The organism is Flavobacterium hibisci, assembly GCF_020026925.1.
Lineage (GTDB): Bacteria > Bacteroidota > Bacteroidia > Flavobacteriales > Flavobacteriaceae > Flavobacterium > Flavobacterium hibisci.
The window spans coordinates 173,014-230,684 of record NZ_JAIQDW010000006.1; the positions used below are offsets into that span (position 1 = coordinate 173,014).

Annotated in this window: 39 protein-coding genes (1 of these 39 running past the window's edge); 21 read left to right on the plus strand and 18 right to left on the minus strand. The window is 34.6% G+C overall.

Going from position 1 to position 57,671, the window contains the following annotated elements; genetic code table 11:
• From K8B81_RS08600 to K8B81_RS08660, 13 genes are all read left to right on the plus strand, one after another.
• On the plus strand, window positions 1-2,690 hold the 3' portion of the coding sequence (locus K8B81_RS08600; RefSeq protein WP_223680873.1) for a two-component regulator propeller domain-containing protein. Its footprint begins 1,348 nt before the window's first position; 2,690 of the gene's 4,038 nt are visible here — the last part of the coding sequence; its start codon lies beyond the left edge, outside the window; the stop codon is at window positions 2,688-2,690.
• Window positions 2,691-3,372: 682 nt separating this feature from the next.
• Entirely contained in the window at window positions 3,373-4,770 is a 1,398-nt protein-coding gene (locus K8B81_RS08605; RefSeq protein WP_223680875.1) for a cadherin repeat domain-containing protein, read from the plus strand.
• A 34-nt stretch (window positions 4,771-4,804) separates the two neighbouring features.
• Window positions 4,805-7,837, plus strand: coding sequence for a SusC/RagA family TonB-linked outer membrane protein (locus tag K8B81_RS08610; RefSeq protein ID WP_223680877.1), 3,033 nt, complete (start codon window positions 4,805-4,807; stop codon window positions 7,835-7,837).
• An 11-nt stretch (window positions 7,838-7,848) separates the two neighbouring features.
• Window positions 7,849-9,450 (plus strand): RagB/SusD family nutrient uptake outer membrane protein, encoded by a 1,602-nt coding sequence (locus K8B81_RS08615; protein ID WP_223680879.1) that lies wholly within the window; start codon window positions 7,849-7,851, stop codon window positions 9,448-9,450.
• Between the two features lies 1 nt (window position 9,451).
• On the plus strand, window positions 9,452-11,089 hold the full coding sequence (locus K8B81_RS08620) for a glycoside hydrolase (RefSeq protein WP_223680881.1): 1,638 nt from the start codon (window positions 9,452-9,454) through the stop codon (window positions 11,087-11,089).
• Window positions 11,090-11,270: 181 nt separating this feature from the next.
• Complete coding sequence (locus tag K8B81_RS08625) at window positions 11,271-12,857, plus strand: glycoside hydrolase (protein ID WP_025572993.1); 1,587 nt, start codon at window positions 11,271-11,273, stop codon at window positions 12,855-12,857.
• 83 nt (window positions 12,858-12,940) lie between these two features.
• Window positions 12,941-15,361, plus strand: coding sequence for a sugar-binding domain-containing protein (locus tag K8B81_RS08630; RefSeq protein WP_223680883.1), 2,421 nt, complete (start codon window positions 12,941-12,943; stop codon window positions 15,359-15,361).
• 130 nt (window positions 15,362-15,491) lie between these two features.
• Window positions 15,492-16,862, plus strand: coding sequence for a glycoside hydrolase family 27 protein (locus tag K8B81_RS08635; RefSeq protein WP_223680885.1), 1,371 nt, complete (start codon window positions 15,492-15,494; stop codon window positions 16,860-16,862).
• The gene (locus K8B81_RS08640) at window positions 16,862-19,435 is read left to right on the plus strand and encodes an alpha-L-arabinofuranosidase C-terminal domain-containing protein (RefSeq protein WP_223680887.1); all 2,574 of its coding nucleotides are present in this window, start codon (window positions 16,862-16,864) and stop codon (window positions 19,433-19,435) included. Before K8B81_RS08635 ends, K8B81_RS08640 begins: the two co-directional genes overlap by 1 nt.
• A gap of 48 nt (window positions 19,436-19,483) precedes the next feature.
• Window positions 19,484-21,415, plus strand: a complete 1,932-nt coding sequence (locus tag K8B81_RS08645) for a family 43 glycosylhydrolase (RefSeq protein WP_223680889.1) — start codon at window positions 19,484-19,486, stop codon at window positions 21,413-21,415.
• A gap of 370 nt (window positions 21,416-21,785) precedes the next feature.
• The gene (locus tag K8B81_RS08650; RefSeq protein WP_223680891.1) at window positions 21,786-25,526 is read left to right on the plus strand and encodes an nSTAND3 domain-containing NTPase; all 3,741 of its coding nucleotides are present in this window, start codon (window positions 21,786-21,788) and stop codon (window positions 25,524-25,526) included.
• A 311-nt stretch (window positions 25,527-25,837) separates the two neighbouring features.
• On the plus strand, window positions 25,838-26,194 hold the full coding sequence (locus K8B81_RS08655) for a hypothetical protein (RefSeq protein ID WP_223680893.1): 357 nt from the start codon (window positions 25,838-25,840) through the stop codon (window positions 26,192-26,194).
• Between the two features lie 339 nt (window positions 26,195-26,533).
• Entirely contained in the window at window positions 26,534-27,454 is a 921-nt protein-coding gene (locus K8B81_RS08660; RefSeq protein ID WP_223680895.1) for a hypothetical protein, read from the plus strand.
• A gap of 493 nt (window positions 27,455-27,947) precedes the next feature.
• Here the strand turns inward: K8B81_RS08660 and K8B81_RS08665 are convergent, their stop codons facing one another.
• The gene (locus K8B81_RS08665) at window positions 27,948-28,259 is read right to left on the minus strand and encodes a winged helix-turn-helix transcriptional regulator (RefSeq protein ID WP_223680897.1); all 312 of its coding nucleotides are present in this window, start codon (window positions 28,257-28,259) and stop codon (window positions 27,948-27,950) included.
• A gap of 193 nt (window positions 28,260-28,452) precedes the next feature.
• On the opposite strand from K8B81_RS08665, the gene K8B81_RS08670 reads away from it, so the two are divergent.
• Complete coding sequence (locus K8B81_RS08670; RefSeq protein ID WP_223680963.1) at window positions 28,453-29,367, plus strand: ClpXP adapter SpxH family protein; 915 nt, start codon at window positions 28,453-28,455, stop codon at window positions 29,365-29,367.
• Window positions 29,368-29,540: 173 nt separating this feature from the next.
• On the opposite strand, the gene K8B81_RS08675 is transcribed toward K8B81_RS08670, so the two are convergent.
• Window positions 29,541-31,049, minus strand: coding sequence for a PAS domain-containing sensor histidine kinase (locus tag K8B81_RS08675; protein ID WP_223680899.1), 1,509 nt, complete (start codon window positions 31,047-31,049; stop codon window positions 29,541-29,543).
• A gap of 406 nt (window positions 31,050-31,455) precedes the next feature.
• Between K8B81_RS08675 and K8B81_RS08680 the strand changes: the two genes are divergently transcribed.
• The gene (locus tag K8B81_RS08680; protein ID WP_223680901.1) at window positions 31,456-32,052 is read left to right on the plus strand and encodes a biliverdin-producing heme oxygenase; all 597 of its coding nucleotides are present in this window, start codon (window positions 31,456-31,458) and stop codon (window positions 32,050-32,052) included.
• A gap of 2 nt (window positions 32,053-32,054) precedes the next feature.
• Window positions 32,055-34,325: an ATP-binding protein gene (locus K8B81_RS08685; protein WP_223680903.1), complete on the plus strand. Its 2,271-nt coding sequence runs from the start codon at window positions 32,055-32,057 to the stop codon at window positions 34,323-34,325.
• 13 nt (window positions 34,326-34,338) lie between these two features.
• Here the strand turns inward: K8B81_RS08685 and K8B81_RS08690 are convergent, their stop codons facing one another.
• The 4 genes from K8B81_RS08690 to K8B81_RS08705 form a co-directional block, all read right to left on the minus strand.
• On the minus strand, window positions 34,339-34,962 hold the full coding sequence (locus K8B81_RS08690; RefSeq protein WP_223680905.1) for a DNA-3-methyladenine glycosylase: 624 nt from the start codon (window positions 34,960-34,962) through the stop codon (window positions 34,339-34,341).
• Window positions 34,963-34,985: 23 nt separating this feature from the next.
• A complete protein-coding gene (gene uvrA, locus K8B81_RS08695; protein ID WP_223680907.1) occupies window positions 34,986-37,817 on the minus strand; it encodes an excinuclease ABC subunit UvrA in 2,832 nt (943 codons plus the stop codon).
• A 124-nt stretch (window positions 37,818-37,941) separates the two neighbouring features.
• On the minus strand, window positions 37,942-39,726 hold the full coding sequence (locus K8B81_RS08700) for a chloride channel protein (RefSeq protein ID WP_223680909.1): 1,785 nt from the start codon (window positions 39,724-39,726) through the stop codon (window positions 37,942-37,944).
• A gap of 75 nt (window positions 39,727-39,801) precedes the next feature.
• A complete protein-coding gene (locus tag K8B81_RS08705) occupies window positions 39,802-40,386 on the minus strand; it encodes an acyl carrier protein phosphodiesterase (RefSeq protein WP_223680911.1) in 585 nt (194 codons plus the stop codon).
• Window positions 40,387-40,594: 208 nt separating this feature from the next.
• On the opposite strand from K8B81_RS08705, the gene glmM reads away from it, so the two are divergent.
• Complete coding sequence (gene glmM / locus K8B81_RS08710; protein ID WP_223680913.1) at window positions 40,595-41,983, plus strand: phosphoglucosamine mutase; 1,389 nt, start codon at window positions 40,595-40,597, stop codon at window positions 41,981-41,983.
• 81 nt (window positions 41,984-42,064) lie between these two features.
• On the opposite strand, the gene K8B81_RS08715 is transcribed toward glmM, so the two are convergent.
• The 7 genes from K8B81_RS08715 to rsfS form a co-directional block, all read right to left on the minus strand.
• Window positions 42,065-42,844: a superoxide dismutase gene (locus tag K8B81_RS08715; RefSeq protein WP_223680915.1), complete on the minus strand. Its 780-nt coding sequence runs from the start codon at window positions 42,842-42,844 to the stop codon at window positions 42,065-42,067.
• 6 nt (window positions 42,845-42,850) lie between these two features.
• Complete coding sequence (locus tag K8B81_RS08720) at window positions 42,851-43,120, minus strand: acyl-CoA-binding protein (protein ID WP_223680917.1); 270 nt, start codon at window positions 43,118-43,120, stop codon at window positions 42,851-42,853.
• A complete protein-coding gene (locus tag K8B81_RS08725) occupies window positions 43,120-43,773 on the minus strand; it encodes a phosphatidylserine decarboxylase family protein (protein WP_223680919.1) in 654 nt (217 codons plus the stop codon). The genes K8B81_RS08720 and K8B81_RS08725 overlap by 1 nt, the downstream gene beginning before the upstream one ends.
• Complete coding sequence (locus K8B81_RS08730; RefSeq protein WP_223680921.1) at window positions 43,763-44,653, minus strand: phosphatidate cytidylyltransferase; 891 nt, start codon at window positions 44,651-44,653, stop codon at window positions 43,763-43,765. The genes K8B81_RS08725 and K8B81_RS08730 overlap by 11 nt, the downstream gene beginning before the upstream one ends.
• 1 nt (window position 44,654) lies before the next feature.
• Complete coding sequence (locus tag K8B81_RS08735) at window positions 44,655-45,260, minus strand: lactate utilization protein B/C (RefSeq protein WP_223680923.1); 606 nt, start codon at window positions 45,258-45,260, stop codon at window positions 44,655-44,657.
• 115 nt (window positions 45,261-45,375) lie between these two features.
• Window positions 45,376-47,301 carry an ATP-dependent zinc metalloprotease FtsH gene (ftsH, locus tag K8B81_RS08740; protein ID WP_223680925.1) on the minus strand — a complete coding sequence of 642 codons (1,926 nt, stop codon included), beginning with the start codon at window positions 47,299-47,301 and terminating at the stop codon, window positions 45,376-45,378.
• A gap of 18 nt (window positions 47,302-47,319) precedes the next feature.
• On the minus strand, window positions 47,320-47,691 hold the full coding sequence (gene rsfS, locus K8B81_RS08745) for a ribosome silencing factor (protein WP_110306154.1): 372 nt from the start codon (window positions 47,689-47,691) through the stop codon (window positions 47,320-47,322).
• Between the two features lie 92 nt (window positions 47,692-47,783).
• Between rsfS and K8B81_RS08750 the strand changes: the two genes are divergently transcribed.
• Complete coding sequence (locus K8B81_RS08750; protein WP_223680927.1) at window positions 47,784-48,512, plus strand: biotin--[acetyl-CoA-carboxylase] ligase; 729 nt, start codon at window positions 47,784-47,786, stop codon at window positions 48,510-48,512.
• 112 nt (window positions 48,513-48,624) lie between these two features.
• Here the strand turns inward: K8B81_RS08750 and K8B81_RS08755 are convergent, their stop codons facing one another.
• Window positions 48,625-49,017 (minus strand): SRPBCC family protein, encoded by a 393-nt coding sequence (locus K8B81_RS08755; RefSeq protein WP_223680929.1) that lies wholly within the window; start codon window positions 49,015-49,017, stop codon window positions 48,625-48,627.
• A 64-nt stretch (window positions 49,018-49,081) separates the two neighbouring features.
• Window positions 49,082-49,726, minus strand: coding sequence for an orotate phosphoribosyltransferase (gene pyrE, locus K8B81_RS08760; protein WP_223680931.1), 645 nt, complete (start codon window positions 49,724-49,726; stop codon window positions 49,082-49,084).
• Window positions 49,727-49,733: 7 nt separating this feature from the next.
• On the opposite strand from pyrE, the gene K8B81_RS08765 reads away from it, so the two are divergent.
• The 3 genes from K8B81_RS08765 (at window position 49,734) to K8B81_RS08775 (ending at window position 52,771) form a co-directional block, all read left to right on the plus strand.
• Entirely contained in the window at window positions 49,734-50,357 is a 624-nt protein-coding gene (locus K8B81_RS08765; protein ID WP_223680933.1) for an NUDIX hydrolase, read from the plus strand.
• Window positions 50,358-50,747: 390 nt separating this feature from the next.
• Window positions 50,748-52,097 (plus strand): DEAD/DEAH box helicase, encoded by a 1,350-nt coding sequence (locus tag K8B81_RS08770; RefSeq protein ID WP_223680935.1) that lies wholly within the window; start codon window positions 50,748-50,750, stop codon window positions 52,095-52,097.
• A 224-nt stretch (window positions 52,098-52,321) separates the two neighbouring features.
• On the plus strand, window positions 52,322-52,771 hold the full coding sequence (locus tag K8B81_RS08775) for a hypothetical protein (protein ID WP_025572948.1): 450 nt from the start codon (window positions 52,322-52,324) through the stop codon (window positions 52,769-52,771).
• A gap of 73 nt (window positions 52,772-52,844) precedes the next feature.
• Here K8B81_RS08775 and K8B81_RS08780 read toward each other — a convergent pair whose 3' ends face one another.
• The 3 genes from K8B81_RS08780 to K8B81_RS08790 form a co-directional block, all read right to left on the minus strand.
• Entirely contained in the window at window positions 52,845-53,360 is a 516-nt protein-coding gene (locus tag K8B81_RS08780; RefSeq protein WP_223680937.1) for a DUF421 domain-containing protein, read from the minus strand.
• An 85-nt stretch (window positions 53,361-53,445) separates the two neighbouring features.
• The gene (gene rimK / locus K8B81_RS08785) at window positions 53,446-54,816 is read right to left on the minus strand and encodes a 30S ribosomal protein S6--L-glutamate ligase (protein ID WP_025572944.1); all 1,371 of its coding nucleotides are present in this window, start codon (window positions 54,814-54,816) and stop codon (window positions 53,446-53,448) included.
• A gap of 141 nt (window positions 54,817-54,957) precedes the next feature.
• Window positions 54,958-57,504 carry an ATP-dependent Clp protease ATP-binding subunit gene (locus K8B81_RS08790; RefSeq protein WP_223680939.1) on the minus strand — a complete coding sequence of 849 codons (2,547 nt, stop codon included), beginning with the start codon at window positions 57,502-57,504 and terminating at the stop codon, window positions 54,958-54,960.
• Between the last annotated feature and the right edge of the window lie 167 nt (window positions 57,505-57,671).

A 57,671-nucleotide genomic window follows, 5' to 3' on the forward strand; every position in this document is an offset into this window, starting at 1 on the left:
CAAAATCTAATATTTGGGCAAGTGCAACAAACGAAGGTTCGTTGTATCTTTTTGACCGTGCTAAAAGCAGTTTTGTGCTTTTTGATAAATCAATAAATAACCTGCAGTGCATGACAGAAACGTCAGACGGCAAGCTCTGGGCCGGAAATTATTCTGTGCTGTATTCTATCGAAAAAGAAACCAGGAAAATCAATAAAGTGACCATTGGCAATCCTGTTCGCTGTATTCATGAAGACAAAGATAAAAACCTCTGGCTTGGCACGCAGGAGGGAGGTTTGCTGCTGTTTGACCGAAAAACGAATACGTTTAAAAGGCTTACTACAGATGACGGACTTCCTTCTAATACTATTTTGAGACTGCTTGAAGATAAGGAAGGGAATCTCTGGATGAGTACTTATAATGGTATTTGCAGGTTTGATAAGAAAAGAAAGACCTTTAGGAATTTCTCTGTAAATGACGGTCTTCAGAGTAATCAGTTTAGTTTTAATGCCGGGATTAAATTGTCTACCGGCGAATTTCTGTTTGGAGGTATAAATGGTTTCAACAGTTTTTTTCCCGGAGATATTAAAAGTTTCAGTCAGGAAAACCATCTGTTGCTAACAGACTTTTACGTAAATAATCAGCCTATTGAGGAAAGTAAAGCGGAGATTGACAGACACTCAGATAAAATAAAAGAAGTGAGTTTAGATTATGACCAAACCACTTTGTCACTGGAATTTGTCGCTTTAGATTTTAACAATGCAGATAAGATTAATTATGCTTATTTGTTAGATGGCTGGGATCAGCAATGGAATTATGTAGGACAGAACAGAAGAGCAAATTATTCCAGATTGCCTGAAGGAAGATATATTTTTAAAGTAAAAACGACGAATTTCAAAGGGGGCTGGAATAAAGAGGTCAGTTTGGTTTCTATCCAGGTTTTACCGCCATGGTACAGAACCTGGTGGGCTTATTCTTTGTATTTACTGGCTATTGTCGGAGGTCTTTTTGTGTATCTGGATTATCAGAAGAATAAAGAAAAATTAAAATACAAGGTTAAAATTGCAGAGCTTGAAAGCAAAAAAGAAAAAGAAATTGCCGAGAAACAGTCGTCGATGTTTACCTATATATCGCATGAATTCAGAACGCCGCTTTCGCTGATTATAAATCCATTGAAAAAAGCAGTTCAGAAAGAAAGTGTTCAAAACGGTTCTTCCGGAAGTGATTTGGCGATTGCACACCGAAACGCCCGCCGGCTTTTGAGTCTGGTCGATCAGCTTTTGCTTTTTAGAAAAGCTGAAAATGATGCAGATTCCCTTCGTTTATCTCCTATAAATGTCAATAATCTTTGTAATGAAGTATATCAGTGTTTTGTAAATCAGGCAAAAGATAAAAATATTGAGTACAATTTTACTATTCCGGATCATGAAGTTGTGATTATTGGGGATTATGAAAAAATTGAGATTTCATTGTTTAACCTGATGTCGAATGCTTTTAAATACACTTCAATTGGTGGAAAAATTGATCTTAAATTATCAGAAACAGATGATGAAGTTCACCTTGAAATTACCGATAACGGGGACGGAATCGATAAAAAAGATATTGAGGTGATTTTCGAAAAGTTCAAACAAATCAATTCGAAAGTTTCAATTGGAACCGGTTTTGGAATCGGGCTTTATATTGTGAAATATTTTACAGACAAACATAAAGGAACCGTAAGCTGTACCAGTGAACCAGGTAAAGGAAGTACATTTAAACTGACCTTTCTAAAAGGTGACAGGCATTTCGAAAATGCAGAGATTACCAATGATGTTCAGAAAAGAAGCCAGCTGTTTGATGAATTGATTATTGATGATTCCGGAGATAATACATCTGAAAATACACTTTCTGAAGCCGATTTGCAAAAAGTGATGCTTACAGAAAAACGAACTGTTTTAATTGTAGATGACAATACTGAAATCAGAAACTACTTAATCAAATTATTTGCTGAGAATTATATAGTGTATAGTGCTGAAAATGGTGAAGAAGGTTTAAAACTGACCAAAAAGCACATGCCGGATCTGGTTATTAGTGATATAACAATGGAAGAAATGGACGGCCTTGAGCTGTGCAGAAAAATAAAGGAAAGCAATGATTTGTCGCATATTCCGGTGATTCTGCTCACGGCTTCTAAAAACCCTGAAACACATTTGCAGGGAATAAACGATGGAGCTGATGACTACATTACAAAACCATTTGATGATGAAATACTTGTTGCCCGTGTTGAATCCTTATTGAAAAACCGAAGCAATCTGCGGACATATTTTTTAAACAGTATCACTTTAAAAGAGAATACTCAAAAAGTACCGGTTGAATACCAGGAAATTTTGAAAAAATGTATTGATATTGTCGAAGCCAACATTCATAAAAAAGATTTTACGATTAAAACCTTTGCACTTGAAATGGGTATGAGCCACAGAACGCTTTATACTAAAATCAAAATCATTTCCGGACAGACTTTAAATGCTTTTATCCGTTCGTTAAGAATCCGAAGAGCTGCCATGCTCATGCTTACCGAAGATATTAATATTGCACAGGCAAGTGCCGAAGTTGGTTTTGAAGATCCTAAATACTTCAGGCAGCAATTTGTGAAGTTATTCGGAATGACGCCATCTGAATATATTAAGAAGTATAAAAGTTCTTTTAATTCTGATTTGAATATCATTAAATAATTGCCTTTCTCATAAGGCTTACTTAATTTTAAAACAGTTCTCCATATCTACTACTGAAAGCAGGATTGGAATGTAACCTTCAAAATTCTTATCATGAACCAACTAAAACGAGTAAATAGCTTTGATTTATAAGCAGCAAATCCAGTTTGTTAGAATATTCATAAAAGCACTTGGTAATTGTGTTATATGTAAAAAAAAGATTCTATTTTTTCGTACTTCTTAGTTTTTAGGTCTAAATAATCGCTTGTTGCGAATTTGACCTCCTTTTTTTTCCATTTTGCCCCTTATGAAAAGTGGGAATTACATATTTCTTTGCAGGTAATAGTAGCATTTTAAGTTGTGTTACCGTTTATGTTGTAAGTGTTAGTTTTTGAGATAAGTTTTTGATCTGTTTAAAGAATTGAGCGTTCTTTAAAATAATATGAAGAGAGTGGTTTTCTCGTATTTACTTATCTGCCCGCAGTAATATGCTGCGGGTTTTAATACAAAAGTTAGATACCTGTATTGGTCTTATAAATAATAATAACTGACTATTAACCAAACCAAAAATAAATATGAAATAATCCATCAGTAAGTTACACTCCTGTTTGCCCCAAAAAAAACAGAGATAAGAATAACCTACATCAACAATAATACCTTTAAGAATAAAAAAAACAACTAACCTAACCTTAAAATGAAAGAAATGAAAAAAAATGTATTTTTATTTTTTCTTGCTTTTTTTGCCCTTCTGTTTACAGGATGTCAAAATAATGAAGCTGATTTTCCAAGTTCTGACGACCCTACGATAGTGGTTGCAACAACAGAAATTTATGGTGCCCCAACCAGAAAATTTGAAATAAAGGCCGCTTTGGCAGATGACCTGGGACTAAAAAGTGTACAAATTCAAATACCTGAATTGTCACTTGATAAAGTTATTACGTTTGCAACAGAGCCTTTGCTTAAAACCTACGACTTAAGTTATTTTTTTGAGGTTCCTGCTGACAGAGGTACTTCTGAGACTTTTAAAATCAAATTAACGATTACAGATGTTTCCGGTAATACTGTTAATAAGGAAATTGACCTGCGCCTGGACGGAGAATTTGCTGCTCCGGCAATAAGTATGATATCTCCAAAAGAAGGTGCCGTTATTTTATTATCGACAAGTAATATCATGCCGGTAAATTTTGTTGTGAATGATGATTCAGGTATCGATTACGTTCAGATTAAATGTGACGCTCTTCATATCGACGAAATAATTAAGTTAGAAGGTTCACCGCAAACTTATACATTCAGCAAAGAATATGTTTTACCTGTTACTGCAGCAAATTATGTATTGACAATTACCGCTTTAGATAAGTTTAAAATTCCTAATAGTGGAAGCTTAAACATCAATATTGTGGCTACTAATGAATATCCTGCTCTTTATCTTTGCGATCAGCCAAAAGGGACTAATCTTGTAAGTGATGCTGTTGGTGTTCCGATGTATTTCCACGAGAAAAGCGGACAGGATTTTGAATTTAAATATTATGCCGACAAAGACAATAAAGAAATTTATTTCTTAGGACAGGAATCTGACTTTGGTCCACACTGTTTTGGATTGGATGGCTCAGGAAACATTATTGATGATGTTGCTTCAGCACCAATTATTTTACCTACAAAAGGATATTATGTAATAAAAGTAAATCCAAACACATTAAAATATACTGCAACTAAATATACACCAACAAGTAAGGTATGGGCTGATATTGCCAACGGATTATGGCATGATGTTGAGGCGCAAAGAAGACCTTTCGTTAGTGTTTGCGGAGGCGGAATTCAGGGTGCAACCTGGGATACGTGGGATGCCTGGGTTCAGAAAGGGCTACACTTAGCAAATAATCCAAACAATCCATACCAGTTAGTAGGAGAATATACATTGACAGGAACTATGGAAGCTACTTTTACAGGTCAATGGTGGAACCCTTCATGGAGACTTATCAAAAATGGTATTGCAACAATGTCACCGGGTGAAAACGGTAATGCAAAATATCCTGCAGCTCCGGGTGTTTATAAAGTAGTTCTGGATACTGAATTAGAAAGAGCCTTTATAACAAAAAAATAATTTGTTATCTCATTAATAAATAAAATAGCTAAATATGAAATTTAAATATATATGGTTTTTTATTGCCCTGCTATGCAGTACAGCATCGTTTGCGCAAATAACAATCAAAGGAACTGTAAAGGATAAAGCCAATGTGCCAATTCCGGGTGTGAATGTAATGGTCAAAGGGACTTCTAACTCAACAGCAACAGATTTTGATGGGAAATACTCCATTTCTGTTCCTAATGCAAATACTCAGATTGAATTTTCTTTCATCGGTTTTGCAACTAAACTCATTCCTGTTGGAGATAAAACTACTCTGGATGTTACGTTAGAAGAATCTAGTCAGGTGTTGGATGAGATTGTAGTAGTAGGATATGCTTCTGTAAAAAAGAGCGATGTAACCAGTTCTATTTCTTCAGTAAAAGGAAAAGAACTGCAGACAATGACAGTTGGTAACGTAACTGAATCTTTACAGGGTAAAGTAGCCGGTGTTCAGATTACGGGACAAGGAGGTCCGGGAGCACAGCCAAGGGTATTGATTCGTGGTATTTCTACTCTTAATCTGGGTACAGATCCGCTTTATGTAGTCGATGGTATTCCAATGGGAACCAGTATCAACTTTTTAAGTAATAATGAAATTGAGTCCATGGAGGTTTTAAAAGATGCTTCTGCAAGTGCTATTTACGGTTCGAGAGCGTCTAACGGGGTTATTCTTATTACTACGAAAAAAGGTAAATCAGGAAAAACAAGGTTTACTTTTGACCTTAGTTCGGGTATGCAGATGATGGAAAATCCATATGATATGGCTGATGCAGAAGGCTATGCTAATATTATGAATACGGCTTATAATAATTCTGGCTATTCAGATTATTTACCAAATGCTTCTCAGTACAGAGGAAAAACAACAGACTGGTGGGGTGCAGGAATCAGAAAAAGTTCTCCTGTAACGAATGCTTCTCTAGGAGCTTCGGGAGGTTCAGACAAGCACACGTATGCTGTTAGTTTAAATTATTACAATTCAGAATCGATGTATGAAATAGGAGGATGGGAAAGAATCACGATGAGAATCAATAATGATTTTAAATTCTCCGATAAATTCTCCGCAGGAGTTACTTTAAATCCACGTTATGAAACATGGGGAGGTCCTGGAAACTGGGCAGATTTTGTTAAAATTGATCCTATTACGCCAATTTACAAACCGGCAGACCAGTTAACCGGATTAGAAAATGAATATAGTATTTATGCACGTTCTCCTTCGTATGTATGGAATCCGGTTGCTGCTGTAAAAAGATATGATGATTATACAGACCAATATAACTTAAATACAAACGGATATTTGCAATATACGCCAATAAAAGGTCTTGTGATCCGTACTCAGGCTTCTATCGAAGTAGGTAATAAAGTACAAAGTATATTTAGACCAGATTTCATCATTGATGCTGCTCACGAAAAAGCAGAAATTAATAGCGTTGAGAGAAGAGCGACTACAAATCATGACTGGACATGGCAGAGTACGGCAACATATTCAAGAACATTTGCTGAGAAACACAATGCTTCACTCATGATTGGTAGTACGATGGAAGAGTATAATGGTAATGATGTCTGGGGATATGGAGAAGGTATTCCTAACAATTCAGAATCGATGAGAGAAGTAAATGCCGCGACTAAAAACCGTAATAGTAAAGGCAACAGCTGGTCTAGTTCTATAATGTCATATATATCCCGTTTTTCTTATAACTATGACAGTAAATATTATTTTACAGGTACTTTCAGACGTGATGGATCTTCTAAGTTTATGGCTAATAATAAATGGGCGAATTTCCCTTCTGCTTCTGCATCATGGAGAATTTCGAATGAAGGTTTTATGGAAAATACTAAAGAAGTTATAAGCGATCTTAGATTGAGAGCAGGTTGGGGTAAAGTAGGTAATCAGGGGCTTCCGGCTTCAGTTTATCAGTCTAATATTGGAAGAGGTTATTATGTAATTGGAGGTGAAATGGTAGATACTTCTTACCCATCTTCTATGGCAAACAAAGATATCAAATGGGAAACCGTTGAAGATATCAATTTTGGAATTGACTTTAGTTTGTGGCAAAATAAATTTTCAGGTTCATTAGAATACTATCAGAAGCAAACAAACGATATGTTGTTCAAAAAACAATTTCCAACATACAGTGGTTTTCCGGGATATGCAACAATCTGGACAAACGTAGGTTCTATGCAGTCAAGCGGTATAGATTTATTGCTTTCGTATAAAAATAAAAAAGGAGATTTCTCCTATGGTGTAGATCTGACTTTTACAACAGTAAATGTAGAAATGGTTTCTTTGTCAGCTGAAGGGGAAAGACTTTACGGAGCAGGAAACAGAACTTTGACGGTTAAAGGCGATGAACCTGGTTATTTTTACGGGTATGTTGCAGACGGATTATTTCAGAATCAAACCGAATTGAATGCTCACACAGATGAACACGGAACTAAATTACAGCCTTATGCAAAAGCGGGTGATATTCGCTTCAAAGATTTGAATGGAGACGGAAAAATAGATGAAAAAGACAGAACTAAAATTGGTTCACCTTGGGCAGATTACAATGTGGGTCTGAATCTGAATTTTGCTTACAAGCAATTTGATCTGGTAGCTAATTTTTATTCAAGCATCGGAAATGATATCGTAAACCAAAACATCTCAGATTTGTATAACGGTGCAAGTTTAACAAATAAGGTAGCCGGATTAGATCAGATGGCATGGCATGGGGAGGGAACTTCTAATTATATCCCTCGTTTATCTAAAGATGACAATAACGAAAACTTTACTAAGTTCTCTTCTTTCTATGTAGAAGACGGTTCGTTTGTTCGTATGAAGAACCTTCAGTTAGGATATACGTTCCAGAATAAATTTGGCTTAGACAAATTGAGAATATCATTGTCAGGACAGAATTTATGGACATGGACAAAATATACAGGTGTTGATCCTGAAGTTGCAGGAGGAGATCCTGACAAAGATGACAGAGTTAAAGGGTCAGGTTTTGGAGGATGGAACTATCCGGTTCAGCCAACCATTTTGATGGGTCTTAATGTAGCATTTTAATAATAGAAAACATGAAAAAAATAATTTTATCAATAATAGCTTTTTCAATGTTTGCAGTTTCCTGTGAGGATTTTATTGAAAAAGAAGAAAGAGGAACACAGACACTGGACAACTACTTTCAGACAGCGCAGGAATGCGAAAAATACACCAATGAATTAACCCAAAGGTTATTGCTTTCTAAAGACTGGTACACATTGCTTGCTCCAAGAATTACAAACGAAATGGCAACAGATGACGCGTGGATGGGTAATACAGGTCAGGATAATTCAGCTCACAGACCTTGTTCGCAATACATCGTTACTCCAGATAATATGGGGGACATGAATAGTATTTACACGGCACATTATTACACGATTCAATCTGCAAATATCGGTTTAGAAAAAATGGCAAACTCACCAATTACCGATGCTCAGAAAAATCAATACATGGGAGAATCCTTATTTGTTCGTGCATATTGCTACTACGAATTGGTTAATCTTTTTGGAGCAGTTCCTTTATATACAAAATCTTTAGGGACATCTGATTTAAAATTAGAGAGAAGCCCTGCCACAGAGGTATATGCGCAAATAGAAGCTGACTTAAAAGAATCTGCTGCCAAGTTAGAAGGAATTGCGGTAAACAGAAACGGAAGAATAAACAAATGGGCTGCTTATGCTTTGTTAGCACGTGTTTCTTTATTTCAGGAAAAGTGGGCTGATGCAAAATTATATTCAAACAAAGTAATTACAGAAGGACCATACTCTTTAGAAGAAAATTTCCTGGATATCTGGAATGTAAACAATCATAACGGTAAAGAATCTATTTTGGAAGCCCAGTCATCTTCTGTACAAAACGAAGCTTTAGGATCTATGCTGCCAACTTTATCAGGGGCAAGGGGAGAAGATAAGAAAAACTTTCCTAGTAATGATGCCAAAGATGTTATTGACGGATGGGGATGGTGTATGCCAACCAGTGATTTAGAGAATGCTTATCTTTCTGAAAATGATGAAATCCGCCGCAGAAGCACTATTACCAAATGGGGAGAAGCTGCTTACGGAGATGAGGTTTTAAACCCGACTCATAAATTCAGTTTAAATGATAATAAATCAGGACGTATCTGCCGTAAATATTACATTCCAGTCGCTACACGTCGTACTTTGGATAAAAAAGACGGACATTTACCTTTAAATATTCCGTTGATTCGTCTTGCTGAAATGTACCTGACAAGAGCAGAGGCAAACTATCACACAGGCGGAGATGCTTTGGCAGATATTAATATCATCAGGGATCGTGTTGATTTGGAGCCTAAAACAGGAATTTCAGGACCAACGCTTTTAAAACAAATCTACAAAGAGCGTCGTTTGGAATTAGCTTTTGAAGGATTGCGTTTATTCGACATCCGTCGTGAAAAAGATCCAACAACAGGAAAACGTGTTATTGAAACTTTGATGGGTCCAAACGGTACTTTCGTTAAATACAACTTAAGTTCTACAGATCCTTACGAGACTACAAATACAAGAGAAGCACAGGATAAAGGAATCAATTTTGATCCTGCAAAACACTTGCTTTGGCCAATACCACAAATCGAGAGAGATTTAAGTAATGGTGTAATCACTCAAAACCCTAATTATTAAGATGACATTATATAAAAATAATAAAGTAAGTCTGCTGTGTGCAGGCTTGCTTTTCGCCAGCTCTTTTTTAGTAAGCTGTGATTCTGATAAAAATGAAAATGCTGATTCTGATAATGCTGTTACAGAATTGAAAGTAAATCTGGATGCTAATCTTCAGACCATGGAAAGTTTTGGTGCTTCTGATGCCTGGCAGTGTAATTTTATTGGAAAAAACTGGCCTTCTGATAAAAAAAATCAAATGGCAGATTTGCTTTTCAGCAGAGATGTTGATGCTGAAGGAAATCCAAAAGGTATCGGTTTATCATTATGGCGTTTTAACCTTGGGTCAGGAAGTGCTGAACAGGGCGATGCCAGTGATATTGGTGACGAATGGAGACGTACAGAATGTTTTACTAAAGACGGAGTAAACTATGATATGACTAAGCAGGCCGGTCAGGTTTGGTTCATGAAAGCGGCAAGAGAACGTGGAGTAGATAAATTACTGGCATTTTCAAACAGTGCTCCGGTTTATTTGACTCAAAACGGAAAAGCGCATGCGAGTATCAAAGAATTTTACAATCTGAAAGAAGGGAAAATGCCGGAATTGGCTGATTTCTGGGTAACTTCATTAGATAAATTAAAATCAGAGCACGGACTGACAATCGATTATGTAAGTCCTTTCAACGAGCCGCAATACGAATGGGATGGTTCAGGGCAGGAAGGTTCTCCGGCTACCAATACGAATATTTACAATTTTGTAAATGTCTTATCGCCAAAATTACAGTCAAAAGGACTGAATTCTCAGATTGTAGTAGGAGAAGGAGGGTCGTATGAACCTTTGTATAAAACAATTATAGGAAAAGAAAACAGATCGAACCAGATTGATTACTTCTTTGCTTCTAATTCATCTAAAAATATTGCAGGTTTAAGCAATGTTAAGAAAACTATTTCAGCACACAGTTACTGGCAGGCATGGCCTTTGAGAGAATTAGTAAATTCAAGGGAATTAGCTGCTACGAGAGCACAATCTATTGGAGGTTTAAGTCTTTGGTCAACAGAATATTGTGTTTTAGAAAGCCCTGGAACAGCTGAGCTTCCGGGTGGTGCAGGTCCTGGAAGGGATTTAGGAATTTCTCTGGCACTTTGGACAGCCCGTATTATTAGTACCGATATTGCAGTTGGGGGTGTAACTTCATGGCAGTGGTGGACAGCTATTAGCCGCGGAGACTACAAAGACGGATTAATTCACGTTGATAATGGTTCAAGCAATGGTGCCGGAGATGCCAACTATTGTAAAAATGACGGATTTATCAGGGATTCGAAAACGCTTTGGGCTTTAGGAAACTTTTCATTTTTTGTGAAACCGGGGATGGTTAGGGTTCAGGTTCCAAGTGTTGATAGTGCAAAAGCTGTAAACGATGTGATGGTGACGGCCTACAAAGATGTTGCCGCTAAAAAACTGGTAATTGTTGCAGTAAACATCAGCAAAGCCGCAAAAACATACAAGTTCAACCTTAGCGGTGGTGCTTTAACAGATAATAAACTGACACCTTATACTACTTCTGAAACATTAAGCCTTAAAAAAGGTGCAGCTGTTGATGCTACGAATTTAGAAATTCCGGCAAGATCAGTTGTAACGTATGTAGGGACTTATAAGTAGTGATACAAAGAGATAAAGTTTTAAAGGCTTTACCACAATATTGTCATTTCGACGTAAGGAGAAATCGCACTCGTTAAATCGACAAAGATTGGCGAAATACTTTGCGGAATTTCTAGTGAGATTCGTCGTTCCTCGGAATGACAAACTAGACGATAACGTCGATTAGAAAACAAAAGAATAAATGAAAAAAGTATATCTCTCGCTTTTAGTAGTAATGAGTTCGCTGTCATATGGACAGCGAACCATCACTATCAGCACAGATAATGTAGTTCAGACCATGGATGGTTTTGGAGGTTCGGATGCATGGAGAGCGCAATTCGTGGGTAAAAACTGGCCTGAACAAAAAAAGAATGCGATTGCAGATTTGTTATTCAGTAAAGAAATTGATGCAGCGGGAAATCCAAAAGGAATCGGACTTTCGATCTGGCGATTTAATCTCGGGGCAGGAAGTACGGAACAAGGCGAAGACAGTAAAGTTTCTGACGAATGGAGAAGAAGCGAATGTTTTCTGAATGCCGACGGAACCTATGATTTTTCTAAGCAGGAAGGACAGAGATGGTTTCTGCAGGCAGCCAAAAAAAGAGGAGTTGAAAAATTCCTGATTTTTACTAACAGTCCGCCGGTTCATATGACGCATAACGGATTATCTTTCTCTTCCCGAAAAAATAAACTGAATCTAAAAGATGGTGCAATTCCAAAATTTGCCGATTTTTTAGTTCAAAGTATTCAGGGACTGGAGAAAAAGGAAGGAATAAAATTCGATTATGTAAGTCCGTTAAATGAACCTCAGTGGGAATGGATGCCAAAAAGCGGTGACACCAACAGTCAGGAAGGCACCCCGGCAACGAACCAGGAAATTTATGAGGTAACCAAAGCGCTTTCTGAAAAGCTGAAAGCCAATAAAATGAAAACCGAAATCGTAATCGCTGAAGCCGCACAAATCGATTATTTATATGGAAATGTAAATGCCGAAAATCGTGACAATCAGATTGATTATTTCTTTGGAAAGACAAAAACCAACGTTTCAAAGCTTTCAAATGTAAAAAATGTCATTCTTGGACACAGTTATTTTACTACATGGCCAGTCGAAAAACAGGTTTTAAGCCGAAAACTGATTGCTGCAGAAGTAAAACAGAAACCAGGATTAAAATACTGGCAGTCTGAATACTGTATTTTAGAAAATCCGGGAGAAGCTGAAATTCCGGGTGGTTCAGGCGGAGGAAGGGATTTAGGAATGCAGACTGCTTTGTTTGTTGCAAGATTAATTCATAATGATATTGCGGTTGCCAATGCAGCTTCATGGCAATGGTGGACCTCTATTACGCGTGTAGATTACAAAGATGGTTTAATCTATCTGGATGACGGAAAAACTAATGGAGGAACAGCACCTGATTATGTTCGCAATGATGGTGAATTTCACGATTCAAAACTGCTTTGGGCTTTAGGGAATTACTCTTTGTTCGTACGTCCGGGAATGCTAAGGATTGATGTTCCGAATCAAAATGAAATGGATGCCGCAAATGATGTCATGCTAACAGCTTACAAAGATGTTCAGAACAAAAAACTGATTGTAGTAGCAGTAAATTGCGGAAAAGAAGCGCAGCAATACAAATTTGATTTATCAAGAGGAGCTGTAAAAAACAACGAATTTACTCCTTACACCACTTCTGAAACCTCTAATTTAAAAAGAGGAACAGTTCAGAAAACAGATAACCTGGAAATTCCCGCAAGGTCTGTAGTAACGTTTGTGGGAGAATTACAATATTAAAAAAAATAAAGTTTCAGGTTTCATGTTTGAGCCAAAACCTGAAACCTGAAACCTGAAACAAAAATTAACTAAAATAAATTATTGTGCTAATTAAGAAAATTTTAATCCCTGCTTTGCTCTTTTCGTGTCTGTCAGCGACCAGTCAGATTTCGTTTGGAGATTCAAAAAAAATTAATGACAACTGGAAATTCAATTTACAGGAAACTCCGGATGCAAAAAACGCAACTTTTGACGACAGTAAATGGCAAAAGATAAATGTACCGCATGACTGGAGTGTAAAAGGGCAATTGAGTCCAACACTGGCAAGTTGTACAGGTTTTCTTCCAGGAGGAATTGGCTGGTACAGAAAATCAATTAATATTCCACAGAGTAAAAGCGGCGAAAAAGTATATTTATATTTTGAAGGCGTTTACAACCGTAGCGAAGTTTTCATCAACGGACATTCTTTAGGCAAACGACCAAACGGTTATATTTCTTTTGCTTACGATGCGACACCATTTGTAAAATACGGAGGAGAAAATACTATTTCAGTTCGTGTGGACCACAGCCAGAGTGCCGATTCAAGATGGTACACCGGTTCCGGCATTTACAGGGATGTATGGGTAGTATATGCAAATCCGGTTCATATCGCACAATGGGGTGTTTATGCCTATCCTGAAGTAAAAAAAGGAACAGGAACTTTGAATGTTGAGGTTGAGGTTGAAAATGGTTCAGCATCAAAATCAGCTCTTACGGTAATTAATGAATTGATTTCAAAAGACGGAAAATCAGTAGCTAAATCTTCTTCAAAAGTGGATGTGGCAGCCAATCAAAATGGAAAAATTTCGACTAAATTAAATGTGAAAAATCCACAATTATGGGATTTGGACAATCCGAATTTGTATCAGTTAAAAACGACGATTTTAAAAGACGGAAAACAAGTCGATGAAACGGTTACCAAAACAGGTTTCAGAAAATTCACTTTCGATCCAAATAATGGTTTTGCATTAAATGACAAATGGATGAAAATGAAAGGGGTTTGTTTGCATCACGATGCCGGGGTTTTGGGTTCAGCAGTTCCTCGTGAAGTTTGGAAAACCAGATTACAGACATTAAAGGAAATTGGTGTAAATGCTATTCGTACGAGCCATAATCCGCAGGCTCCTGAATTTTATGAGCTTTGCGACGAATTAGGATTATTGGTATTAAATGAAGCGTATGATGAGTGGGAATTCCCGAAACGTAAATGGCTGGAAGGCTGGAATTACGGAACACCAGGATTTGAAGGATCATTTGATATTTTTGCCGACTGGGCAGAAAAAGACTTAGAAGATTTTGTACGCCGTGACAGAAACCATCTGTCTGTTTTTGGATGGAGCATTGGTAACGAAGTAGATTATCCAAACGATCCGTATTCGCATCCTGTTTTAGATCAGGGTAAAAATGGATTTGGACAGGCAAATTACGGAGGGTATAAAAAAGATGCTCCTGATGCGATGCGTCTTGGTGCAATTGCAAAACGTCTGGTTGCAGCAGTAAAAAAATACGATAAATCGCGTCCTACAACAGCAGGTCTGGCAGGTGTAGCCATGTCTAATGAAACTGAATATCCTGGAGCTTTGGATATTACAGGATACAACTATACAGAAAGTAAATACCAGTCGGATCACGAAAAATACCCAAACAGGGTGATTTTTGGAAGCGAAAATGTGCACGACATGGAACCATGGCTGGCTGTAAAAAACAACAAGCATATTTTCGGACAGTTTTTATGGACAGGAATTGATTATTTAGGTGAGTCAGGAAGATGGCCTTCAAGAGGATTTTATTCCGGGCTGGTTGATTTTGCTGGGGTAATCAAGCCAAGGGGATATTTCCGTCAGTCATTATGGTCAGACAAACCAATGGCGTATTTAGGGACTTATCTGTTGAAAGATGAGAAAGATGTTTCTAAAGATGCATGGGCAATCTGGAACTATGAGGCAGGTCAGAAAATCCGTGTGGTTTGTTATACGAATGCTGCAAAAGCACGTTTGGAGTTAAACGGAAAAATAGTTGGGGAAACCAAATTGTACGATGAAAAAACCGGAATCATTTACTGGGATATTCCTTTTGCTTCAGGAAAATTAGAAGCGGTTGGATTAGATAAAAACGATAAAGAAGTAAGCCGTTACGCAATCACAACAACCCAACAGCCGGTTGAATTAACGATTGCTGAAAAAGATATCACCATTAGTAAAGAAAGAGGCGTTGCAAAAATAATGGTTCAGGTTAAAGATCAAAACGGTCTTCCGGTGATGCTTTCAGATAATGAAGTGACTTGTACGATTACTGGTCCTGGAGTTTTATTAGGACTTGAAGCAGGAAACAACAGCGACATGACAGATTATACAGATAATGTGCAGCGAGTTTACCACGGACACATTGCTGCATACATTGAAGCAACAGGAGAAGCACAGCCTATTAAAGTTACTTTTACAAGCCAGTGGTTAAAACCGGTTGAAGTAACTGTGAATGTAAAATAATTAGTAAGTTATTTTTGAAATTTTCCCATAAACCTGCTTGCTTTTTGTTAAGTAAGCAGGTTATTTTTTGTAATGATAAAAAGTTTACTATATTTGAAGTGTACTATTAACACTTATTTTTTTTACTGATATGAAAATAAAAAGCATAATTATATTCGGTTTAGGTATTTTTTTAACGTCATTTCTTTCAAATGCTCAAAAATCAATTTTTAAAGAAGGTGAATTTAAGCAGTGGGCAAAAACTCCTCCCATGGGATGGAACAGCTGGGATTGTTATGGTCCCACAGTAGAAGAACATGAGGTAAAAGCCAATGCCGATTATATGGCAAAAGAGCTTAAAAAATTTGGATGGGAATATGTAGTGGTTGATATCAGATGGTTTGTAGAAAATGATAAAGCAGGCGGATACAACCAAACAGACCCTCGTTACGTAATTGACCAATACGGACGCTATCTTCCGGCTGTAAACCGTTTTCCTTCTGCAAAAGACAATCAGGGATTCAAGCCTTTAGCAGATTATATTCATAAAAAAGGATTGAAATTCGGAATTCACATCATGCGTGGGATTCCTAAAAAAGCTGTTGAAGAAAAAATGCCGATTAAAGGTGCAAAAGGAGTTACAGCCGACCAGATTTACACAACAGCCCTGCAGTGCGAATGGCTAAAAGACAATTATACCATTTTGGCTGATAAACCGGGCGCACAGGAATATTATGATTCTATTTTTGAATTATACGCACAATGGGGCGTTGACTTCATTAAAATTGATGATTTGTCGAGACCGTATCACGAAGGTGAAATCAACCTGATCAGAAAGGCAATAGACAAATGCGGACGTAAAATCGTATTAAGTACTTCGCCTGGAGAAACACCAATTTCAGCTGCTGCTCACGTAAAAGAACACGCCAATATGTGGCGTATGGTAGATGATGTCTGGGATACCTGGCCGCACATTACACATTTGATGGATGTAGCGCAAAAATGGTATCCGTACATTGCTCCGGGAACATGGCCTGATTGTGATATGATTCCGCTTGGACGTATTTCAGTTAGGGGAGAAAGAGGAGAAGACAGAATGACCCGTCTTACAAAGGATGAACAATACACCTTGATTACTTTTTTCAATATTTTTAAATCCCCTTTGTTCTTTGGAGGTGATCTGCCTAGCAATGATGCCTTTACTTTAGCATTGCTGACGAATAAAGAAGTAGTAAAAATGCACAATGAAAGTACGGATGTAAAACAGCTTTTTCACAAAGACGGAAAAATTGCCGTGACTTCAAGAAATCCAAAAGACGACAGCGTATATCTGGCATTGTTTAATATTTCAGATACAGATGCTCAAAACGTTTCAATACCTCTTTCAGATCTTGGTATTGCCGGTTTTGCTGATTGTAAAAATATGTGGACAGGCGAAAAAGTAAATCTTTCTTCAAAAGAAGTTTCCACAACTTTAAAACCTCACGCTTCTGTTCTTTATAAATTAAAAAGCAAAAAATAATGAAGCACTTTTCACCGAAAAACCTGCTCGTTCAGCTATCGTTTTTAGCCATTATTTTAGTTTCATCTGCTTTTACTTTAAAAATAAAAGAAGAGAAACCAGACAAGGTCTATCTTTTTGCGTATTCGACATTAAAAAGTAACGGCAGAAACGGACTTCATTTTGCCTGGAGCGCCGATCAGAAAAACTGGTTCGCGATAGGACCTGAACACAGTTTTTTAAAATCAGATTACGGCAGCTGGGGACCAACAGGCAAATGCATGACGGAACCATATTTTATAAAAGATGATAACGGAATTTTTCATTGTTTATGGAGTGTAAATGATGATGTTTTTGCACATGCTTCAAGCAAAAATCTGATTAACTGGAAAAGCCAGAATTACGTTCAGGTGATGAAAAGCTTAGAAACAGAGGTGAAGCCCATCATTAAAGATATAAAAGTAAGCCGTAAAAACGGGCTGTATGTGATTCACTGGACAGTTGATAATAAAAACTATTCGAATACCACGAAAGATTTTAAAAATTATAGTGCAACAACAATTCATACAGAAAGTCTTCCTTCAAGAACAGAGATTATTTTGCAGGGACAAAATGTAAAAGGAACAGTGACCGAAGTAGAGTGGAGCCTTGTTAATTCACTGATCAAAAATATGGAAGCTTCTAAGTTCAGGGACAAACAGAACGATGCTTCTCCAAAAAGTGACAGTATATTATTTACGGGTTTAAAGCCTGTAACGGCTCAAATTAGTATCACTACGAAAGACCCTAAAAAAATAAGCAATATGCTTACAGGCGTATTTTTTGAAGATATTAATTATGCTGCAGACGGCGGTTTATATGGTGAACTGATTCAAAATCGTGGTTTCGAATATACAGTTCACGATAAAAAAGGCAGCGATGAAAAATGGAACGCAACAATGGCATGGAGTGGTGATTTTAAAATTGCAAAAGAAAACCCGATTCATCTCAACAATCCAAATTATGCTGTAGTTACAAAAGGAACTATCAGCAACACCGGATTTGACGGCATTCCGCTTAAAGCCAATGAAAAATATGATTTTAGTGTATTTGCAAAAGGTGCAGGTTTTGTTGTAAAACTAAAATCGGCTTCGGGAGAAACTTTGGCGGAAGCCTCTTTAAAATCAGGGTCTTCCTGGAAAAAAGTAAATGCAGTTCTAAAACCTTCCAAAACGGTTACAGATGCACATTTGGAAATCAGTACAACTGGCGAAACCGCTGTCGATATGATTTCACTTTTTCCGCAAAAGACTTTCAAAAATCGTAAAAATGGTCTTCGGGCAGATTTGGCAGAAACTATTGCAGCAATGCATCCTAAGTTTGTGCGTTTTCCGGGCGGCTGTGTAGCACATGGAGATGGAATTCATAATATTTACAAATGGAAAAATACGATTGGACCTTTAGAAAGCCGTATCCCTTCACGAAATATCTGGAATTACCATCAGTCAATGGGATTAGGATATTTTGAGTACTTTCAGTTTTGTGAGGATCTTGGAGCAGAGCCGGTTCCGGTTTTAGCAGCCGGTGTTCCTTGCCAGAACTCTTCTGACGGAGGTGCCGGACAGCAATTCGGAATCCCGATGAAAGATATGGACGAATACGTTCAGGATGTTTTGGATTTGATTGAATACGCAAACGGAAGCGCAACCAGTGTCTGGGGAAAAAAACGTGCTGAAGCAGGTCATCCAAAGCCCTTCAATTTAAAATATGTCGGAATCGGAAATGAAGACCTGATCAGTGATGTTTTCGAAGAACGCTACCGAATGATCGTAAAAGCCGTACAGCAAAAATATCCTGAAATCATTGTAATTGGTACTGTTGGACCTTTTAATGAAGGATCAGATTATGACGAAGGCTGGGCACTTGCAGACGATATGAAACTGCCAATTGTTGACGAACATTATTACCAGAGTCCGGGCTGGTTCATCAACAATCAAAGTTTTTATGATGGCTATGACCGCTCAAAATCAAAAGTATATCTGGGTGAATATGCGTCTTGGGGCAATAAGTTTTACAATGCTTTAGCCGAAGCTTTATACCTGACCGGAATCGAGCGAAACGGTGATGTGGTTGCAATGGCTTCGTATGCGCCATTACTGGCACGCGAAAAACACACACAATGGAATCCTGATTTGATTTATTTTAATGGGAATGAAGTAAAACCAACGGTAAATTATTTTGTACAGCAATTGTACGGTCAGAATCCGGGCGATATTTACCTGCAAAATACTATAAAACTTTCGGACACCAATAACGATGTCAGCAAGCGTATCGGAATATCAGCTGTTCAGGATAGTGCTACTGGTGATTTGATTGTAAAATTGGTCAATCTCCTTCCGGCTTCGGTAACGCCTTCCATAGATTTGACGAATTTTTCAACCGCTGAAAATACAACTTACACGCTGATGACCGGAAAACCGGATAAAACAGCAGCAAGGCCGGTTACACAGAAACTGACTGCCAAAGAAGCATTTTCAAAAGAACTGCCTCCGTATTCTTTCGCAGTAATCCGGGTGAAAATCAGTTCTAAAACACTTTTAAATGAAAGCTTTTAAATTCTGCATGATACCAGAATTTAAAGAGCATAATAAAATTAAATGATAATGAAAAAAACACATTTTTATCTTATAGTACTAGTAGCATTTTTTAATGTACTACAGGCACAGCAGCCTGCAGCAGGAAGTCCTCCAGTTATTCCCGGCAAAGATTTAACCGCGTATTTGTTTGTGTATTTTACAGGAAACAGTGTAGAAGAAGAAGCGGTCCGTTATGCAGTAAGCGCCGATGGTTATCACTATTACACCCTCAACAAAGATAAACCAGTTATAGACAGTAAGGTAATCAGTTCAACAGGTGGTGTGCGCGATCCTCATATTTTGCGCGGTGATGACGGCAAAACATTTTATATGGTATTGACCGATATGACTTCTTCAAAAGGCTGGGACAGCAATCGTGCCATGGTGTTGCTAAAAAGTACTGACCTTGTAAACTGGAAAAGCAGTGTCGTAAATATCCAGAAAGCATTTCCGGGCAATGAAAACCTGAAACGTGTCTGGGCGCCACAGACGATTTACGATGCCAAAGCCGGAAAGTATCTGATTTACTTCAGCATGCAGCATAACAATGATGCGGATAAAATTTATTACGCTTATGCGAATAAAGATTTTACAGCACTGGAAAGCGAGCCAAAATTACTATTTGTTCCAAAATCTGAAAAAGCGTGTATTGACGGCGACATTATCGAAAAGGACGGTGTGTATCATCTTTTTTACAAAACCGAGACCGAAAATCCAGGAATCAAAGTGGCTACTACAACCGATTTGACTTCAGGAAAATGGACAGAAAACGACAATTACCTGCAGCAGACAAAAGAATCTGTAGAAGGTTCGAGTGTTTTCAAATTGAACAATTCGGATGAGTATATTCTGATGTATGACGTTTACATGAAAGGAAAATACCAGTTTACAAAAAGTACCGATTTAGAAAATTTCAAAACAATTGACGATGAGATTTCAATGGATTTCAAACCTCGTCACGGAACTATTTTGCCCATCACGCGTACCGAATTAAAAAGGCTGCTTGCAAAATGGGGAACTCCTGAAAAATTGCCAAAAATCAATAATAATCCGGTTTTAGAAGGCTATTATGCCGATCCGGATATTTTGTATTCAAACAAAACCAAAAGATATTACATCTACCCAACCAGCGATGGTTTTGATGGCTGGTCGGGAACGTATTTTAAAACTTTCTCTTCAGCTGATTTAGTAGACTGGAAAGACGAAGGTGTTATTTTGGACCTTCCAAAAGACGTGAGCTGGGCCAACATAAATGCCTGGGCGCCTTGTATTGTAGAGAAAAAGGTAAAAGGGAAATATAAATATTTCTATTATTTCACTGCAGCGCAAAAAATTGGTGTTGCCGTTTCAGACAATCCCGCAGGACCTTTCAAAGACAGCGGAAAAGCTTTGGTAGCGACCAGACCGGAAGGAATAAAAGGCGGTCAGGAAATAGACCCGGATGTTTTTACAGATCCTAAAACAGGAAAAAGCTATTTGTACTGGGGTAACGGATATATGGCTGTAGCTGAACTGAATGATGATATGATTTCATTCAAAGGCGATGTGAAACTGATTAAGGTAGATAAAACGTACCGCGAAGGAACCTACGTGATTTACAGAAAAGGAACCTATTATTTCATGTGGAGCGAAGACGATACCAGAAGCCCGAATTACAAAGTGCGCTACGGAACCTCAAAATCGCCTCTGGGACCAATTGAAATTCCGGAAAACAACATCGTAATTCAGGGAATCCCGGATCAGGGAATCTATGCAACAGGTCATAACTCAGTTTTACAGATTCCAAACAAAGACGAATGGTATATCACGTACCACCGATTTTCATACCCAACCGGAATAAAAATGGGAGAGGCCGGAGGTTTTCACCGCGAAGTGTGTATGGATAAATTAGAATTCAACCCAGACGGAACCATTAAACAGGTAACCCCAACCCATACAGGAATACAGGCAATTAAGTAATGTAAATTATTTAGTTGTAAATAGCTGCTCTACCTTGCCCCGGAGCAGCTTTTTTTTGTTTTGTAGAATTCTGAGTTTTTAGTTTAGAAGCTGATTCCTGCCATTCGCTGTATCTTTTGTGTCGAACCCCGTCACAAAAGGATGCCGCTACTGTCAGGGCTAGGGCTTTTGGGTTTTATAATAATGGTAGTGTAAAAGAATATTTTAGAATTTTATATAATGAATTTTCGTTATAAATAAATTATATTTGAAAAATAATACGAACCCAAACATGCGCATAACATACCAATTTAGGATAAAATTAGTTGAATTTATGCGTATATAAATGAGTTGTGCGTCATGCTATTAGCGACACTGTAAACAATAAACTATGACAGGAAGATTAAAACTTATAGAACAACAACTTTTGGGAATTGACAGTGCTGCATTCCAGAATTTGTGTGACTTGTACTTGAAGTTTCGAGAACAAGAATTTACAAGTTTTAATAGAACTGGAAGTCAATTTGGAAAACAAAAAACAGTTAAAGGTACACCAGACACATTTTTCAGACTTAATGACGGAAGTTTAAGTTATGTAGAATTCACGACAAAAGCTGACAATATAGTTACAAAAATGAAAGAGGATATAGACAAATGTTTAGACCCCTCAAAAACTGGAATCCCTGCTAATGAAGTTCATAAAATTATAATTTGTTTCAATTCAAGAATAAAGGTCGAGGAAGAAACTGAAATCGTAAAATATGCTAATAATAGAAAAATAAGAATCACTTTAATCGGTTTAGACCTGTTAGCTCTTGAAATTTATTCAAAGTATATCATATTAGCCAAAGATATTTTAGGGATTCCGTTAGATACAGGACAAATTCTTCCTCTTGACAATTTTATACTTGAATACAATAATAAGGGAGGAAAACTATCTACCCCAATAGATAACATATTTCTAAATAGAAAATTAGAATTAGAAAATACAATAAATGCACTCGACAAAAATGATTTAGTCGTTATCTCAGGATTTCCAGGTGTTGGAAAAACTAAACTTGCATTAGAAGTTGTGAATCAATATTTGATAAATAATAAAGATTTTGGAGCATTTGCAGTTTCTAAAAAAGACATTGATATTTGGGAAGATTTAAAAATAAATTTAGAGCAAGATAAAAATTACATTCTACTCGTTGACGATGCAAATCGTCAATTACCAAATTTCAAACAAATTTTGGGAGTTTTTAAAGAATTGCGAAAGGCGAAATTAAAACTAATTTTAACTGTCCGTGATTATGCATATGAAGATGTATTAAAAGAATGCTTTGAGTTAAACCCTGAGAAAGTAGTTTTGGGGAAATTTACAGATGAAGAAATCACACAATTAATTAGTAGTGATTCATTTAAAATCCTAAATCCTAAATACCAAAAGAGAATTATTCAACTATCTGATGGTAATGCAAGACTTGCTGTAATGTGTTCACGATTAGCACAGGAAAAACAATGGGAGTTTTTGCAAGGCGATATTTCTGATTTATATGATTCTTACTTTCAAACTTTTATTAAAGATTTTGATGTTTTCTCAAATAAAACTCTAATTAAAACACTTGGAATTGTTTCGTTCTTTTATACTATTGAAAGAGACAATAAGCAATTTGTTGAGAACATTTTGAAAGATTTTGAAATTGACTATCACGAATTTCAAGAAGCTATTGAGGAGCTTCACAAAAAAGAACTTGTTGAAATACAATATAACCATGTAAGGATTTCGGAACAGATAATGTCAACATACTTTTTTTACAAAGTGTTTATCAAAGACAAATTCCTGCCTTTTAAAGTATTATTATTTAACTATTTTGAAAATTGGAAACACCGTTTCAAAGACACAATAATCCCAGCAAATAATTCTTTTGGCTATGAAAATGTGTTTTCTCAAATAAATGCAGATTTAGATTCATACCTAAAATTTGTATACACGGATGAAGAAAAGGTTTTGGAGTTTTTTAAAATATTTTGGTTTTATAAAAGAGACGAAACTCTAACTTATTTCTATAATAAAATTAGCGAAAAACAAGAGCCTGTTAACCCTAATTATGATTCAACTTATCAAACCAATGATTTCGTTTATGAAAAGGATTTGATACTTTCTTATCTTACTGACTTTTTTAACTTCTATTCTGAAAATTATATTTCTGCCCTTGAACTTTCATTTGAGCATGTTAGAAAAGACCCTGCTTCTTTACCTGAGCTTGTAAGAAGAATTAGAGAAAAAATAATATTTGATGATGAAGATTCAGAATATAATTTTAAAAGACAAGTTGAATTGTTCAATTTTTTAACCAAAAAATTTGGCAAGAATGAACCTCATTATGTTGAAGCATATTTTGCATTATCAAAAACTTTTTTAGGCCACTACTTTCAAATATTTAAAGGCGGAAGAAATCATACATTTACACATTATCGCTACCCTCTTCCTTTCACAGAAACCACAAAATCTTTCAGAAAGCAAATATGGGAAACTTTGATTCAGAGCTATGAAATATACCCTGAAAAAGTATTTAACGTTATCAAAGATTATCAACCAAGTTTTAGAGAAATTGTAAAAGAGGTTCTCTTATTTGATTTAACCTATATCTTACCATTTGCAGAAAACAAGCTGGATAAAAATAAATTCAAACATTGCTATTATGTCCAAGACTTAGTCTTTTGGCTTGACAGAGAAGAAATAGAAAACAAAAGTTACAGAAAATTAAAATCAATTTTTAATAGTGATGAATATAAAACATTTAGAAAATTAGACTGGAATTCTTATAGAGGGAAACAAGATTATGAATTTACAAACCATGAAGAATTTAGAAGATTAAAAGAAAGTGATGTTAGAGAGTATTTCGTTTTCAAAGATGAAAATGAATTCCAAACTCTCTTTAATTCTATTACAAATATTTTATCTCTAGAAGGAAATAATGCTTGGGGCTTACAAGAAGCTTTAAATATAATATTTGAAGAAAATTTTATCAAAAATGAAGAATTAGGATTCAAATTAATTGAGAGTTTCTTAGCAAATTATCCTTTAGGAATAAACCCCTTATATAAGCCAATTAAATTAATTACTGCTTCCGAAAATTATTGTTTAAAACTTTGGAGCATATTAAAGAATTGGAATCATGATTACAAAATATTTTGGCAACTGACTTTTTTTGAATGTTTGCCAGTTGAATTTATAGATAAAACATTTGCAAATGAACTAATTGATACTATACAATCAATTGATAGAAGATGTTACCTTCATTTTGATTCATTTGAAAAATTTGAGAGTATAAACCAAGAAATAATAAAACAGATACTTGTCATTGTAAACAAAAAGAATGCAATTGATAATTTGGGCATTTCTTTACAACATAATTTTTTTGAAAAATATACAAACAAATTAAAAGACAACATAGATTTGATTTATGCTGCATATTTGTATGAAGATAAAACGAGTAATCATTTTGATTACGAAAGAAAAGGTTTGAAAAACATTGCCGAGTTAGAACCTAATTTCATGATTGAATACATTACACTTTTTTATGGCAATGATGATTTTATTAATAGAGACAAACATAATAATTTAACATTTGTATGGGACTTAGACAACATAGAGTTAGTTAAAGTATTAGTTGAAATAATAATTTCTAAAAATCCATATTTTGGAATTGGCGAATATACACTTTCAATATTTTTCAATCATTTAAACGATTCACAAAGAGCCAAAGCAGAAGAGTTTATTTCAAATTTCATTTCAACAAATTATGCCGACAGGAATAAAATGAATGCTATTTTTGATGTAATTAGACATTTTCTAAATGAATATTTTGAAAAATTCTTACTATTCTACTTAACTTTTAATTCTGAACTTAAATCTTTTGAAAAGATTTATTGGAGAGGAAATGGTGGAACAGTTCATAGTGGAGATGTGAATTTTGGAGAGTTAGAGGCGGCAGACTGGAATAGAATATATGATATAATTGTAAAAGGTGAGAACCAATTGCAACTAATACCTATAAAAAATTATGTCAAGAAACAAATTGAATACTCCTTAAAATATGCCGAAGAAGAGCGAAAAAGAAAATTTGCAAATCCAAACTGGTAAAAGCACGAACGCACAACATGGGTTTGCCAAAATGGGGGCTGAAGTTGTTAATTCAACATTTGAGATTCTAATGAACATTTGTGCTATATTTGAACATTCGTACTTCAAATTCCCCCACTTCGGCAAGCCCAAAACCGTTATAGGCTACTTGTGCCGAAATGACGCAGTTGAAAATAATTAGAATATTCACAGTTTAACTTTATATAAATAATACAGAACGGTAAAAACTGAAACCTGCCAACGGAAGTTGGAAAATTGAATTTGAAAAACAGAAGCATGAAAGTTGGAATTTGCCAACAGAAAATTGAAATATGAAAAAAAAATTGCTGAATATTTTTATCTTTTTAACTGTAATAATTTTGATAGTTTTTATTTGGATAAATCTACCATATACAATTACAAGATACTCTGACATTAAGCGTGGAGAAAAAATAATTCAAAATGTATTAGCTTATAAAGTAAAAAATGGTTTGCCAAATAATGATGATTGGAAGGTTCTTGAAAAGTTAGGCTTTGAAAATAAAATTGATTATTTGCAACCTGATTATATTAAATTAAATAACGAAACCTTTGAGATAATTTATTTAAACGGTTTAGATAGTCCATTTTTAAAATGGAATTCAAAAGAAAAAGTTTGGAAAATGGGAAATCCAAGTAAATATAAATAAAACAAGCAGCCTATAACAGCTAGAGTTTCGTTGCGGCTGCAAGCCGAACAATGAAACTCCTGTTGAACGGAACCGCTGAGATTCCGCTACTATGGGTTTTTCGATAAATGAGTTACAAGAATTTCAAGAGGCTATTGGATTTCTTTTTTTTTAAGTCGTTTTTAAGATTGGTTTTCTCTAAAAAGCAGTAGTAACAGCAGGGCTGAAGTGCCACCTTCGGCTTTTGTGTTTCTATTAACTTTTGTACATTTATCGGACTAAAGCTTTTTGTTTTACTTTTGCCGAGAAAGTTAAGAGTTATTAAGGGTCGAATCATGCAATGAACTTTCAATGAAGAAAATGAATACACAAAATACACAATTTACAAAAACAGAAGACAACAAGAATCTATGGTTGTCTAAAAAAAATAATCAGGAGTTTAATTTTACGGATTATGGTATAGTACCTACCGTTCTCAATAGTGAAGCTGAGGTTGGTCAGGCAATGTTAAATGAGCTTTACAGCACCGCAGCATCAAAAGAAGGTGATATTAATATAGCCCTTTTGGGTGGGAGAGGAGCTCAGGAGTTACATCGCTTGCTTGGTGAGTTAGCTAAATCAACAGAACAGGATCAGCTCCTCGCCAGGCTGAATGTCTTTACGCAGGATGCACTTGCACCTTTGAGTATGAATAATGGTTTTAGTTTTGTCAGGGATTTTGAACGTATTCTAGGTGATGCTTTTTTCAAAAAAATAAAAAGCTTTACACCGATGCAGACAGATACAAAAGATTTAGAGTCTGCTCTTATAAAGTATTTGAATAAACTGGAAGAATTAGGAGGCTTGGATATATTTTTTATTGGTCATGGTCCTGAAGAAAATCAGGCCTCACATCTTGCTTATATAAAGCCTTTCTCCGGAGCGCAGAGTCATCATATGGCAGGGATAATTCCAATATCCGGCAGTATTCTGGAGCACCACATTAGTAAGTTCAAAGCGGGAGGAAGCCTTGTGAATGAAAGTGATGAAAAAGAGTGCAGGTCTGCTGAATACATTCTCACTTTAGGGCCGGCAGCAATATTACAAGCCAAAAAGATCGTTCAGTCTGTAGTAGATGCCGATTCTGCTCCTGCTAAAGTTCAGACGTATGTAAACGTTCTTACTACATCTCTGAGTTCAGATAAACATGAAGCGTTGGGACAACTAAATGCAAATCCGGGGTTATGGATTAGGTTGCATCCGAATACAAAGTCTTTTGTGCTGCCTAATTTAGAGTTGTAATTTAGAAGAAAGCTATTTAATTCATTTTTATCTGGTTCGGAAGTTTTAGTTATTGAACACTAAAATGATTTGGTATTAAGTTAATGGAAAGATAGTTTGTATTTATGAGGATTTTTTTTGCGTGTTTGCTATCTGGTGGAGAATCCTAAGAATGAACTTAAGTTGTTTGCAAAACCTTTTTTACAGTAAAATATTAATATTTAAAATCGGTTGGGTGAAATTTATTTTTTTTCAATTATGTCGCATCAACTTAGATATAAATCTGTCTAAATCTGCTTTAATCTGTGTAAATCTGCGTGAAAAATTAATACTCAAAAGTATTTCACGCAGATTTTAAAGGATTTTCGCAGATCAAATTAGATTTAATCCTTAAATGAAGCTATTTTATTCTATTTCACCCAACGGGTTATTTAAATTACTTTCCCGTTGATACAGATATTATGAGATAATATAAACAAATAATGATATTTTTTTGTAAGTGAACTTTACAACTTTATGACAAAAACTCCAATTGTTTAAAAACCGGAATTAAAGACTTTCCTTTTTCAGTCAGATAATATTCAATATGCAGGGGTTTTTGTTTTATAACAACTTTTTCCAGTAATCCAATTTCCTCAAGCTCTCTTAATGCAGTCGAGAGAGATTGTTTGTTTGCACCTTCAATTTCACGCAAAAGACTGCTAAAACGCAAAGGCGATTCAACTGCCAGACGAAAAATCTCAGGTTTACATTTACCCGATAGCAACTTCAAAAGCCCTTGTGCAGGACAAGTTTCAGTATCAGTAATTGGTTTTTTAGTAATCATAAATTTTTGACTTATTGCATGTGAATTTTATATGAAGCAATTTTACACAAAAATAGAGATTAATTATAGCACAGGAAATAAAAAATAGTGTTGCCACATAGGCAGATTCCTAAACATGATAAAAATTAATAAAATTTTAATAATCTTAATCATGCTTGGCGGCCAATACAGCCAGGCTCAGACTACTAATAAAATGGAAGAAAAAAACAATCCGCTTTTATGTGACCCTGTAGAAGGAATATGTGGAATACCAGATAGCGCAACAAATTCAAAAGTTACGGTGCAAGAAACAGAAAAACCTATCAGGGTTGTATATTTTACAGATCCGATCTGCTCTTCTTGTTGGGGAATAGAGCCTCAATTACGAAAACTGAAACTGGAATACGGAGACAGCATAGAATTTGAATATCGAATGGGCGGTTTATTGCCAGATTGGAGTTACAACAGTGGAGGCATCAGCAAACCATCTGACGTGGCACATCATTGGGACGAAGTAAGTATTTATTATGATATGCCAATTGATGGTGATGTTTGGCTGGAAGATCCGTTGCATTCTTCTTACCCCCCATCCATTGCTTTTAAGGCTGCACAAATTCAGAACAATGAAAAAGCAATTTTGTTTTTGCGGACATTAAGAGAAATGGTCTTTTTAGAGAAAAAGAATATTACAAAAATGGAGCATTTGATAGCAGCTGCGAAAAAAGCAGGACTGGATGCAGAAAAGTTACAAGCAGACTTTGAGGGAAAAGCAAAAATTGAATTTGAAGAAGACTTAAACCAGACAAAGAAATTTGGTGTAAGAGGCTTTCCCACAATATTCTTTTTTGATAAATCTGGAAATAATGAAACCGTTTATGGCACGAAACCATATGCTGCTTACGAATCAGCCATTTTAAAATTATATTCTGCTGCACCAAAAAATGAATATGGAAAAACTTGGGAATCTCTTTTTGAAAAATTTGATTCGCTTACAGCAAAAGAGTTTTCAGAATTATCAGGTAAGCACCGAAAAGAAGGCGAAAAGCTGTTAAATGTACTCTCGGATCAGGATATATTAGTAAAACGTACCACGAAAAATGGTTCTTTGTGGAAACGAAAAGTATATTAAAAACTAATCCCAATTCTTTTGTCAACAAGCTATAAAGTTTAAAATTCTAATATCACATAATAAAATCAAAAAAAGCAGTAGTAAATATTTTTTTGCTGCTTTTTTTTAGTTAGTATAAACTTTTTTGCTGTTTTCAACTAAAAAATAAATTTATTTCTTTTTTAGTTAAGTTCTTATATCGATTCTTCAGTTTGTTTTACAGGAAGTGTAACTATAAATTCAGCCCCATTATCTTTTTCTCCTTTTGCGGTAATAAATCCATTGTGCCTTTTTGCTATTTTTCTGCAAAGTGAAAGACCGAGCCCGTTTCCCTCATATTGATCTTTAGAATGCAGTCTCTCAAAAGCATTAAATATTCTTTCTGTAAAAGCTACTTCCAGTCCTATGCCATTATCTTTAATAGAAATCTGTAGCATTTCATTTCCGTTTACATGTATATGTTTACTAGTTATAATGATGGTAGTTGGCGTATCATTTTTAGAAAATTTAAGGGCATTTTGTATCAGGTTATAAAAAAGCTGATTAATTAGAATTGGTGCTCCTTGTATAAATGAAAGATTTGAACTGGATACAGTAGCCTGCTTTTCTTTTATAATAAGTTCTAGATCAGTCTTAATGTTTTCTATAACATCATTCAGATTAATATCCTCAATTGGCTGTTTATTTTTATCTAATGTAGAATAATCCAGAATACCTTCAATTATATTTTGCATTCTCTGGGCCGATTGATCAATTTTATTGAGATATTTTATTGAATTATCATTAAAATGCAAATTTTTTTCATTTCGTACGAAGCTATTGAAGATTTTAATTTTTCTAACAGGTTCTCTTAAATCATGACTAACTACATTTGCAAAATGTAAAAGATCATCATTTGATCGTCTTAGTTGCTCTGTATTTTCAGCTACCTGTTTTTTCAATTCTTCCTGAAATTCCTTATGTTCACTAATGTCCTGAATAGTTCCGAGTATAGTGATAGGTTCGCAATTTTCGTTTTTGATTATTTTTCCGTTAACTTTAACCCATTTTGAAGTATGATCATCATTTAATATCCTTGCTTCATATGATATTATTCCGGTTTTTTCAGCTTCCTTATAGGCTTTTTCCCGAATTGGCAAGTCGTCAGGATGTAGTTTTGTAATCAAGTCAGTTCTTGAAAGTATTCCGTCAACACCTGTTATATAATTAAAATTACCACAGGTTTTGATTTCTTTTGTTGCTAAATCTATTTCATAAGTTCCCATTCCGGATGAATCAATAGCAATCCGAAGCCGCTCTTCTGCACTTTGTACCTGTTGTTTTGCAATGTAAATATCGGTCACATCAACACCGGTATTCATAACTCCATAGATTTTTTGTTGTTCATCAAAAAGTGGGATATAACTGTAATTAAAATAATGTGATTTTGCTATTCCGTTGATTACCAGATCAACTTTTTTATTTTTTCCATGAAAAGCAATTCCGGTTTTAAGGACATTAGTAACCTGATGAAACAGATCTTGATCTTTAACTTCGGGCAGAACTTCCAGATATTTTTTTCCAATTATTTCATTGCCTTTTCCCCATGCATCTATCATAGCAGTATTTGCTAATTCTATAATAAGCTCTTCTCCAGTATAAACGGCTATAGGTAAGGGTGTATTATCTACAATGTCCTTTAAGATTCTTATGTTTGGATACATAGTTATTAAATTTTTATACAAATTTATCTTTTATCAAAATCGACTTTGTTACATCAAATTTCATAAAGTGTTCAAAATTATAATGTAAGGGGAGATTTTTATGTTAAAATTTTTTATTTGTTTATTTTTTTCTGTTTTTTTTTAAACAATTATTCTTGGAACGTATTTCTTTAAATTTTGTTATATTGAATAAGAATAAAGAATTTAACTAAAAATCAAGATTTTATTGTTTAAAAAAAATATATGTAAAGTTAAACAAATTGAATTGGGTATTTATTGAATAATTATTAAAAAAATAACATTTTTATTATGAGAATATATGTTTTGGTCTAATGTTTTTTTTTACATTTGCTAACTTGGCAATCTATTAATTACACAACATTTAAAAAAAGCATTTTTCTAAATAATGAGTATAAGTTTAGCTCCTGTATCATCAAATTTCCTAACCGATTTAAAAAAACAAACCGCCAATTCTCATAAAAAACTCGAATGCCTGCCGGTTTCAGCATCAATTATATCTGCCGATATGAAATTGTCTGATTATATTCATTATTTATGTCTGATGCATGATGTTCATAAGGAAGTGGAGAGCATAATCTTTCCGTTGCTTTCTGATGTAATTGATAATCTTGAACTAAGAAAAAAAACACACCTTATCGAAGATGATCTTTTTTATCTTAATCATAATAAAACTATTGCAACCAGAGTTTTTAATGTTAAAGAAATAAATATTCCTTTTGCTTTAGGCATATTGTATGTTATTGAGGGTTCTACTCTTGGAGGCAGATATATTTTAAAAAATATTACTACAATTTCAGGGCTTGATAAAGGAAAGGGCGTATCTTATTTTAACGGATATGGAGAAAAAACAGGAAATTATTGGAAATCTTTTCTTATTTTTCTGGAAGAATATGAGCAGAGTTATAATTGCGGTAATACTATTATTGAGGGAGCTATATATGCCTTTGATAGTATCCATAAGCATTTTGAAGGCATAAAATAAGAATGAAGATTAAAGATATAGTTAATCGTGATATTGTCACCTTAACAAACTGTGAGCATGAACCTATACATATACCAGGCAAAATCCAGCCTCATGGCTTTTTAATTGGTGTTACTTCCGAAAGAAAAATTGATTATTGTACAAACAATATTTCTTCATTTATTGGTGTCGGACATACAGAAGTACTTGGGAAATATGTAGTAGATGTTTTTGGACAGAAAGCTGAAAACCAAATCTTTGAATATATAAATGATACAATTCAGAATGTTTTTCCTCTTGAAATAGACCTCTTTGGTAAATTATTTCAGGTAAGTATTCACAGAAGCTTTGATGTTTATGTGTTAGAGGCAGAACCCTTGTTTCAAGGAAAGGAAAAACTGGCAGATGTTTACACTCAGACAATTCAGTTTGTAACCCAGATGAATAACACCAGATCCTTAAAAGATCTGTGTGCTCTTGTAGCTCAGGGAACTCGTGAAATAACAGGATATGACCGTGTAATGATTTACCGTTTTGATGAACAATATAACGGAGAAGTATTTGCTGAAAGCTGCAGGGAGGATTTGGAATCCTTTTTAGGGTTGCACTATCCACATACAGATATTCCGGCCCAGGCAAGGGAATTATATATTAAAAATCAGCTTAGACTGATAGTTGATATGGATTATGAGGCAGTTCCAATCTTTACAATTGATGATCGGGAAGATAAAAATCTGGATTTAAGCCTTTCCATACTTAGAAGTACGTCACCCATCCATGTTGAATATCTGAAGAATATGGGTGTTTATGCAACACTGACAATTTCTCTTATTCATCATGGTCGTTTATGGGGACTTATTGCCTGCCATCATTATTCTCCAAAGAACATCTCGCCTCAAATCAGACTGGCAGCCAAGCTTCAGGGACAGTTCATTACTTCCCAGATTGATATTAGACAAGCAAATGATGAAAATATAAATGCACAAAATACAGCTTTGGCATTGGAGCAGTTGACAGGTCTTGATCTTCCGCTTTTGCAGGAATCGATTGAAAAAATAATTAACGCTCCTCAATTACTCAATATTTGTAATGCATCAGGAGTTTCAATTATAACTAGAGGTAAAATATATAAAAATGGCTTAACGCCATCAGATAAACAGATTAAGAAGTTAATAACGCTAATTAACGCACAGGTTTCTGAAAAAGTATTTATAACAAATAAGCTCAGTGATTATTTTCCGGAGTTTGGATCATTTTCTGATTTTGCGGGTATTATTTTTCATTCTCTTGGAAGCGATGATTATGTAATCTGGTTCAGGCCAGAAACAATATCAGAAATTAACTGGGGTGGTGATCCGGAAAAAGCGATCGTAAAAGATGATAATGGTCTTCATCCAAGGAACTCATTTAATATTTGGAAACAGATTATAAAAAACCAAAGCACTACCTGGAAAGAATATGAGATAAACGGAGCATTGCAATATGCACACGTACTCCATAATCAGTTGATGATGGTTATTTTAAGTGAAGAAGAAGAGAAATATCGTACTCAGAGTGAAATATTGAAGGAGACAAATTCAGAACTAGAAAATCTCAACTGGATAAGTACACATGATCTACAGGAGCCATTGCGTAAAATTCAGTTGTTTACTTCTAAAATGCTGGCAGAACCTGATGTTATACAATCAGAATCAGTTTCGAGCTCATTACATCGTGTATCCAAGTCAGCTAGCAGGATGAGGACTTTGCTTGATGATATTCTTAAATTCTCAAGAATTAAATATACAAGGGAGGCTTTACAGGAAATCGATTTGAATCATATCTTAGAAGCAACAATGGAAGAAATGAAAGAAGTTATTTCTGAAAACAATGCTGTAATTGAATATGAAAACCTTCCTGAAGTACATGGTGTTAATTTTTTATTGCGACAATTGTTTTCTAATATATTGCAGAATTCTTTAAAATTTGCATCTTCTGATAGAACACCTAATATTAAAATTACCGCTTCCTCCGAACCTGAATTAGTAGCCTATTCGAATAAAATTTATTGTAATTGGGTTCGTTTTTCAGATAATGGAATTGGTTTTGAACAGCGCTATTCAGAAACAATTTTTAAGGTTTTCGGAAGATTGCACAATCAGGAAAAATACACAGGATCAGGAGTTGGACTTGCACTATGTAAAAAAATTATGCAAACACTGGGAGGAACTATTCATGCAGAAGGAAGGCCAGGGGAAGGTACTGATATAACTATCTTTTTTCCCTGTGACCCTTTGGATACGCTTTTAGATTAAGTAGAAATTGATTTTATATTTTATTGGGTTTGCTTACATACTTATTATTTTTAATAAAAAAGCGCCATGGCAAAAGTGCATCTTCCTGTGCATATGCTACGCCAATTCGTGATGTTGAGGCAATTTCATCAGTTTGATATCGGATACCATGATCTTCAATCCATATTTCTTCTGCTGTCAAATCTTTTCCGTTAAAAGATTTGTCAATTCCGAGTGCTTTAGCTGCAGACCCGGGGCCAGATGAAATAGAAGGATTTGTAACGGACATTTTACGTCTTGATTCTATTATTTCTTTCCCTATCAATGGTTCAATACCACGTATTAATATTGCATGTGGCTCGCCTTCTACAGAACTTACAATATTAAAAAGATGATGAATTCCATAACATAGATAAACATATGAAAAGCCACCTTCAGAATACATCGTTTCGGTTCTGTTAGTACGCCTTCCTCCGTAAGCGTGAGATGCTTTGTCAGTTACACCACAATAGGCTTCAGTTTCTACAATTATACCAGCTGTTACTTCTCCATTTATTTGAGTAAAAAGCACTTTTCCTAAAAGATCTTTTGCCAGATAAAGAACATCCCGATTTTGATAATAAGAATATTGTAATTTGGTATGATCTTTCCTAAGCATATGTAGAAGTAATTTGTATGGAATTAAATCAGCTCTTTTTTCAAAAACTTAGCCGTATAGCTTTTTTTATTCTGGGCAACTTCTTCCGGAGTTCCTTTTGCAACCAATTGGCCGCCGCCTTTTCCTCCTTCCGGACCAATATCAATAATATAATCCGCTAGTTTTATAACGTCCATATTATGTTCTATCACTAATATTGTATTTCCTTTATCAACCAGTTTGTTTATTACTTCCATTAAAACACGGATGTCTTCAAAATGGAGCCCTGTTGTGGGTTCATCCAGAATGTAAAATGTATTTCCGGTGTCTTTTTTAGATAATTCCCCTGCTAATTTAATACGCTGCGCTTCACCACCAGAAAGTGTTGTGCTTTGCTGGCCAAGTGTAATGTATCCTAAACCAACATCCTGAATTGTTTTTACTTTTCTGTAGATCTTCGGAATATTTTCAAAAAATGGAACGGCTTCATCAACTGTCATATCCAGAACATCCGAAATTGATTTTCCTTTATATCGAATTTCTAAGGTTTCTCTGTTGAAACGTTTTCCCTGACAGGTTTCACATTCTACATAAACATCCGGAAGAAAATTCATTTCGATTGTTCTCACACCTGAGCCTTCACAAGTTTCACAACGACCTCCCTTAACGTTAAAACTAAAGCGTCCGGCTTTATATCCGCGGATCATGCTTTCAGAAGTCATAGTAAATAAGTTTCGGATTTCTGTAAAAACTTCTGTATAAGTTGCCGGATTCGAACGGGGTGTACGCCCAATCGGACTTTGGTCAATATCAATTACTTTGTCTATATGCTCTAAACCTTCAATCTTTTTATAAGGCTGAGGTTTTTTTACACCATTAAAATAATACGCATTCAGAATCGGATAAAGTGTTTCATTAATCAAAGTCGATTTACCACTTCCGGAAACCCCTGTAACACAAATTAATTGTCCTAATGGAATTTCGATCGAAACATTTTTTAAATTATTACCTGTAGCTCCGGTCAGTTTAAGAAATTTGCCATTGCCTTTTCTACGTTCTTTAGGAATCTCCAGTTTCATTTTTCCATTCAGATATTGAGCAGTAATGGTGTTTGAAGCCAATGTTTCTTTTGGTGTTCCGGTACTGATGATTTGCCCTCCGTATTTTCCTGCTTTAGGACCTATATCAATAACGTAATCTGCAGTTTCAATCATGTCTTTATCGTGTTCTACCACAATAACTGAATTTCCAATATCTCGTAACTGTTCAAGAGACTGAATCAGTTTTTCGTTATCTCTTTGATGTAATCCAATACTTGGTTCATCCAAAATATATAAAACACCAACCAATTGTGAACCAATTTGTGTTGCCAGACGAATGCGTTGTGCTTCACCACCGGAAAGTGATTTTGAACTTCGGCTTAAAGCCAGATAATTCAAACCTACATTCATTAAAAAGTTTAATCGGTCTTTAATTTCTTTTACAATTTCAGAAGCGATTAAAAGCTGTTTGTTAGTCAAATGATTTTCTAAATCTAAAAACCAGGCTGTCAAATCTGAAATATCCATATCACATAACTCTGTGATATTTTTTCCATTTACCCTAAAAAACTGTGCTTCCTTTTTTAAACGAGAACCATCGCAAACCGGACAATTTATTTCGTCCATGAAATCTTTTGCCCAGCGTTTTATGCTTGTTGTAGCACTTTCATCATATTGATTTTTAATGAAATTAGAAATTCCTTCAAAATCAATTTTGTATTCTCTTGTTACGCCAAGATCTTTTGAATTAATAGCAAATTTATCTTTTCCTCCATAAAGAATCATGGTCATGGCTTCTTCAGGAATCTTCTCAATTGGATCCGTGATTTTAAATCCGAATTTTTCACCGATGGTTTCCAACTGTTTGAAAATCCATGACGATTTGTACTCTCCAAGTGGCGCAAATCCACCAGCTTTTATCGATAATTTCGGATTCGGAATGATTTTTTTAACATTGATTTCGTGTACCGTTCCCAGCCCGTTACAATGTGGACAGGCACCTTTTGGAGAATTGAATGAAAATAAATTCGGTTCAGGGTTTTGATACGATATTCCGGTTGACGGGCACATCAAATTCCGACTGAAATAGCGTACTTCATTTGAATCCTGATCTAAAATCATTAAGACATCTTCACCGTGATGCATCGCAGTATTGATGCTTTCACCAAGTCTTTTTTGAATATCAGGATTATCTTCAATTACCATTCGGTCGACAACAATTTCAATATCGTGAGTTTTGTAACGGTCCAGTTTCATTCCGGCAACCAAATCCTGTACTTCACCATTTACACGCACCTTTAAGAATCCCTGTTTGGTGATTTGCTGAAATAGCTCAGCGTAATGTCCTTTTCTGGCTTTAATGACCGGGGCAAGTATATTAATTCGTTTTCCGGTATAATCCTGAATAATCAAATCTTTAATTTGTTCATCAGAGTAGGAAACCATTTTTTCGCCCGTGTTATAACTGTATGCATCAGCACCTCGGGCATATAAAAGTCTAAGAAAATCGTATATTTCAGTAATGGTTCCAACTGTAGAACGCGGACTTTTACTGGTTGTTTTTTGTTCAATTGCAATTACAGGAGAAAGGCCGTCGATTTTGTCAACATCCGGGCGTTCTAAACCGCCGAGAAATTGTCTGGCATACGCCGAAAACGTTTCTACATAACGACGTTGCCCCTCGGCATAAATGGTATCAAAAGCCAAAGAAGATTTTCCTGAGCCTGAAAGTCCTGTAATCACTACAAGTTTTTCCCTCGGAATTGAAATATCAATATTTTTAAGATTATGAACTCTTGCACCAAGAACTTCAATAGTATTGTCTTTATCTAGCATAAATTTGATCAAAACGCAAAGTTACCACTTTGATTTGTTCTTTTTAGGCTAGGTTATAGAAGTTTATGTTAAAAATTGTAACAAAAACGCTAGTCTGCACTAAGTGTATTCTAAAATACTAAAATTATTCAATAGTCATAGAGCGCAGTTTCATTCTATAAGCTTCAAGTGCTATAGATTTAGAAATAAAGCCGTAATATTTATCATTTCGAATAACAGGAAGGAATGCTGATTTTGTCTTTTCAAACTTTGTCATTACAATTTCCATGCTGTCATAAGAGGAAATCGTTGCCGGAGGCATTTTCATTACATCTTTAATCAAAGTATATTTTACGCGGTATGTGTTAAAAATAATTTCTCTGATATCGTTAAAATGTACGATACCAACAAGGTCTTTTTCATTAGTAACAACAGCAAAAACAACCTGATTGGAATGCGAAATCAGATCTACTAATTTGTTTAAATTTTCATCTGGATGAACGGTCAGATAATCGGTCTGAATGATAGAATCGATATCAAGGGTAGATAAAATGTTTGAATCCTTATTGCTGGTAAATGCATGTCCTTTTTTAGCAAGATTTTTTACATCAAGGGAATATTTTTCAAAACGTTTCGAAATTGCAAAACTTATAGAAGATACAATCATTAACGGAATCATTAAGCCGTATCCTCCGGTTATCTCAGCTATTAAGAATATCGAGGTTAACGGTGCATGGAACAATCCACTCAAAATACCTGCCATTCCTACCATCGTAAAATTGGTGATTGGTAATTTTGATAGGCCAATCATGGATATAAATTTTGAAAAGAAATAACCCAGATAAGAACCCAGAAATAAAGATGGGGCAAAATTACCTCCATTTCCGCCGCTTCCAATGGTAAGTCCGGAAGCAAAGACTTTGATCATCATCGTAGATCCAACAAATAGCAGCAAAATCCATTGATTATCTCTGAAATCTGCAAACAAGGTATTCTCTAATAGTTTTCCCGGATCAGTTTCAGATAAAGTCCTGATACTTTCATAACCCTCTCCAAAAAGGGTGGGAAAAACAAAGATAAGTAGTGCCAGAATGGATGATCCAAACAATGCCTTTTTGTAAGCATTCATTTTTAATTTCGAAAAATAATGCTCTACTTTTTGAAAATTTCGGGCATAATAAACCGCCATAAACCCGGTTAATATTCCTAAAAGCACATAAAAAGGAATGTTATGATAATCAAAAGCTTCCTGTTTTTTGAAGGATAAAAGGATGGATTCATCTAATACAATAGCAGATACTAAAGCTCCTGTAGCTGCCGAAATCATAATAGGCGTAAAGGCGGAAATGCTTACATCTACTAATAAAACTTCTATGGCAAAAAGAACTCCTGCAATAGGTGCGTTAAAAGCTGCTGAAATTCCTGCTGCAACTCCACAGCCAATAAGAAGCGTTCTGTCTTTATAGGCTAATTTATAGTTTTGAGCAAAGTTTGATCCGAATGCTGCCCCGGTAATCACGATTGGACTTTCAAGACCTGCTGAACCTCCCAAACCTACAGTTAAGGAGCTGGTTATAATTTGGGCATACATTTGTTTTTTAGGAATTATACCGGCTTTTTTTGCAACTGCATACAAAATTTGGGAAGTTCCTTTTTCAATACTTCCGTTCAATATTCTGTTTACAACAAAAACAGTAAGCAAAATACCAATAATAGGTAAAATCCCCGAGATAAAACTCCATTTTAAAATTCCGCTAATATAGGTCGCAAAAGAAAATACGCTATGGGCAAAAGTTTTTAATATAATTACGGCTAACGAACATGAGATGCCAATCAATACACTTGATAGGAAAATAAACTGCTTTGGTGTCATTAATGACTGGGCTAAAGCAATAATACTTTCTAATTTTCTAAAATATTTTTTAAGCATTCTGTTTCGAAAAATTAAGGAGGTTACAAATTTAACTCTTAGAATTCAAATTCGTGTAAATTTTGAGTGTAAATCTTACAGTGAAAGTAACTTTTGTTTTGACTGGTATTGAATATCTTCAAAAAAAATGGTGAATTCCTCTTCGAAATCTGTATAATATTGTTTTAATTCTTCGCTGGCAAACTGCATTTTGGATATATTTTTTGACCTTCTGTCCATCTGTGTCAAAATTTGATGAATTCCTTCAACAGTACGGTAACTCAAAAGCCAGTTTCTTTCAATCATATATGGCATTAAGTCCTGAGTTTTTTCAGTTAATACAGTATAATTGGCATGTAATGAATTGTAAAAGCGATTGATGAAATCTTCTAATTTTTCGTCTGAATATTTTGTCCAGTTTTTAGCTAAAAAATGATCGTAAACGATATCAACAATTACTCCTGCGTAATGATGGTATTTGTCGTGTAGGCGCTTGGTGCTCTGCCTGAAAATATCATGTGAATCGGTATAAGTGTCTATAAAACGATGTAAAATAATTCCTTTTTGTATATCATCAGGAAAGTGTTCAAATTGTTTTCCACGGATACCATCAGCCATAAAATTGCCAATTTTAATTAAATCATTTTCACCTGAAAGATATATATGCGCAAGAAAATTCATTGTTTTTACAGTATTATAATTTAGGAGGATTTCAGAAACCAGGAATCATCAACGTAAATGTATAAAAAACTTTTTAAATCATTTTTGTTAAAAAAAGATGGTTGTTTATTATAATCATTAACGATTATTTTAAAATCTTGATGCCTCAACATCTAACTAACCCGTCAACTTTTTTATATTTGTAGATAAATAACCATAACTCACAAAAATGACTTTAATAAAATCGATTTCAGGAATAAGAGGAACAATCGGTGGTAAAGTAGGAGATAACCTGACTCCAGTCGATGCTGTAAAATTTGCATCAGCATACGGTACCTTTCTGAAAAATAACATTTCAAAAGAAAAACTGACTGTTGTAATTGGGCGTGATGCCAGAATTTCAGGTCCAATGATTCATAATCTTGTAGTAAATACGCTGGTAGGTCTGGGAATTAATGTAATTGACCTTGGACTTTCGACAACACCAACTGTAGAAATCGCTGTACCATTGGAAAAAGCGGATGGAGGAATTATTCTAACAGCTTCACATAATCCTAAACAATGGAATGCACTAAAATTGCTGAATGCAAAAGGCGAATTTTTAAGCGGTGCTGAAGGGTCAAAAATCCTTGAAATTGCTGAAGCTGAAGCCTTCGATTTTTCAGATGTTGATAATTTAGGGGAAATTACTGTAAATGATGCTTATATGGATATTCACATCGATGAAGTTTTAAACTTACCATTAGTGGATGTTCAGGCAGTAAAAGAGGCAAAATTTAAAGTTGTTGTTGATGGGGTAAATTCTTCAGGTGGAATTATTATTCCAAAATTACTGGAATTAATGGGCGTTGAAGTTGTAAAATTATATTGCGAACCAAACGGACATTTTCCTCATAATCCTGAACCTTTGAAAGAGCATTTAACTGATATTTCTGAATTAGTTGTAAAGGAAAATGCTCATTTAGGGATTGTAGTAGATCCGGATGTTGACAGATTAGCTTTTATTAGTGAAGATGGAGAAATGTTTGGAGAAGAATATACTTTAGTAGCCTGTGCAGATTATGTTTTAAGCAAGACTCCTGGAAATACAGTTTCGAATATGTCATCTTCCCGTGCTTTGCGCGATGTAACAAAAGCACATAATGGGAATTATGAAGCTAGCGCAGTGGGTGAGGTGAATGTGGTAGAATTAATGAAAAAAAATAATGCCATAATTGGAGGAGAAGGTAATGGTGGGATTATTTATCCTGAATCACATTATGGAAGAGACAGTTTGGTTGGAGTAGCGTTATTTTTGACACATCTGGCAAACAAAAAAATGTCAGTTTCTGCTTTACGTGCTTCATATCCTGAATATTATATGAGCAAAAATAAAATTGAACTGACGCCTCAAATAGATGTTGATGCAATTTTAGTTGCTATGACTGATAAATATAAAAATGAAGATATCTCAACTATTGACGGAGTAAAAATTGATTTCGCAGCAGAATGGGTTCATTTAAGAAAATCAAATACAGAGCCTATTATTCGTATTTATACAGAAGCTTCTTCTCAGGAAAAAGCCGATGTTTTGGCGCTTCGAATAATTGATGAAATAAAATCAATCGCAGGTATTTAAAAATTAATTATAGGTATTGGATAAAACAAAAAAGTTTGATGATATTTTCATCAAACTTTTTTGTTTTTAAAAGGATTTTTTTTAATACTTTTTAACCTTGCTTAGAGCTGTTTTGTAATTTTCGTTTACCTTTTCCCAATTGATCAATTTGTAAAAAGCGTCGATGTAACTTCCTTTTCTGTTTTGATAATCAAGGTAATATGCATGCTCCCATAAGTCAATTCCCAGAATAGGTGTGCCGGGAATCAATGCATTTCTCATCAAAGGATTATCCTGATTTTCAGTAGTTGTAATTTGTAATTTCCCTGCTTTATCAACAACCAGCCATACCCATCCTGAACCGAATTGTTTAGTTGCTTCATTTTTAAATTGAGTGGTAAGGTTGTTAAATGATCCAAATTCTTTATTGATTGAGCCAGCCAAAGTATCTTTTGGAGTTTGCTCTTTTGGAGTCAGAATATCAAAATAAAGAGTATGATTATAATATCCGCCTGCATTTTGACGAAGTTTAGCATTATTCAAATCCATTTTTTTAAGGATATCTTCAATAGGCGCATTTTCAAATTCTGTTGAAGCAATTTCTTTATTTAAATTATTAGTATAGGATAAATAATGTTTAGAATAATGGGTTTCTAAAGTCAGGGATCTTATCGCGGGAGCTAAAGCATCATAGTTAAAAGGTAATTTGGTTAAAGCGAAAGAACCTTCATCAGCTTTTACATCTGCAGGAGTTCCAATTATAATTTTTTCTTCTTTTGTGGGTAAAGGAACTTCAACAACTTCAATCAACTTTTTATCATTACAGGAAAATAACATCAGTAATGAAGCTGTGAAAGTAAAACGAATCATGTTTTTCTTCATAATTAATTATTTTGATGTTAACGAATTGATTATTTCAATGTAATTTTCTTTTGCTTCTTCAATAGATATATGACTAATTTGCATCCATGCATTTGTTTTGAACGCGTCACGCAAACCAAAATTTTCAGATTGATTGTACACGGCAGTTCCAAACGTAGCTTGTTTGTAATATGCATAAAGTCTTAACTGCACATCTTGTGGCAGTGAAGCCTGTGTCATCTTCATAGCTTTTTCTACAGCTTCAGAAAAACGAATATCTAAATCTTTTTTACTCATTAAGCTTTCGTAGCGATGATTGTTTTACCTCCAATTGCTTTTTGACCCAAAACTACATCAATTGGAGTATCTAAAGGTAAAAATAAATCTACTCTTGAACCAAATTTAATAAAGCCTGCATCAGTACCCTGAATAACCTGAGTTCCTTCTTTAGCATAATTTACAATTCTTCGTGCCAATGCACCGGCAATTTGTCTGTAAAGTATTTGTCCAAATGTGTCGTTTTCTATTACAACAGTTGTTCTTTCATTTTCTTCACTTGCTTTTGGATGCCACGCAACTAAAAATTTCCCAGGATGATATTTACTAAATTTTATAATTCCATCCATTGCATAACGAGTTACGTGGACATTAATAGGCGACATAAAAATAGAAACCTGTAAACGTTTGTCTTTAAAAAATTCACCTTCATAAACTTCTTCAATGACTACAACTTTTCCATCTACAGGAGCAAGGATATGATTACTGTTTCGAACTGCAATTCTTTTTGGGTTTCTGAAAAATTGCAGAATTATAATTAAAACTGCTAAAGCAAAAATTTGCACTAGTTTTTGTAGCCAGTAAATATCAATAAATTGGTCAGCTAATAAAACCACAATTACAGTAAAAACTACACCTAATAAAATGGACGGTCCTCCTTCTTTATGAAACATAATATAAAATTTGATAAAATAAAAATATAACTGGTGCTACAAATATAACACTATCTAATCGATCTAAAATGCCTCCATGTCCGGGCATGATTGCCCCACTGTCCTTTACAGCTGCTATTCTTTTAAATTTTGATTCGATCAAGTCGCCAATTGTTCCAAAAATACTGGCAATTAAAGCAATAATCGTCCAAATCAAAATAGATCTGCTGCTGAATTCAGGATTGGGCTGAATGTAAAATTTTGAAATCAAAAAGCCTGCAAAAGCAGCAAAAACAACCCCGCCAAGAAAACCTTCTATCGTTTTTTTAGGCGAAATACGTTCAAATAATTTATGTTTTCCAATGGATTTTCCAACTAAATAAGCAAATGTATCATTTGTCCAGATTAAAATAAATAATCCAATAATTATTTTTGGATTATAATCATTAGTCCCAAAAGAAATTTTAATGATAAAAACAAATGGCAAGGTGATGTATCCAAGTAAATACAGGTATTTAGAAGAAGTACTTACTTTTTGTACATTGTCGTAAAATAAGAATAAAATACATTTTATAGCGATAACAATAGTAACAGCCAGAAGTATTAAATCGAGTTGTTGGGTATTGGTATTTAAATTTAATTTTAAATGAAACGAATCTTCTAAAAATAAAGCAGTTTGTTTATTGTAGTGACTTAATAGTATAATACTTGAGTATAATAAAATACTGAAAAGAATCGAAAAGACTTTATTGAGGTTAACCAGGTTGCTGAATTCATAAACAGTAATGAGTAAAAAAATGCCAAACAGGATAATAAAGCTTTCTGTAGAAAACAAAATAGAAGTTAGTAGTAAAGCAATATAAACAGCACCAGAAATGGTCCTCTTGAGTGTTTCATTCATCTTAAAGGTCCTCTAAGAGCAACAAGTATAAATTTTTTGCAACACTTCCGTATTGAGTAAAATCTTCTTCTTTTGCTTTTTCGAAATATTTTATTGTAGTAATATTCGTAGGGTAATCTCGTTCGTATTTTCTTTTTATAGCGCTCAGTCCATCACTTTTCATAGGTAGTATTTGGCTTGTTGTTGCTATTATGACAATATTAGCCGGTAACTCGTTTGGCTTGTCTTGTCTAATTTGTTTTGATGAAAATAAAATTGAACCTTCATCAGCAATAAGATTTTCGCATGATGCCAATAGGAATTTTGGATTTTTAGGCGAAATGTAGAGCAATTTATTTTCTTCTAATAAATGAAAAAGAGCAGGTTCGTAACATAAAACCTCATTTTCAAACCAGTCATTTTCTTCTAAAATATTTTCAAATTGTTCTTCTACTTCCTGTTTGTTTTCGCAGTATAAAAATTTACCTCCATTTTTTTTAAAATTAAAAATGAATTGTTCATCTATTGACAAATGACTGTTTGGAGTAGGATTATTTCCATATTCACTTTCATTTTCTTCATCAGATGAAGTATTGGCAGAACCAAATATTTTTTTGAAAAAACTCATTTTATGTGAAATACTTTACATGTTAATTGAAAACGTTCAAAGATAAAAAAATCTTAATTCAAAAGGGTATTTTGAATTAAGATTTTAAAAAATATTACTTAACGTATCGAATAATTTATGAAACGACCTCTTCTAAATTTTTATCCCAGGTACGCTTTCCGAAAATTGTCTCAAGATCATCTTTAAAGATGACTTCTTTTTCGATTAAGATATCAGCAAGCTGATTTAATTTATCTTTATTTTCTTCAAGAATTTGAATAGCTCTTTGGTATTGCCCTTCAATTAATTCTGAAATTTCAGCATCAATAATTTTTGCAGTTTCATCAGAATATGGTTTAGAAAAGTTATATTCACTTTGTCCTGTTGAATCGTAATAAGTAACGTTTCCAATTTTATCATTCAAGCCATAAATGGTTACCATAGCACGAGCCTGGCGCGTTACTTTCTCTAAATCGCTTAATGCTCCGGTAGAAATTCTGTCAAAAGTTACTTTTTCGGCAGCTCTTCCTCCCATAGTGGCACACATTTCGTCTAACATTTGATCTGTTCTCACGATTTGTCTTTCTTCTGGAAGATACCAGGCAGCACCTAAACTTTGTCCTCGAGGAACAATAGTTACTTTGATAAGTGGTGCAGCATGCTCTAACATCCAGCTCACAGTTGCGTGACCAGCTTCGTGAATTGCAATTGCTCTTTTTTCTTCTGGAGTAATGATTTTGTTTTTCTTTTCAAGACCTCCAATGATTCTGTCAACCGCATCAAGAAAATCTTGTCTGTCTACCGCTGCTTTGTTGTTACGGGCAGCAATTAAAGCAGCTTCATTACAAACATTTGCGATATCAGCACCGGAGAATCCTGGTGTTTGTTTTGCAAGAAAATCTAAATCAAGACCCTCGACTTTTTTAATAGGCTTTAAGTGTACCTGGAAAATTTCAGCTCTTTCGCGAATGTCCGGTAAATCAACAAAAATTTGTCTGTCAAAACGTCCTGCACGCATTAAAGCTTTGTCAAGAACGTCAGCTCTGTTTGTTGCTGCTAAAACAATTACGTTAGAGTTAGTTCCAAAACCATCCATTTCTGTTAATAATTGGTTTAAGGTGTTTTCCCTTTCGTCATTTCCGCCAGACATATTGCTTTTTCCTCTTGCTCTACCTACTGCATCGATTTCATCAATGAAAATGATTGCAGGAGATTTTTCTTTTGCCTGCTTGAATAAATCACGAACACGTGATGCACCAACTCCAACAAACATTTCAACGAAATCAGAACCTGATAATGAGAAGAAAGGCACTTGCGCTTCACCAGCAACAGCTTTTGCTAATAATGTTTTACCGGTTCCAGGAGGTCCTACCAATAAAGCTCCTTTAGGGATTTTACCTCCCAGGTTAGTGTATTTTTCAGGATTTTTAAGGAATTCAACAATTTCCTGAATTTCTTCTTTAGCCCCTTCTAGACCAGCAACATCTTTAAAAGTAGTTTTAATATCTGTTTTTTCATCAAAAAGTTTAGCCTTAGATTTTCCGATATTGAAAATTTGTCCGCCTCCGCCAGCGCCTCCGCCAGACATTTTGCGCATTATGAAAATCCATACACCAATGATGATGATGATAGGTAGTAAGCTAACTAAAATATCACTCCAGTTGCTCGCTTCTTTAAAGTCATAATCAACTAACTTTTTTTCTGCTTTAGCTTTGTCTAGTTTTTCCTGAAAAGATTTTAAATCACCAAATTTAGTTGTGTAATGAGGACCTTTGTTAGGCCTGTCAAACATATCTTTGGCTACTTTTTTATTCGCAGGATCTTTTAATGCTGCATCAGAAAGATAGATTTCAGCATCTTTATTGTTGAATATAATAACATTTTTAATTTGCCCTTTAGCCAGCATATTATCAATGTCTGACGATTTTAATTGGGCTGGTTCGCTCAGATTAGAACCTCCTGTTGCAAAACTTATAAATAAAAATACCAAAAGTATTGCGGCGTATATTAGCCAGGGGCTTATTTTGAATTTACTCGGATTTGGATTATTATCTTTAGCCATTATTAGAGAAAGTTTCTTTTAGTATTTGTTTTCGATTGTAGTTATTTTGGCGTCACCCCAAAGGCTTTCGATATTGTAGTATTCACGAATATGCTTTTGAAAAACATGTACCACGATGTGCACATAATCCATAAGAACCCATTCTGCATTATCGGTTCCTTCTACGTGCCATGGTTTATCTTTTAAGTCTTTCGACACTGTTTTCTGAATGGAGTTTACTATGGCGTTAACCTGTGTGTTTGAACTTCCGTTACAAATTACGAAATAGTCACAAACTGCCGTTTCTATTTCTCTTAAGTCCAGAATATCGATATCATTTCCTTTTACTTCTTCAATCCCTTTGATTATGTTCGCCAACAGAACATCATTATTAATAGTCTTTTTCGCCATGAATTATATTTATGAATTTGTAAAGTTACCAAAATTTGTCATTATTTTTGAACCTTAACAAAATATTAAATTAAGTTATTAAAATTATTTTAATGAAACTAATCAAACTCGATGCCATAGATTCAACAAATGACTTTCTTAAGGCATTATCCAGTCAGGATGAAATAGATAATTTCACAGTGGTAACAGCTGAAAATCAGATAAAAGGGAAAGGACAGATGGGGGCCAAATGGGTTTCTGAGGCCGGTAAAAACTTAATTATGAGTGTTTTGGTTAAAGATTTTTTATTTGATACGGAAAAGGTTTTTGATATGAGTTTAATAGTTTCATTGAGTGTAATCGAAACATTAAAAGAATTAGATATTCCTCATTTAAGTATTAAATGGCCTAACGACATTATGTCATATAATAAGAAAATAGGTGGCATACTTATTGAAAATACTCTAAAAAGTGATGGCAGAATCGTGTCAGTAGTTGGGATAGGATTGAATGTTAATCAGGCAAATTTTGAACATTTACCACATGCATCATCATTGAAAGTAATTTGTAATAAGGAATTTGATAAAGAATCACTTCCTTTTTTAATTATTGAGAAAATGAAACAAAAAATAGGATTATGGGAAAATACTTCTGCTTTGTATCAGCAAGAATATTTCAATTTCTTATTCAGAAAAGGAGTGCCAATGCCATTTAAGAATCTTCACAATAAAAATTTCATGGGAATTATTCAGGGTGTTTCTCCAATCGGAAAGCTTCAGGTTTTACTTGAAGATGATTCTATTGCTGAATTTGAAATAAAGGAGATTCAAATGCTTTATTAGTCCGATTATGTTACTTACTTAAAGTATATATTACAAAATTATTGCTTAAATGAAAAAAGTCCAATCGTTAGACTGGACTTTCATTTATAATTCACAACTAATAATTCGATTATTAAAGTTTATTCATATTATTGGCTAAAGTTTCAATGAACTTACTGATTGGACCTTTAACCATCATGGCCATCATGGCGTTAAATTCACCTTCAAAAAATAACTGAACAGCACTTTCTGAATCAGAAATACTATCAATATTTGAAACTAAAGTAAAAGGAAGCTTATCACTTGCAGCACCTAAAACGATTTTGTTTGGAGCTATTTTGTCTTTCATTTTAAGTTTTATTTCCGGCATCCCTTTTAGTCCAAAAATAAAAGCATCTTCCCCGGTTACTTCAAATTTAGCTATGTTGTCCGGCATTAATTTTTCAAAATTCTTTACATCAGACAGTAAACCAAATAATTCCTGAGCTGATTTCTGAACGGTAACTTTTGGACTTTCTAAGTTCATATGTTTTATTGTTTTTTTATTGTTTTTTCTGGTAAAGTGATTAATAGACTAAAGAAACTGTAAATTATTCCTGTCTCCATGTTGACGGACTCACACTCCAATCCTGTAAAGCGGTTTGCTGATCTTCAGTAATGTATTGCTTCTCAACAGCTAAACTTAATAAGTTTTCATAATTACTCAATGTAAATAAATCAATATTTGCATTTTTGAAATTTTCTTCAGCAACACTAAAACCATAAGTAAAAATGGCTGCCATCCCTTTAATATTTGCACCTTCATTACTTAAAGCTTCTACAGCCATAAGACTGCTGTTACCAGTGCTGATTAAATCTTCGACAACAACAACATTCTGACCTTTTTGCAAAAAGCCTTCAACCTGATTTTGTCTTCCGTGTTTTTTGGGTTCCGGACGTACATATACAAATGGTAATCCCAGGCTTTCTGCAACAAGAATCCCAATTCCAATGGCTCCTGTGGCGACTCCTGCAATAACATCTGGCTTACCAAATTGTTTTTCTATATTTTTCGCAAATTCATCACGAATATAATTTCGGATAATTGGAAATGAAAGAATTAATCTGTTATCACAATAAATAGGTGATTTCCATCCGGAAGCCCATGTAAAAGGATTTTCTGGATTCAATTTAATTGCATTTATTTGCAAAAGCAATTCTGCTGTTTTTTCGGCGGTATCTTTATTAAAAATCATAGTACAAATGTATAAAGTTTTTGTGAACGACAAACCACTTTTTTTGACAAATGAAATCTCAAAAGAGACTAATTTTCAATTGTTCCTGTTGGAGAGTATTGATATAGAGCAGCTTATTGTAAAAATATTTCAAAATAAAATTCAAAAGGCCTATTTATACCATCCCGACGAGAAGGAAATAATGAAGACGCTAAAAGCCAAAATACCTGTAAATAAAGCCGGAGGAGGTTTTGTTTATAATAAAAAAGGTGAAGTTTTGTTTATTTTTAGAAACGGAAAATGGGACTTGCCAAAGGGTGGAACTGAAAAAGGAGAGGATATTGAACAAACTGCTATGCGCGAAGTTGAGGAAGAAACAGGTGTTAATCAACTCCGGATTACAAATAAACTCCAAAAAACCTATCATGTTTTTAAGCGCAACGGAAAATATAAATTAAAAATCACGCATTGGTTTGAGATGTACTCTGATTTTGAAGGAACCCCTCAAGGCCAACTAGAAGAGGGCATCGAAAAAGTAGCGTGGCTAAATCCGGAACAAATCAAAGAAGCGCTTAAAAATTCTTATGAAAACATTAAATTATTGTTTGAAGAGGAAGGAAAACCAATTTTTAAAATTCCAGACTCTAATTAATTATCATGACCTGCTATCCGCGCTATTTAGATAGCTTGCTTCTATCCCTCACGCGAAGTTTTAGAATTTGTTTCAAGTTTTTTGCTGTCAGATTATTGGAAGTATGTGAAAAACTCTCTGATATTTCTTTGTATGTAAAACCGTAAAACAATTTCTTGTTTATGTAATTGATTATTTTGTGCTTTAAAGTATGGATAAATATGATGTTTTACATGGGTTTTTCATAAATATACAAAATGTTTGTAATTGTAATCTAATTGTGCTTTCGATTAGAAAATAATATGTCCCGAAATACAAACTTAATAATGTGCATTAATTTAAATCATCAGTATTTCAACCTGAAACCTGAAACAAGAAAAACCTGAAACAAATTTTACCTACTTTTGCAAAATGAATAAAAAACAACATCCAGACAATATACTTTCTAATTTAGGAATTGAGAACCTGAATGAAATGCAGGAAATGGCACAAGATGCTATTTTAAATGAAAACAATGTTTTATTGCTTTCTCCTACAGGTTCTGGAAAGACATTAGCCTTTCTGCTTCCGGTTTTAGAATTATTACAGCCCGAAATTTTATCAGTTCAATGTTTAATTTTGGTTCCGTCCCGCGAACTTGGATTACAAATTGAGCAAGTCTGGAAAAAAATGGGTACCAGTTATAAAGTGAATATTTGCTATGGCGGACATTCGATTGATACAGAAATTAAAAACTTAAGCAATCCGCCTGCTGTTTTAATTGGGACTCCTGGAAGAATAGCAGATCATATTGACAGAGAAACTTTTCGGACAGATAAAATTCAGACTCTAATTCTGGATGAATTCGATAAGTCGCTTCAATTAGGTTTTCATGAGCAAATGTCTTTTATTATTGGAAGATTACCAAAAGTGAATAAAAGAGTTTTAGTTTCTGCAACTTCAGATATTGAAATTCCGAAATACACCAGAGTAGTAAATCCAACCATTTTAGATTTTATTCCGGAAGAAGAAGAAAAAGCAAATCTTTCGTTGAAAATGGTAGTTTCACCTCTTAAAGATAAATTAGAAAGCTTATTTAATTTGATTTGTTCCTTGAAATCGCAGTCGGCTATTATATTTTGTAATCATCGCGATGCTGCCGAACGTATCAGTGATACTTTAAATGAAAAAGGAATTTATTCAGTTTACTATCATGGTGGCATGGATCAGGAGGAACGGGAACGTGCTTTAATTCAGTTTAGAAACGGAAGCGTGAATTATTTAATTACTACCGATTTAGCCGCTCGTGGGCTGGATATTCCGGAAATGAAACACGTCATTCATTATCATTTGCCTTTGAAAGAGGATGAATTTACACATCGTAATGGTCGTACCGCACGTATGCAGGCTTCAGGAACAGCTTACATTATTATTCACGAGAGTGAGAAAAAAATGGATTATATTGATTATAGTATCGAAATCCTCAATGTAAAAAATGCTGCTGCTCTGCCAAAACCCCCTGAATTTCAAACTGTTTATATCAGTGGAGGAAAAAAAACAAAACTGAATAAGTTCGATATTGTTGGGTTCTTTTCGCAAAAAGGAAAACTGGAAAAAGATGATTTAGGTTTGATTGAGGTCAAAGATTTTGTTTCGTTTGCAGCTGTAAAATATAATAAAGTGAAAGATTTGCTTAAAAATGTAAAAGATGAGAAGATGAAAGGAAAGAGATTTAAAATTGAAGTTGCGAGAAAAGTAGTAAAAAAAGAAGAGCCCAGATAAAAAAATATGTGTTTTTTGAATCGAAATTTAAAAAAACTTCTGAATGTTGAATTTAGTTTTTGTTGTAATTAACTGATTATTAAAAAGTTGTAATTGTTTTGTTTTTGAGTGTGAAAAATTTATACAAAATTCACAATTTAATGTTAACCAAAGCGTAATTTTAGAAGTAATTTTTCATAATTTCGGCGATTATTAATAGTATAAAAATTAACCCCAAATTCATTATGAAAAAGATTATTACCCTTGCCGTTTTACTTTTTAGTTTTGTTTCATTTGCACAGATTAAAGTACTTGAAACTGTACCTGTTGAAAAATTAGGAAAAGTAAACAACAATTATATTCAAAAAATTGGAGATGAATATACTGTTTATTATACTAGTATTGTGAGTGATGATGACGATTCTTCAAGCTTAAGAAAATTCTCTTTCAAAAACGTTAACAACGATTATGCAAGTCTTTACAGTATCATTATGAATGGTTTTAACGCGACTCCTTTATATGATATTAAATTAGAATTGCCTAACAATTATATTTGGTTACATTACACAGGAAACACTCTTCCTGAGAAATCAACAGTTCAGTTTATGGTTTCAAGCAAGGATGCTTCTTCAGGTTCAAGTAATGTTTCTGAGCCTTTTGTAAAAGATCAGATCAATAAATTATTTCAAAAATAATTTTGCTTTAATATAGAAAATTAAAAAAGGCTATTTATCACTGGATAGCCTTTTTTAATAGATTTGGAAAATGTTATTTTCTAAAATTCTTATGATTGTGTTTTCGCTTATAATGGGTTTGTTTCAGGTGTTTTTTGTCTTCAGAAATTACACTAATTGTGCCGTCAATTTCAAGCATACAAAGCTTGACATCTGTAAAGTGTTCTAAGCCATGTTCTCGCATCGCTTCTTTTAGTTCATCATTAGAGATATCTAATTTACTTAAAGTTCTGAAATCAAGTTTTCCATCATGAATTAAGACTTCAGGTTTGTCCAGAAGTAAATCGTTAAGAAGTTTGTATTTGTGTGTTAGTTTTTTAATTATAAAATTGATTATAAACAAAACTAAAGCAGCTACCAAACCTCCCCAAAGACTGGTGTCAGGACCAACCATTGCGTTTTGAACAGAATTGCTAATCAATAAAATCAGAATGATGTCAGCGGTGTTTAATTGAGATAGCTCTTTTTTACCGAATATTCGTATAGCGATTGTCATAAAGAAATAAACGGCAGCACTTCTTATAATGATGTCTAAATAGGGAAATAGCATATTTTTTATTTAAAGTTAACAAAAAAAGCTTTGTCAAAGTCTAACCTTGACAAAGCTAATATAAGTGTGTTTTAACTTAAATGACTTAAATCAATTTAAAATTCTTTTCGATTGCTTTGATCATTTCTCCTGCAACGTCTTTGTTGGTCGCGCCTTCAATTCCTTCAAGGCCTGGAGAAGAATTTACTTCAAGCAATAAAGGTCCTTTTGAAGAACGAATGATATCAACACCTGCTACTTTTAAATCCATTGCTTTTGCGGCTTTAATCGCGATCTTTTTTTCTTCAGAAGTCACTTTTATTACTGATGCAGTTCCGCCCAGGTGGATATTAGCTCTAAATTCGCCCGGCATCGCTTCACGCTGAATGGCGGCAACTACTTTACCATCAATCACAAAACAGCGAATGTCTTTTCCATTTGCTTCTTTAATAAATTCCTGGACTAAAATATTTGCGTTTAGACTTTTAAAGGCATTTATTACGCTTTCTGCAGCTTTTTTGGTTTCAGCCAAAACAACGCCTTTTCCTTGTGTTCCTTCTAGTAATTTTACAATTAAAGGAGAACCTCCAACCATTTTAATTAAATTGTCAGTGTCTAAAGGTGAATTTGCAAAACCAGTCGTTGGAATATCAATACCACTATTTAAAAGCAGTTGCAGCGAGTACAATTTATCTCGTGACTGTGTTATAGCTGTAGCCGAATTTAGAACAAATACTTTCAAAGCTTCGAATTGACGGGTCAGGGCGCAGCCATAAAAAGTAATGCTTGGACGAATTCTCGGGATAATAGCGTCAAACTGATTTAGTATTTTTCCACCCCGATAATGGATTTCTGGAGTTTTAGCATCCAGTTTCATATAGCATTCTTTGATGTTCAAAAAATGCATTTCATGGCCACGCATTTCACCGGCTTCCATAATTCTTTTGTTGCTGTATAATTCGGGGTTACTTGCTAAAAGACCAATTCGTAATCCGGAACTTGCCTTTTCAGAATTTTGATAAAGTTCTTTTAATGTTTCAGTAGAAGGCTGTCCCAACATGTATTTTTCTTCTGGATCGACTAATACGCGTCCGCTCATTGCTTCACGTCCCAAAAGCATGCGAAAGCCCATAGAATCCCGATTGGTCAGTGTCATTTCGATTGGCCATTTTATTTCGCCAAGTTTAATGCTCGTCTGAATTACATAACGATGTTCCCTGAAACCGCTTGAACTTTTTACAATTCTTTTGTCAATCAAAGGAGCTTCGCAATGGATTACGGTTTTAATGTTATTCTGAATTGGATTAATATCGAATTTTACCCAATTGGCATCATTTTTTATAAATGGAGCTATATTAATCGCATGCATTGCCGAAGTTTTTGCACCTGAATCCACACGAGCCTTGATTGTAGGGATTCCCAGTTCAGGAAATGCGCACCATTCTTCACTGCCTAAAATGACTTTGTTTTGAAGCATATATTGTTTTTTATTGTAGAGATTTAATAACCAAAAATAGCTATTTGCTTTATTAAAGATAGTGATTAATCTAAAAAAATACACCCGTTATGTTATGAAAACGTAACGGGTGTGTTATTTCTGTTATAAATTTAAACTAATTTATTGATTGGTCGGCTCTTCTGCTTTATGTATTTCTACTGAAAGTTCCTCAGAATCATCTTTCAAATCCATTACAATTTCATCACCTGAATGTATTTTTGAAGTGATAATTTCTTCGGCTAACAAATCTTCAACATATTTTTGGATAGCTCTTTTTAGTGGTCTGGCTCCAAATTGTCTGTCAAAGCCTTTTTCAGCAATAAAAGCTTTTGCTTTGTCAGTGAGGCTTAAATTATAGCCTAATTCCGAAATACGGCTGTAAAGCTTTTTAAGTTCAATTTCTATAATCAAATCGATATCGGCTTTTTCTAATGCATTAAATACAATTACGTCATCAATTCTGTTTAAGAATTCAGGAGCAAAGGTTTTTTTCAATGCATTTTCGATAATGCTTTTAGAATTTTCATCAGCCTGAGCCACTTTAGCAGCAGTTCCAAATCCAACACCTTGACCAAAATCTTTCAACTGACGTGCACCAACATTCGAAGTCATGATAATGATAGTGTTTTTAAAGTCAATTTTACGACCTAAGCTATCAGTCAAATATCCATCATCTAAAACCTGAAGCATCATATTGAATACATCTGGATGTGCTTTTTCAATCTCATCTAAAAGGACTACACAATAAGGTTTTCTGCGAACTTTTTCAGTTAATTGACCACCTTCTTCGTAGCCAACATATCCCGGAGGAGCTCCAACTAAACGTGAAATAGCAAATTTCTCCATGTATTCACTCATGTCGATACGAACTAATGCATCTTCAGAATCGAATAACTCTTTTGCTAAAACTTTTGCCAATTGTGTTTTACCTACTCCGGTCTGACCTAAGAAGATAAAGGAACCAATTGGTTTATTTGGATCTTTAAGTCCGGCTCTGTTACGCTGAATAGAACGTGCGATCTTTAAAACAGCGTCGTTTTGTCCGATTACTTTATTCTGAATCAATTCCGGTAATTTAGCCAGTTTATTGCTTTCTGTCTGAGCAATTCTGTTAACAGGAATTCCGGTCATCATAGAAACAACATCGGCTACATTATCTTCAGTAACTTCAATTCGGTTGCTCTTAGAATCTTCTTCCCATTGTTCCTGAGCAAGGGCTAAATCTTTTTCAATACGTTTTTCATCATCGCGAAGTTTGGCTGCCTCTTCATATTTTTGTTTTTTGACAACCATATTTTTGTTCTCACGAACTTCTTCTAACTGACGCTCTAAATCCAAAATTTGTTTTGGAACGTCAATATTGGTGATGTGTACACGAGATCCGGCCTCATCCATAGCATCGATAGCTTTGTCCGGTAAAAAACGCTCAGACATATATCTGTTTGTTAATTTCACACAAGCTTCAATTGCTTCCGGAGTGTAAGTCACATTATGGTGATCTTCGTATTTGTCTTTAACATTGTTCAAAATGGCAATTGTTTCCTCAACAGAAGTTGGTTCTACAATTACTTTTTGGAAACGTCTTTCAAGAGCACCGTCTTTTTCAATATATTGTCTGTACTCATCAAGAGTGGTAGCACCAATACATTGTATTTCACCTCTTGCCAATGCAGGTTTGAACATGTTTGAGGCATCAAGTGAACCAGTTGCTCCGCCGGCACCAACAATAGTATGTATTTCATCAATGAAAAGAATAATATCGTCATTTTTCTCAAGCTCGTTCATTACGGCTTTCATTCTTTCTTCAAATTGTCCTCTGTATTTTGTTCCGGCAACTAAGCTTGCCAGGTCAAGAGTAACAACGCGTTTGTGAAAAAGAATACGGGATACTTTCTTTTGGATTATACGCAAAGCCAGTCCTTCTGCAATAGCAGATTTACCTACACCTGGTTCTCCAATAAGAAGTGGGTTATTCTTTTTTCTACGGCTTAGAATTTGAGATACACGTTCAATTTCTTTTTCGCGTCCTACAACAGGATCCAGTTTTCCTTCTTCTGCCATTTCAGTTAAATCTCTCCCAAAATTATCTAACACCGGAGTTTTTGATTTTTTGTTTGACTTATTGGCTGGATTGTTAAAACTACTTTCTTTTAAACTGTCATCTTGTCCTGAATCATCGTTGTATGATTCGTTTTTTGGCAAGTTTTCTAAGAATTCTTCTTCGTTTGGCGTCATATTTAAATATTGTTCTTTAGCTATATCATAATCTATTTTTAGTTTATTCAACAGCTTGGTTGTTGGATCATTTTCGTTTCGCAAGATGCATAAAAGCAGGTGTGCCGTACTAATCGACGAGCTTTGAAATACTTTAGCCTCTAGAAAAGTAGTCTTCAGTGCCCTTTCGGCCTGTCGGGTAAGATGAAGATTTTTCTTTTCGGTGTTTACTTCAACGCTGTGGTTGGCCGGACTCAGTATTTCTACCTTCCTGCGTAAATGGTCTAAATCGACTGCCAGGTTATTAAGTATATGAATAGCTTTTCCGTTACCATCTCTTAAAATGCCCAGCATTAGATGTTCAGTACCAATAAAGTCGTGCCCTAAGCGAAGAGCTTCCTCTTTACTGTATGTAATAACATCTTTTACTCTTGGTGAAAAATTATCATCCATAATATATAATTGGTATTGTAAATTTAATGAATTAGTGATTGAAAAACAAAAACCATACCTTTCAGAAACACCTGTCAGCTAATAGACAAAAAAAATAGTAATAAAACAGTTAAAAAAGGCTTAATTTATTAACTAAAACATAAAAAAAAGTTGTTAATAAATCATTG

Bases quoted from the DNA above. Each gene is read 5' to 3' on its own strand.
- K8B81_RS08605 (WP_223680875.1), top strand. From the start codon at position 3,373: ATGAAAAAAAATGTATTTTTATTTTTTCTTGCTTTTTTTGCCCTTCTG.
- K8B81_RS08610 (WP_223680877.1), top strand. From the start codon at position 4,805: ATGAAATTTAAATATATATGGTTTTTTATTGCCCTGCTATGCAGTACA.
- K8B81_RS08615 (WP_223680879.1), top strand. From the start codon at position 7,849: ATGAAAAAAATAATTTTATCAATAATAGCTTTTTCAATGTTTGCAGTT.
- K8B81_RS08620 (WP_223680881.1), top strand. From the start codon at position 9,452: ATGACATTATATAAAAATAATAAAGTAAGTCTGCTGTGTGCAGGCTTG.
- K8B81_RS08625 (WP_025572993.1), top strand. From the start codon at position 11,271: ATGAAAAAAGTATATCTCTCGCTTTTAGTAGTAATGAGTTCGCTGTCA.
- K8B81_RS08635 (WP_223680885.1), top strand. From the start codon at position 15,492: ATGAAAATAAAAAGCATAATTATATTCGGTTTAGGTATTTTTTTAACG.
- K8B81_RS08640 (WP_223680887.1), top strand. From the start codon at position 16,862: ATGAAGCACTTTTCACCGAAAAACCTGCTCGTTCAGCTATCGTTTTTA.
- K8B81_RS08645 (WP_223680889.1), top strand. From the start codon at position 19,484: ATGAAAAAAACACATTTTTATCTTATAGTACTAGTAGCATTTTTTAAT.
- K8B81_RS08650 (WP_223680891.1), top strand. From the start codon at position 21,786: ATGACAGGAAGATTAAAACTTATAGAACAACAACTTTTGGGAATTGAC.
- K8B81_RS08655 (WP_223680893.1), top strand. From the start codon at position 25,838: ATGAAAAAAAAATTGCTGAATATTTTTATCTTTTTAACTGTAATAATT.
- K8B81_RS08660 (WP_223680895.1), top strand. From the start codon at position 26,534: ATGAATACACAAAATACACAATTTACAAAAACAGAAGACAACAAGAAT.
- K8B81_RS08665 (WP_223680897.1), bottom strand. From the start codon at position 28,259: ATGATTACTAAAAAACCAATTACTGATACTGAAACTTGTCCTGCACAA.
- K8B81_RS08670 (WP_223680963.1), top strand. From the start codon at position 28,453: ATGGAAGAAAAAAACAATCCGCTTTTATGTGACCCTGTAGAAGGAATA.
- K8B81_RS08675 (WP_223680899.1), bottom strand. From the start codon at position 31,049: ATGTATCCAAACATAAGAATCTTAAAGGACATTGTAGATAATACACCC.
- K8B81_RS08680 (WP_223680901.1), top strand. From the start codon at position 31,456: ATGAGTATAAGTTTAGCTCCTGTATCATCAAATTTCCTAACCGATTTA.
- K8B81_RS08685 (WP_223680903.1), top strand. From the start codon at position 32,055: ATGAAGATTAAAGATATAGTTAATCGTGATATTGTCACCTTAACAAAC.
- K8B81_RS08690 (WP_223680905.1), bottom strand. From the start codon at position 34,962: ATGCTTAGGAAAGATCATACCAAATTACAATATTCTTATTATCAAAAT.
- uvrA (WP_223680907.1), bottom strand. From the start codon at position 37,817: ATGCTAGATAAAGACAATACTATTGAAGTTCTTGGTGCAAGAGTTCAT.
- K8B81_RS08700 (WP_223680909.1), bottom strand. From the start codon at position 39,726: ATGCTTAAAAAATATTTTAGAAAATTAGAAAGTATTATTGCTTTAGCC.
- K8B81_RS08705 (WP_223680911.1), bottom strand. From the start codon at position 40,386: ATGAATTTTCTTGCGCATATATATCTTTCAGGTGAAAATGATTTAATT.
- glmM (WP_223680913.1), top strand. From the start codon at position 40,595: ATGACTTTAATAAAATCGATTTCAGGAATAAGAGGAACAATCGGTGGT.
- K8B81_RS08715 (WP_223680915.1), bottom strand. From the start codon at position 42,844: ATGAAGAAAAACATGATTCGTTTTACTTTCACAGCTTCATTACTGATG.
- K8B81_RS08720 (WP_223680917.1), bottom strand. From the start codon at position 43,120: ATGAGTAAAAAAGATTTAGATATTCGTTTTTCTGAAGCTGTAGAAAAA.
- K8B81_RS08725 (WP_223680919.1), bottom strand. From the start codon at position 43,773: ATGTTTCATAAAGAAGGAGGACCGTCCATTTTATTAGGTGTAGTTTTT.
- K8B81_RS08730 (WP_223680921.1), bottom strand. From the start codon at position 44,653: ATGAATGAAACACTCAAGAGGACCATTTCTGGTGCTGTTTATATTGCT.
- K8B81_RS08735 (WP_223680923.1), bottom strand. From the start codon at position 45,260: ATGAGTTTTTTCAAAAAAATATTTGGTTCTGCCAATACTTCATCTGAT.
- ftsH (WP_223680925.1), bottom strand. From the start codon at position 47,301: ATGGCTAAAGATAATAATCCAAATCCGAGTAAATTCAAAATAAGCCCC.
- rsfS (WP_110306154.1), bottom strand. From the start codon at position 47,691: ATGGCGAAAAAGACTATTAATAATGATGTTCTGTTGGCGAACATAATC.
- K8B81_RS08750 (WP_223680927.1), top strand. From the start codon at position 47,784: ATGAAACTAATCAAACTCGATGCCATAGATTCAACAAATGACTTTCTT.
- K8B81_RS08755 (WP_223680929.1), bottom strand. From the start codon at position 49,017: ATGAACTTAGAAAGTCCAAAAGTTACCGTTCAGAAATCAGCTCAGGAA.
- pyrE (WP_223680931.1), bottom strand. From the start codon at position 49,726: ATGATTTTTAATAAAGATACCGCCGAAAAAACAGCAGAATTGCTTTTG.
- K8B81_RS08765 (WP_223680933.1), top strand. From the start codon at position 49,734: ATGTATAAAGTTTTTGTGAACGACAAACCACTTTTTTTGACAAATGAA.
- K8B81_RS08770 (WP_223680935.1), top strand. From the start codon at position 50,748: ATGAATAAAAAACAACATCCAGACAATATACTTTCTAATTTAGGAATT.
- K8B81_RS08775 (WP_025572948.1), top strand. From the start codon at position 52,322: ATGAAAAAGATTATTACCCTTGCCGTTTTACTTTTTAGTTTTGTTTCA.
- K8B81_RS08780 (WP_223680937.1), bottom strand. From the start codon at position 53,360: ATGCTATTTCCCTATTTAGACATCATTATAAGAAGTGCTGCCGTTTAT.
- rimK (WP_025572944.1), bottom strand. From the start codon at position 54,816: ATGCTTCAAAACAAAGTCATTTTAGGCAGTGAAGAATGGTGCGCATTT.
- K8B81_RS08790 (WP_223680939.1), bottom strand. From the start codon at position 57,504: ATGGATGATAATTTTTCACCAAGAGTAAAAGATGTTATTACATACAGT.